The 41,902-nt window shown below is 53.7% G+C and carries 39 protein-coding genes, 2 pseudogenes and 2 CRISPR repeat arrays; of the genes and pseudogenes, 29 read left to right on the top strand and 12 right to left on the bottom strand.

The genetic code is table 11. The annotated features are described in order from the left end of the window. From PPOP_RS13525 to PPOP_RS13500, 6 genes are all read left to right on the top strand, one after another. Positions 1-2,818: non-ribosomal peptide synthetase (locus tag PPOP_RS13525; protein ID WP_006287075.1), on the top strand; the 2,818-nt coding region annotated here is incomplete at its 5' end. Positions 2,819-2,889: 71 nt separating this feature from the next. Next, positions 2,890-4,284: an L-cystine transporter gene (locus PPOP_RS13520; protein WP_006287074.1), complete on the top strand. Its 1,395-nt coding sequence runs from the start codon at positions 2,890-2,892 to the stop codon at positions 4,282-4,284. 314 nt (positions 4,285-4,598) lie between these two features. Next, a complete protein-coding gene (locus PPOP_RS13515; protein WP_042228882.1) occupies positions 4,599-5,207 on the top strand; it encodes a DUF948 domain-containing protein in 609 nt (202 codons plus the stop codon). Between the two features lie 177 nt (positions 5,208-5,384). After that, a complete protein-coding gene (locus tag PPOP_RS13510; protein ID WP_006287072.1) occupies positions 5,385-6,524 on the top strand; it encodes a SpoIIE family protein phosphatase in 1,140 nt (379 codons plus the stop codon). 105 nt (positions 6,525-6,629) lie between these two features. After that, the gene (gene rsbW, locus PPOP_RS13505; RefSeq protein WP_006287071.1) at positions 6,630-7,088 is read left to right on the top strand and encodes an anti-sigma B factor RsbW; all 459 of its coding nucleotides are present in this window, start codon (positions 6,630-6,632) and stop codon (positions 7,086-7,088) included. Then, positions 7,085-7,858 carry a sigma-70 family RNA polymerase sigma factor gene (locus PPOP_RS13500; RefSeq protein WP_006287070.1) on the top strand — a complete coding sequence of 258 codons (774 nt, stop codon included), beginning with the start codon at positions 7,085-7,087 and terminating at the stop codon, positions 7,856-7,858. Before rsbW ends, PPOP_RS13500 begins: the two co-directional genes overlap by 4 nt. An 81-nt stretch (positions 7,859-7,939) precedes the next feature. Here PPOP_RS13500 and PPOP_RS13495 read toward each other — a convergent pair whose 3' ends face one another. Beyond that, positions 7,940-8,311, bottom strand: coding sequence for a YtxH domain-containing protein (locus tag PPOP_RS13495; RefSeq protein WP_234399836.1), 372 nt, complete (start codon positions 8,309-8,311; stop codon positions 7,940-7,942). Between the two features lie 95 nt (positions 8,312-8,406). Further along, positions 8,407-9,102, bottom strand: a complete 696-nt coding sequence (locus tag PPOP_RS13490) for a phosphatase PAP2 family protein (protein WP_148277944.1) — start codon at positions 9,100-9,102, stop codon at positions 8,407-8,409. Between the two features lie 212 nt (positions 9,103-9,314). On the opposite strand from PPOP_RS13490, the gene PPOP_RS13485 reads away from it, so the two are divergent. Together PPOP_RS13485 and PPOP_RS13480 are read left to right on the top strand one after the other, a co-directional pair. After that, the gene (locus PPOP_RS13485) at positions 9,315-10,325 is read left to right on the top strand and encodes an asparaginase (RefSeq protein WP_006287067.1); all 1,011 of its coding nucleotides are present in this window, start codon (positions 9,315-9,317) and stop codon (positions 10,323-10,325) included. A gap of 42 nt (positions 10,326-10,367) precedes the next feature. After that, positions 10,368-11,084: a copper homeostasis protein CutC gene (locus PPOP_RS13480; protein ID WP_093471058.1), complete on the top strand. Its 717-nt coding sequence runs from the start codon at positions 10,368-10,370 to the stop codon at positions 11,082-11,084. 39 nt (positions 11,085-11,123) lie between these two features. On the opposite strand, the gene PPOP_RS13475 is transcribed toward PPOP_RS13480, so the two are convergent. Continuing rightward, entirely contained in the window at positions 11,124-11,348 is a 225-nt protein-coding gene (locus tag PPOP_RS13475; protein WP_006287065.1) for a DUF1128 domain-containing protein, read from the bottom strand. Between the two features lie 182 nt (positions 11,349-11,530). Here PPOP_RS13475 and yyaC point away from each other — a divergent pair, with 182 nt between their 5' ends. The 6 genes from yyaC to PPOP_RS13450 all read left to right on the top strand — a co-directional run bounded on the left by yyaC (position 11,531) and on the right by PPOP_RS13450 (position 18,122). Further along, the gene (gene yyaC / locus PPOP_RS13470) at positions 11,531-12,082 is read left to right on the top strand and encodes a spore protease YyaC (RefSeq protein WP_006287064.1); all 552 of its coding nucleotides are present in this window, start codon (positions 11,531-11,533) and stop codon (positions 12,080-12,082) included. Positions 12,083-12,569: 487 nt separating this feature from the next. Continuing rightward, positions 12,570-12,770, top strand: a complete 201-nt coding sequence (locus PPOP_RS22070; RefSeq protein ID WP_148277943.1) for a hypothetical protein — start codon at positions 12,570-12,572, stop codon at positions 12,768-12,770. Beyond that, entirely contained in the window at positions 12,763-13,494 is a 732-nt protein-coding gene (locus PPOP_RS13465) for a DUF6483 family protein (RefSeq protein ID WP_006287063.1), read from the top strand. The genes PPOP_RS22070 and PPOP_RS13465 overlap by 8 nt, the downstream gene beginning before the upstream one ends. Before the next feature lie 358 nt (positions 13,495-13,852). Beyond that, on the top strand, positions 13,853-14,599 hold the full coding sequence (locus PPOP_RS13460) for a hypothetical protein (RefSeq protein ID WP_006287062.1): 747 nt from the start codon (positions 13,853-13,855) through the stop codon (positions 14,597-14,599). A gap of 46 nt (positions 14,600-14,645) precedes the next feature. Continuing rightward, positions 14,646-16,049, top strand: a complete 1,404-nt coding sequence (locus PPOP_RS13455; RefSeq protein ID WP_006287061.1) for a hypothetical protein — start codon at positions 14,646-14,648, stop codon at positions 16,047-16,049. Between the two features lie 108 nt (positions 16,050-16,157). Then, positions 16,158-18,122, top strand: coding sequence for an O-antigen ligase family protein (locus PPOP_RS13450; protein ID WP_006287060.1), 1,965 nt, complete (start codon positions 16,158-16,160; stop codon positions 18,120-18,122). Positions 18,123-18,267: 145 nt separating this feature from the next. On the opposite strand, the gene PPOP_RS13445 is transcribed toward PPOP_RS13450, so the two are convergent. Then, positions 18,268-18,735 (bottom strand): DUF2621 domain-containing protein, encoded by a 468-nt coding sequence (locus PPOP_RS13445; protein ID WP_042228867.1) that lies wholly within the window; start codon positions 18,733-18,735, stop codon positions 18,268-18,270. 326 nt (positions 18,736-19,061) lie between these two features. On the opposite strand from PPOP_RS13445, the gene PPOP_RS13440 reads away from it, so the two are divergent. The 4 genes from PPOP_RS13440 to tkt all read left to right on the top strand — a co-directional run bounded on the left by PPOP_RS13440 (position 19,062) and on the right by tkt (position 25,061). Further along, positions 19,062-19,334: a hypothetical protein gene (locus PPOP_RS13440; RefSeq protein ID WP_006287058.1), complete on the top strand. Its 273-nt coding sequence runs from the start codon at positions 19,062-19,064 to the stop codon at positions 19,332-19,334. A gap of 682 nt (positions 19,335-20,016) precedes the next feature. Then, positions 20,017-21,465: an amino acid permease gene (locus tag PPOP_RS13430; RefSeq protein ID WP_006287057.1), complete on the top strand. Its 1,449-nt coding sequence runs from the start codon at positions 20,017-20,019 to the stop codon at positions 21,463-21,465. Between the two features lie 269 nt (positions 21,466-21,734). Continuing rightward, positions 21,735-22,850, top strand: coding sequence for a deoxyribonuclease IV (locus PPOP_RS13425; protein WP_006287056.1), 1,116 nt, complete (start codon positions 21,735-21,737; stop codon positions 22,848-22,850). 192 nt (positions 22,851-23,042) lie between these two features. Next, positions 23,043-25,061, top strand: coding sequence for a transketolase (tkt, locus tag PPOP_RS13420; RefSeq protein WP_006287055.1), 2,019 nt, complete (start codon positions 23,043-23,045; stop codon positions 25,059-25,061). Between the two features lie 196 nt (positions 25,062-25,257). Here the strand turns inward: tkt and PPOP_RS13415 are convergent, their stop codons facing one another. Then, on the bottom strand, positions 25,258-26,148 hold the full coding sequence (locus tag PPOP_RS13415; RefSeq protein ID WP_042228873.1) for an NAD(P)-dependent oxidoreductase: 891 nt from the start codon (positions 26,146-26,148) through the stop codon (positions 25,258-25,260). A 252-nt stretch (positions 26,149-26,400) separates the two neighbouring features. On the opposite strand from PPOP_RS13415, the gene PPOP_RS13410 reads away from it, so the two are divergent. From PPOP_RS13410 to PPOP_RS13370, 9 genes are all read left to right on the top strand, one after another. Continuing rightward, a complete protein-coding gene (locus PPOP_RS13410) occupies positions 26,401-27,756 on the top strand; it encodes a glucose-6-phosphate isomerase (protein WP_042228863.1) in 1,356 nt (451 codons plus the stop codon). Positions 27,757-27,908: 152 nt separating this feature from the next. After that, positions 27,909-28,541, top strand: a complete 633-nt coding sequence (locus PPOP_RS13405; RefSeq protein WP_042228872.1) for a YigZ family protein — start codon at positions 27,909-27,911, stop codon at positions 28,539-28,541. Positions 28,542-28,555: 14 nt separating this feature from the next. Then, positions 28,556-29,158, top strand: coding sequence for a TetR/AcrR family transcriptional regulator (locus PPOP_RS13400; RefSeq protein ID WP_006287051.1), 603 nt, complete (start codon positions 28,556-28,558; stop codon positions 29,156-29,158). 403 nt (positions 29,159-29,561) lie between these two features. After that, positions 29,562-30,377 (top strand): sulfate ABC transporter permease subunit CysT, encoded by an 816-nt coding sequence (gene cysT, locus PPOP_RS13395; protein ID WP_006287050.1) that lies wholly within the window; start codon positions 29,562-29,564, stop codon positions 30,375-30,377. Continuing rightward, complete coding sequence (locus PPOP_RS13390; RefSeq protein ID WP_093471056.1) at positions 30,374-31,237, top strand: sulfate ABC transporter permease subunit; 864 nt, start codon at positions 30,374-30,376, stop codon at positions 31,235-31,237. The genes cysT and PPOP_RS13390 overlap by 4 nt, the downstream gene beginning before the upstream one ends. A gap of 1 nt (position 31,238) precedes the next feature. Then, positions 31,239-32,309 carry a sulfate/molybdate ABC transporter ATP-binding protein gene (locus PPOP_RS13385; RefSeq protein WP_006287048.1) on the top strand — a complete coding sequence of 357 codons (1,071 nt, stop codon included), beginning with the start codon at positions 31,239-31,241 and terminating at the stop codon, positions 32,307-32,309. Between the two features lie 15 nt (positions 32,310-32,324). Then, complete coding sequence (locus tag PPOP_RS13380; RefSeq protein WP_006287047.1) at positions 32,325-33,461, top strand: sulfate ABC transporter substrate-binding protein; 1,137 nt, start codon at positions 32,325-32,327, stop codon at positions 33,459-33,461. A gap of 125 nt (positions 33,462-33,586) precedes the next feature. After that, entirely contained in the window at positions 33,587-33,871 is a 285-nt protein-coding gene (locus tag PPOP_RS13375) for a hypothetical protein (protein WP_042228861.1), read from the top strand. 335 nt (positions 33,872-34,206) lie between these two features. After that, positions 34,207-34,830: a CRISPR direct-repeat array (repeat unit 32 nt). Between the two features lie 501 nt (positions 34,831-35,331). After that, positions 35,332-36,293: direct repeats of the CRISPR family, unit length 32 nt; unit sequence GTCGCATCCTATGTGGATGCGTGGATTGAAAT. A gap of 326 nt (positions 36,294-36,619) precedes the next feature. Continuing rightward, the gene (locus tag PPOP_RS13370) at positions 36,620-37,246 is read left to right on the top strand and encodes a helix-turn-helix domain-containing protein (protein WP_052516623.1); all 627 of its coding nucleotides are present in this window, start codon (positions 36,620-36,622) and stop codon (positions 37,244-37,246) included. Positions 37,247-37,294: 48 nt separating this feature from the next. Here PPOP_RS13370 and PPOP_RS24390 read toward each other — a convergent pair. The 4 genes and pseudogenes from PPOP_RS24390 to PPOP_RS24375 all read right to left on the bottom strand — a co-directional run. Then, a pseudogene (locus PPOP_RS24390) lies at positions 37,295-37,525 on the bottom strand (ATP-binding protein); the annotation flags it as partial. Between the two features lie 30 nt (positions 37,526-37,555). After that, positions 37,556-37,729, bottom strand: coding sequence for a hypothetical protein (locus PPOP_RS24385; RefSeq protein ID WP_234399834.1), 174 nt, complete (start codon positions 37,727-37,729; stop codon positions 37,556-37,558). 2 nt (positions 37,730-37,731) lie between these two features. Beyond that, complete coding sequence (locus PPOP_RS24380; protein WP_006287044.1) at positions 37,732-38,106, bottom strand: hypothetical protein; 375 nt, start codon at positions 38,104-38,106, stop codon at positions 37,732-37,734. A 68-nt stretch (positions 38,107-38,174) separates the two neighbouring features. Further along, positions 38,175-38,531, bottom strand: a complete 357-nt coding sequence (locus PPOP_RS24375; protein ID WP_006287043.1) for an IS21 family transposase — start codon at positions 38,529-38,531, stop codon at positions 38,175-38,177. 447 nt (positions 38,532-38,978) lie between these two features. On the opposite strand from PPOP_RS24375, the pseudogene PPOP_RS13355 reads away from it, so the two are divergent. Further along, positions 38,979-39,636: pseudogene (locus PPOP_RS13355) on the top strand (IS256 family transposase); the annotation flags it as partial. Between the two features lie 225 nt (positions 39,637-39,861). Further along, entirely contained in the window at positions 39,862-40,311 is a 450-nt protein-coding gene (locus PPOP_RS13350) for a hypothetical protein (RefSeq protein ID WP_042228859.1), read from the top strand. On the opposite strand, the gene PPOP_RS24370 is transcribed toward PPOP_RS13350, so the two are convergent. The 3 genes from PPOP_RS24370 to PPOP_RS24360 all read right to left on the bottom strand — a co-directional run bounded on the left by PPOP_RS24370 (position 40,301) and on the right by PPOP_RS24360 (position 41,745). Beyond that, positions 40,301-40,807 carry a hypothetical protein gene (locus PPOP_RS24370; protein ID WP_234399833.1) on the bottom strand — a complete coding sequence of 169 codons (507 nt, stop codon included), beginning with the start codon at positions 40,805-40,807 and terminating at the stop codon, positions 40,301-40,303. The genes PPOP_RS13350 and PPOP_RS24370 overlap by 11 nt on opposite strands. An 82-nt stretch (positions 40,808-40,889) precedes the next feature. Then, a complete protein-coding gene (locus PPOP_RS24365; protein WP_006287040.1) occupies positions 40,890-41,207 on the bottom strand; it encodes a hypothetical protein in 318 nt (105 codons plus the stop codon). A 127-nt stretch (positions 41,208-41,334) separates the two neighbouring features. Beyond that, on the bottom strand, positions 41,335-41,745 hold the full coding sequence (locus PPOP_RS24360) for a transposase (RefSeq protein ID WP_234399832.1): 411 nt from the start codon (positions 41,743-41,745) through the stop codon (positions 41,335-41,337). Positions 41,746-41,902: the final 157 nt, after the last annotated feature.

Below are 41,902 nucleotides of genomic sequence, written 5' to 3'. Positions count from 1 at the left end.
ATGCGATCCACAACGGCTGGAGCAGGCGCTGCGGAAGCTGGTGGAGCGCCATGCGGCGCTGCGCACGTCCTTCCATTGGGAGGACGGCGAGGTCATCCAGCGAGTGCATCCGGCCGTCAGCTTCGCCATGCAGCGGCTGGAGGGCGATGGCCGCACGGCAGCGGAGACGGCCGCATCGTTCCTGCGCCCCTTCCGGCTGGAGGAGGCCCCGCTGCTGCGGGCGGCTTGGATCCGCTTGGCGGAAGGCGAGGCGGCACTGCTCCTTGACGTTCATCATATCGTCTTCGATGGAACGTCGCTGAGCCTGCTGGCCGAGGAACTGGCCGCCCTGTATGCGGGCCGGGCGCTCCCGGCGCAGATGCTGCATTACAAAGACTACGCCGAATGGCAGGCGGAGCGGGAGAGCCGGGAACAGGAAGAGGGCGAGGCCTATTGGCTGCGAATGCTGGGAGGCGAGCTGCCGGTGCTGGAGCTGCCGACCGACTTCCCGCGGCCGCCCATGCAGACCTTCGCGGGGGATATCGTCCGCGCGACGCTGCCGGCCGCCGATGTTGCCGCGCTGAAGAAGCTGGCCTCGGAACGGGGAACGACGCTCTATATGGCGCTGCTCGCCGTGTACAGCCTGCTGCTGGCCGCTTATGCCGACAAGGAGGATGTTATCGTCGGCTGTGCCGTTGCGGCGCGGACGCATCCCGATCTAGAGCGGATGATGGGCATGTTCGTGAACACGCTGCCGATTCGCAGCTATCCGGAAGGGGACAAGCCGTTCGCGGACTATTTGGCCGAGCTGAAGGCGAGCTTGCTGGCGGCGTATGAATACCAGACCTATCCGTTGGACAAGCTGGTCGACCAACTGTCCTACCCGCGGGATATGAGCCGCAACCCGCTGTTCGATACGGTTTTCGTCATGCAGAACATGGGCGATACGACGCTCGAGATCGACGGCGCGGCCTGCGAGGCCATTCCTTATCATAACGGCACCTCGAAGTTCGACGTGACGCTGGAGGCGGTCGAGCGGGAAGCTGTCGTCCTGCTGAACTTCGAATACAACACGGCTCTCTTCCGCCGGGATACGATCGAGCGGCTGGCGGGACACTTCCTGCAGCTCGTGCAGGAGGCGGTGCGGAAGCCGGAAGCGTTCATCGGCGAATGGGACATGATTACGGCTGAGGAACGGGAACAGATCGTCGCCGAGTTCAATCGGACCGAAGCGGACTACCCGCGCGAAGCGACGATCCACGGCCTGTTCGAGGAGCAGGTACGGCGGACGCCGGAGCGCACGGCGGTCACCGATCCGCAGCGTTCGCTTACCTATGCCGAGCTGAATGCGGAAGCGAACCGGCTGTCCCATGAGCTGCGGCGCCGTGGCGTCCGCCGGGAACAGGCCGTCGGCATCTTGACCAAGCGGACGGCAGAAATGATCGTCGGCGTCCTGGCCATTATGAAGGCGGGGGGCGCGTATATGCCGATCGATCCGGATTATCCGGCGGATCGGGTCGATTACTTGCTGGAGGATAGCGGCGCGGAACTCGTGCTTGCGAGCGGCGCGCTTGTGGGGCAGCTGCCGCCTTCAATCGCCTGTGTCGGGTTCGAAGCGGCTGAGGCTGCGGCCGGCTCAAGCGAGGAGGAAGAGGGTGCTGTCAATCCTACAAGCGTAAATCAGGCGGAGGATCTCGCTTATCTGATGTACACGTCGGGATCAACGGGTAAGCCGAAGGGGGTCATGGTGACCCACCGCAACGTCATCCGGCTCGTGCAGCATACGAACTTCGTCTCCTTCCGAGAGGACGACTGCATTCTTCAGACAGGCTCGTTGGTGTTCGACGCATCGACGTTCGAGATCTGGGGAGCACTGGTGAACGGCTTGCGCTTGGTGCTTGTCGACAAGATGACGATTCTGGATGAGTTCGCCCTGGCCGAAGCGATTGAACGCCACGGGGTGACGATGATGTGGCTCACTTCGCCGCTGTTCACCCAACTGGCAGAGAAAAATCCGGAGCTGTTCCGGCCGGTGCGCACGCTGCTCGTCGGCGGCGATGTGCTGTCGCCGAAGCATATATACCGGGTGCGGGAAGCGAGCGCGCCGATCACGATTGTCAACGGGTACGGGCCCACGGAGAATACGACGTTCACGGCCTGCTACGAGCTTGCCGGCGAGCGGCCGGGCTCGATCCCCATCGGGAAGCCGATTGCCCATTCGACGGCTTATGTCGTCAACGCGTTCGGGAAGCTGCAGCCGATCGGCGTTCCAGGCGAGCTGTGGGCCGGCGGCGACGGGGTCGCCCGCGGGTATTTGAACCGGAGCGACTTGACTGCCGAGAAGTTCATCGACAGCCCGTTCCGGCCGGGGGAGAGGATCTACAAGACCGGCGATCGGGTGCGCTGGTTGCCGGATGGCAATATCGAATTTCTGGGACGAAAGGATCATCAGGTCAAAATTCGCGGCTTTCGGATGGAGCTGGGCGAGATTGAGGCGCAGATCCGCAGTCATCCGCAGGTGAAGGACGCGATCGTGTCTGTGCGCGAGGAAGCGCCGGGGCAGAAGGCGCTCTGCGCCCATATCGTGGCGGAAGGCGGGCTGACGGCGGCCGATGTCCGCGCCTATGTGCTGACCCGCCTGCCGGATTATATGGCGCCGGCCTATTATGCCTTCCTGGAGCGCATGCCGCTGACGACGAACGGCAAAATCGACCGTTCGAAGCTGCCGGAGCCGGAGAAACTCGAAGGCGTGTCTGGCAGCATGGCGGCGCCGGAGAACGATATCGAGCAGAAACATCGAATTCCTTCGCTGGATAACTGTTCCCGAATTGGGCAGTAATAAAAACGCAGGGGACCGGCAAACGGCTTCTCCAGCGATTTTAACTGTCAACGGACAGAGGAGTGATGTAGATGACAGTCGGATGGTGGGTAGCGCTTCACGCCATCATGATGCTCGGCCTGGTGGCGCTGCTGTACCGCATGCAGCGCAAGCATGTTTCTTTTACGAAGCGGGTATTCGCGGGTCTGGGTCTTGGAGTGGTGTACGGGGCAGTGCTGCAGTGGCTTCATGGCCCGGACAGCGCCATTGTAGAGAAGGCGGCTGACTGGTTCGAAATTGTCGGCGTCGGCTATGTGCGACTGCTGCAAATGGTCGTCATGCCGCTCATTATCGTATCCATCATCTCCGCCATCATTCATGTGAAAGCCAAGGCGGGGGTAGGCAAGATGAGCGCCACTATTATCGGCATCTTGATCGGCACGACCGCCGTGGCCACCGTTGTCGGGATCGTCACGGCCCTCGTCTTTCAGCTCTCCTCGTTGGAGATTGAAGCCGGCAAGCAGGAGATGGAGCGCGGCAATTATATGGACAGCAAGCTGGGGGAAGTCAATGAGATGACGCTGCCGCAGCAAATTATTGAATTCATTCCGGCCAATCCGTTCCTCGACATGACGGGAGAACGGCAGACCTCGACGATCGCCGTCGTCATCTTTGCGGGCTTCGTCGGCGTCGCCGCGCTTGGCGTGATGCGCAAGAAGCCGGACATAGGGGCCGCCTTCATGTCCATCATCGACGCGCTGCATGCCGTTGTCATGCGGATGGTTACGCTGGTGCTGAGGCTGACCCCCTATGGCGTGCTGTCGCTGATGGCCGTCGTGGTCGCCACAACCGCGCCATCGGAAATATGGAAGCTCGGAAAATTCGTCATCGCTTCATATGTGGCGATCATCATTATGTTCTGTCTGCATCTGCTGTTCTTAGCGTTGTCGGGCATCTCGCCGCTCCGGTACGTAACCGGGGCACTGCCGGCGCTCGTCTTCGCATTCACCTCCCGCACCAGCGCAGGCTCGATTCCGATCAACATCGAGATGCAGGTCAATCGGCTCGGCGTGCCGGAGAGCTTCGCCAACTTCAGCGCCTCGTTCGGCGCCTCGATGGGGCAGAACGGCTGCGCCGGAGTCTATCCGGCGATGCTGGCCGTCATGATCGCCCCGAGCGTGGGCATCGATCCGTACAACCTCGGATTTCTGCTGCAGTTGGTTGCGGTTGTCGCCATCAGCTCGTTCGGCGTCGCCGGGGTCGGGGGAGGAGCGACCTTCGCCGCGCTGATCGTACTGTCTTCAATGAACTTGCCGGTCGCGCTGGCGGGGCTGCTGATTAGCGTCGAGCCGCTGATTGACATGGGTAGGACGGCCTTGAACGTGAACGGCTCAATGACGGCAGGTGTCCTGTCCTCCCGCTGGCTCGGCCAATGGAACCGGAAGCGGTTCTATGAGGAGCGCCAGGTGGATCGCGAGGACATATAGCGGACGCTCCAATGGAAAATATGAACAATATTTCACACCTTTTTGCCCGCAAATGCGATACAATACCAATGACGCCTTCTTCGTCGGAAGGCGTCATTGGTGCATTGCGGGGCTGATGCGGGCTGCATGCTGCAATAGCGATGGATTTCTTCGTCCTATGAGCAGGGAGAGGATGAACAGAATCAGGGGTCAAATGAATGCATGAAATAAATAAAGAAAACTGTTTCACAAGCGGGCCGTACGGGTACTAAATGGATGATTTCATGGACAACATGCAGGATTCACATTTTATAGAGAGAAAGGGCGGAGATGTTATGCTAGTTCAAATCAGCGCGCTGATTGCGGCGCTGGCCTTTGCGGTGTTGGTCGTCTATCTGATTCAGACGCTGAGGTCGGCCAAGCAGTCGCTCGATAAGGCGTCAATGGCGATGGAGGATGTGCAGCAGACCGTGCACATGCTGAGCGGGGATCTGCAGGCGGTCGCCCGGAATGCCAATCACATGACTGAGGAATTGCAGGGACAACTGAAGAAGATTGAGCCTGTGGCCGATTCGGTCCAGAATGCCGGAGAAGCCTTGAATGAATTGACGCTGGCCGCGAAGCAGATCTCGGCCGGCCTCGTCAGCGGTGTCCGCAAAGCGGCAAGCCGGTTCGAGAAGAAGCGCCAGGACGGGCAGACACCGGGAGACCAACCGGGGAACGCGGCGGCCTCTTATGCAGGCAGTCCGGCTCCGGATGGACAGACCGCTAAGCCGCAGCCGAACGGAGCATCCGGGGCAAGCGCCACTTCCGCGCTGCCGCTCGCGGCGGCAGCCGCAGAGCACCCGCAATCGGGAACTCCGGCGAAACAGGGCGGGGACGATTGGAAGTTCTGGGTCGATCTCGGAATTCGCGCATGGCAGCTGTGGAGACAACGAAGCTAGTTATCCGGCCGGACTAACGGTTACGTTAGCCGGCTTTTCCGATCTGAAATAGAAATAGGACTGGCTCCCGTGGCATAAAAGGGGTACGAAAGCAGTCGCGATTCCGTTATAGTGTAAGGAAGAGATTGTAAGTGTTTGGGAAGTGGAAGGCTGTCGATTGAGGGAAGGAGAAGGATGATGAACGTACTTGTTGTCGATGAGAATCCGACCAATGTCATGCTGGTTCGGGAGATCCTTCGCAAGGCGGGCTATACGGGGGTGCAGTCTGCCTCTTCTGCGGGGGAAATGTACGAGGTGCTGGGCCTGGAAGGACCGGTAGGTCCGCTCTATGTGCCGGAAATTGATCTCATTTTGCTGGATGTGATGATGCCCGAGATGAACGGGCTGGAGGCGTGCCGGATCATTCAGCAGTATTCGGAGCTGCGGGATATTCCGATCATTATCGTGACGGAGATCGGTGATTCGCATATACTGGCCGAGGCGCTGGACGCGGGAGCCACCGACTATGTAACGAAGCCGATTAACCGCATTGAGCTGCTCGCCCGCATCCGGCTGGCTCTTCGCTTGAAGCAGGAGAAGGACTGGCATAAGGAACGGGACTGCCACATTCGGGAGGAGCTGCAGCTCGCGGCCCGGGTGCAGGCCTCGGTGCTGACGGAGCCGATCTCCGATGAGCGGATTACGATAGACGCCCTCTACCATCCGTCCGAGCAGCTGGCTGGAGACCTGTACGCCTGGTTCAAGCTGGGAGAAGGCCGGTACGGCATCATGATTATCGACATGAGGGGGCATGGCGTCTCCTCCGCGCTGCTGTGCATGTTCATCGCCTCGGTTCTGAGGGACGCAGTGGTGCAGACCGAGCAGCCGGACCTGGTGCTAAAGCGGTTGAACACGAAGTTCCACCAGCTTCATATGAACGGGAATCTAATGCTCTATTATATGACCGCTCTCTTTCTAGTCATAGATACGAATGAGCGTACCATCCAATATGCCAATGCGGGCCACCCGCCGGGGATCATCATGATGGAGGACGGCCGGATGGTGACGCTGGATTTGACAGGCTATCCTGTCGGAATGTTCGCTGAGCTGGAAGTGGATACTCATACGCTGAAATGCGACTCGCGGGCGAGAATCGCGCTGTATACCGACGGGCTGCTGGAATCGGCAGGGGCAACCGTAGAGCGCGCGATGGAGCGGATAGGAACGCTGTTGAAGCAGGAACAGTCCTTGAAGTGCAAAGCCTGGAACGAGCTGCTCCATCCGCCGGGAGAAGAGGGCAAGGACGATAAATGCCTCGTATGGGTCGATATTTATTAGACGGAGGGGGAGCACCTGATGACCGAGCTGCTCCATCCGGACAAAGCGCTTCAGGGCGTCGCTTCACGATTTACGATACCGTGGGGATTAGAAAGGGACTGACTTATGGCAAATGACAGAGAGAGGAATCAAATCAAATTAATTGTGCCTGCGCAAGCGGCTTATGTCGATCTGGCCCATCTGACGCTGTACGGCATTGCAAGCCGCATCGGTTTCTCTTACGAGGATATCGAGGATATGAAGGTTGCGATCTCCGAGGCCTGCAACAACGCGGTATTATACGCTTACCGAACGACGCAGGGGATGGTGGAAATTATTTTTGAGGAGGGACTTGACGAGATTGGCATCATGGTCAAGGACGAGGGCGGCAGCTTCGATGCGGACAGTAAGACGAGCGGCTTGCGCGGATTGCCTGACAAGAGCCTGGACGGGGTGGAAGCCGGGGGGCTCGGGTTCTACCTGATGCAGGCGCTGATGGATGATGTGGAAGTGATGAGTACGGAGGGGCGAGGCACGGTTGTCAAAATGCGCAAGCGACTTTTGAAAAGTGGAGAACTGCTATGAGCGCGGCCTCCCGGCATGGAACAGCCGAAGATGCGGTTCAGCTCATCAGCGCTTATCAGGAGACGCAGGACAACGATATCGCCACGATCCTGATTCAAAAGTATGAGCCTATGGTCAAGATGGCCGCCGGCAAAATTTCGCGCAACCGTCCCGATTTGCATGAAGACCTGATTCAGGTTGGCAATATGGCATTGATTCGTCTGCTGCTGCAATTCGATAGCTCCTTGGGCGTGCCTTTCGAAGCTTATGCGATGAAGAGCATGATTGGTCATATGAAAAATTTCCTTCGGGACAAGTCGTGGTATATTCAAGTGCCGCGCCGCATCAAAGAGAAGGGGGCCTTCATTCAGCAGACGATCGACGAATTGATCGTTCAACTGGAACGTTCGCCGAACGTGGAGGAGATTGCGGAGCGGATCGCATTATCCGTTGAAGAGACCGTCGAAGTATTGGCCGGCCGGGAATGCTATCACTATGTGTCGCTAGATACGCCATTATTGTCGCAGGAAGAGAGCGCGGTGACGCTGGGGGAGATGATCAGCTCGGGCAGCGATGATTACGCAGCCGTCGAGCGCCGGATGGATCTGAGCGATGCAATGGCTACACTCAAAGTGGAAGAGCGGCAGGTGCTTGCCTTGGTCTTCGAGGAAGGGCTGTCCCAGCGCGAGGCCGCCGAACGGCTCGGAGTATCCCAGATGAGCGTCTCGCGGATTCAGCGCAGAGCCATGGACAAGCTCCGGCATATTCTATCCTCCCATAATGACGCATAGACGGAATGAAGATACTTACCCTAGCGGGAAGTATCTTCATTCCGTCTATGCTGCTGTCCGCGTCATTTCCCATTCCTCACGTCAGTTCGAGTTCAGTTGACTCGCCACTTCGTCCGCCACATCGGCGGAAGCTTCCTTCAACTGTGTCTTCGCTTCGGATGCGGCGTCCTTCACGGTAGCCGCCACCTGCTGGGACGCATTCTTCATGCTGTTAACGATCGCTTCGGCCCTGCTGCCGACGGACTTGACGGCATCGGTGGTCTTCGTGCCGAGATCACAGGCGATATCCTTCGTCTTCTCGCCCGCCTTCTGTGCCGTATCGCATAGATCGGAACGCAATTCGCGGCCCGACTTCGGTGCCAGCAGCAGGGCAGCCGCCGCTCCAATCATGCCGCCAACAATGGCGCCTTTCAAAAATCCGCTGGAATTGTTATTATTTTCACTCACTATCATCATCTCCTTGTACTTCATTCGTTGCTATCTACTACTATACAATTAGACCGATTTACAGCTTTTGAAACAGGATGTGCCGAATTTGGATCTCCCCATTATGTCCGGCGCTTACGGCGAATCCATTGCAGCGCGTAAATGCAGGCGATGAGCCAGACGCCTCCTGCAGCAAAGCCGGCGATCACATCCGTAGCATAATGCACGCCCAGATAGATCCGGCTCAAGCCGATGGCAAGGACGACCAGCCCGGTCAGAACGAGAATATAGGCGGCAGGACGTCCCCGTTCCTTGCGAAGCAGCCAGAGGAGATAGCCAAGCATGCCGTAGAACGCGATCGATGCCATGGAATGGCCGCTGGGGAAGCTGTATCCGGATTCAACCACCCAGTGCTCCCATGTCGGTCTGGCGCGCTGAATCAAGTTTTTGATAATCAGATTCAGCGTGTAGCTGCCGCCAAGCGCGACCAGCAAACCGAACGCATCCCAGAGGCGCTTGAATCCCCAGGCACAAATGCCTGCGCATAGCAGCGAGATGGGGATAATGACGCTGCTGGAAGCGAGCTCTGTGAGCAAGGATACGGCCTTGGTCAGCCCCGGTGATGCGGCGAGCCGCACCGCGTCTGTGACGGCAGCGTCAAATTGTTGAAAGTGGTCCGCGAGGACTCCGCGAATCAGCACAAAAAGCAGTACGATCAGAATCAGAACGGCAAGGCTGCCCCATAATAGGCTTAATGTGAACATCGTCGTTTCTGTCGGGGAGGGCGCGCCCGGTTTGTTGCCCGATTGTTGATTCATTGCTGTCATGATTTCTCCTTTAGCGCTCACAGGCGGGTGAGCAGATGATCTGGCTTGTGGCTGTGTGAATGAATATATAAATAGACCGAATTGAGGAGAGAGTCCTATTTATAGGAATATCACAAATCATCTATCGAATGCAAATGGACAGATAGGCAGCGGCTTCGGAAAGGGATATAATTTAGGAAGTGGCTACGAGGAAAGGAAGACCGATGATGAATGAACGACTGATAGAAGAAACGCGCAACGGCTGGCTGGAATGCGAGCGTCGGGGCGCGATATGCGGTGTGGACGAGCATGGCCGCATCCGTTATGCCGTAGGGGACACGGTCCGGCCGATGTTCCTTCGTTCGGCAGCCAAGCCGCTGCAGGCGATTCCGGTCGTGCGAAGCGGCATGCTGGATCATTTCCAGCTAGAGGATCGGGACTTGGCGCTTATGACCGCCTCGCACCGGGGAGAAGCGGCGCATGTTGATACGTTGGAGCATGTGATGAGGCATTGCGGGCTTCACGACGAGGAGCTGATCTGCAGCCCTTCCCTGCCGCTCCACGAGGAATCGAGGGAAGCGCTGCTTCGCCAGGGCGGAGACCGGCGGCGCATGTACCATAATTGCGCCGGCAAGCATTTCGGCGTGTTGGCCTGGAGCAAGATGGCTGGCATGGACATGGGAACGTATGCCGATCCGCTGCATCCGGCGCAGCGCCAGATGAAAGACATGATCAGCTACATGTCTGAAGTGCCGCAGGAGGAGATGATTCAAGGGACGGACGGATGCGGATTCCCGGTATACGGCATTCCGCTGACCGGCCTGGCGACCGCTTACCTTAAGCTGGCCTGTCCTGACCTGATCGGAGACAGGCCCACGAGGGAAGCCGCGGCGCGCGTTCGTGGCGCGATGCGGCGCTATCCGTTCCTGGTCGGCGGCACGGACCGGGTCGACTCGCTGCTGATGGAGGATGACAACATCATCGCCAAGGGCGGGTTCAAAGGCATCTTCGCCTTTGCACTGACGAAGGAGCGGCTCGGCTTCGCCTTCAAGATCGCCGACGGATCGGATGAAGATGGGGCGTTGGTGGCCGCTTCCATTCTGGAGCAGATCGGGTACGAGCGCCGGGAGACGGTGGAGCTTCTTCGCAACCGGATACCGGCAGTGATTTTCAATGACAACGGCCGGCAGGTCGGGGCACAACAGGCCGTCTTCGTGCTGAAGCCGGGAACGTAAGCGGCCGGAAGCGAAGACGGAACGATGGAGTGAGGCAGGGTGATGAAGATGAAGCAAGTGCTGTTAGAAGTGATAGGGACGACACGGGAAGAGGTGGTGACGGCGGCCCGGAACGGGGCGGATCGAATTGAGCTGATTACTGCCATTACTGAAGGCGGGTTGACACCGAGCCTTGGACTTGTGCAAGAGGCGGTGGCGGCGGTGGATATACCGGTCAACGTTATGATCCGGCCGCACAGCCGATCTTTTATTTATGATGCGGATGATATGCGAACCATTGTGGCCGATGTGCGGCTTATCCGTTCCACCGGAGCGAACGCGATCGTATTCGGCGCCTTGACGCCTGAAGGAACGATAGACAAGGCCGCTTTGGAGCAGGTGCTGGAGGCCGCTGATGATCTGCCGATGACCTTCCATCGGGCCGTGGACGAGACGAGGGACATCAATGAAGCGCTCCATGTGCTGCTTGGGTATCCTCAGATTACAAGCGTGCTGACCTCGGGAGGACAGCCGAGCGCCCTGCAGGCGACCGATGTGATCGCCGAGATGGTCCGGCGCGCGGAAGGCTCTTCGCTGGAGATTCTGGCTGGCAGCGGGCTTACGGTGGAGTCGGTCAGCGGATTCATTCAGGAGACGGGCGTCCGCCATGTCCATTTCGGATCGAACGTAAGGCAGGGAACGCGGGCGTTGTCTCCGATCGATTCCGAGCGGTTGTCGGGTCTGGCCGCGCTGCTTCGCACCGTTTCATCCCGCCCTTGACCGGCTGTCGGCCCTACCGGCCCGGTCAAGGGCAGGAACTCAGCCCCGGCGCAGGCGGCCGAGCTCGGAGGCGAGCGCTTCCACTTCACTGATGCTGTACGACGACTTGCTCATGACGATATCGTATACTTCCTTAATATCGTCATACTGCTCCACGGAGAAGGCGGAGGGCTGCATCGCGGCAGCCGTCGCCATCTTCAGGCGCCCCTTGATCGCCTCGATCATCAATTCCACGTTCTGCTGCGTTTTTTCATTGGTAATCATGCGATTCCTCCTCGAACGGTTGTGAGCGACCCTCTCGTATTGTATCACGAATACGGCGGAAACTGAACGAACTCCCAAGATGCGTTCCGTTCCAGATGGCTTGCGGAATTGGCTTGGCTTGGCATGGGAGGGAATGTGAAGTACAATAAGGCATCATGAAGATGAAAAGGAGTACGCAACCGATGCAGTTCAATTTATCTCGGACCCTGGATCCCCGGTCCGCGGAGCGGCGGCAGAAGATGGCGGGAGCGCATCTGTCCGGTTTTTTGCAATCGGTGGCCGCGGCGCATCCGTCCGAGTCGATCGTGTTCATCTGTATCGGAACCGACCGTTCAACGGGAGACGCGCTTGGCCCGCTGGTTGGAACAAGGCTGCGGGAGAGCGGATGGACGAATGTGATCGGTTGCCTGGACGAGCCTTGCGATTCGTCCAATCTGGAGGTGAAGCTCGCCGGATTGCCGGAGAGTCTCCTCACCATTGCGATTGACGCCTGCCTTGGCCATCCTTCGACGGTAGGCTATTATCTGGTCGGCAATCAGCCGCTGCTTCCCGCGGTGTCGGTAGGTATGGCACTCCCTGCCGTAGGCAGATACAGCATCGCCGCCGTCGTCAATACGAACGGACCGAAGCCGTACTGGACCCTGCAGACAACCTCTCTCCGCTTCGTGATGAAGATGGCGCATGAACTGGCGGATGCCATTTTGCAATCTTTTCCGGGGGAGTGCAAGGAATAAAAAATGGTTTTTCCCCATATGAATGATGTCGTGGGCCTGGGGAGGTACCCGTTCGACAGGTTCGGACACAGACAAAAGAGCCGGACCCGACATCCGACTCTTTGGCACTGATCGCGTTAACCCCTATGCGTGATCCGTTCCTGGCATGAACGGATCATTTTTTATCCTGCCGGTCCGTCAGCTTAATGATAAGCTGAACCAGGCCGAGCACAAACGCACTCGTGGCGAAGAACATTTCGAACCCTTCCATGATGATCACCTCCTTTCGCGGCCGGACAACAAATACTGGAGAAGACACTGCGCCATAGAAGGTGCTGATTCAGCGGTATTCAATTCGTGTAATATTATTCTATATCTATGTAGAAAAAGCGTTTCATAGAATCCATCTTGAGGAAGTGTTGGATTTTTTTACGCTTTTTGACAAGCGTTTATCATATACAACGACGTGTATACGATACGCGGCGCTTACAGAAAAGAGGAGATAGCTATGCCAACGATCGCAGTTCATCCCCAATTCAGCATGCATATGGAGGAGCTCGTGGCTGGGGAGAAGGATCGGATTGTCGCGCCGGAGGAATCAGACCGTGATCCTAACGAACGCTCACTTTCCACGCACGATTATCGCTGCTCGTACAATAGGTTAGGCAACACCTTATCATCTTGGGCAAGGAGGTGGATTCATGTATAGAAAAGATTATTTGCTGCGGCTGGTGCAGGAGATGACCGACATGATCGGCAAAGCAATGAACCTGCGGCAGCAGAAAAAACGGACTGAGCTGTTGTTCGAATGGGATGAACTGATGCGGGAGAGGTTTCGCATGAATGGCGAGCTATCCGATCGGCTGACCGGAGAGGACTTGATTCATCTGTTCCGGACCAATGGGCGGCTGCATGCCGACGAGCTTCAGGCCTTCGCGCTCCTGCTCCACGAGCGGGCGAAGCTTGAACGGGAGAAGGTGCTGGCCGAACGCCAAGAGAAGCCTGGTAGTGACGCTTCCCGCTCTGTATCCGAAGATGCCTTCATCGAGGACCTGTATGTGATGCGATCCATTAAAAGCCTGCATCTGCTTCTCGAGTCGATGCTGCATGGCAGCGACCGGCGCCTGCTTCCCGTCATGGAGACAGCGGAGCGTCTGCTGCGGGAGTTGAAGGGCTACCGGATGCCGGACGAGTTACTTGAGCGCCTGTGGGCTTGGCTCGAACGGGAAGGCCGCTACGCCGAGGCCGAGGATGCGCTGTTCCGCTGGGTGCGGCAGGCCGCCGGCCTGCCGGAGGAAGCGGAGCGGCGCAAGCGCCGGGGCGTACGATTCTATGAACGCCTCGCGGAATGCCCGGATGAAGCGTTGGAGAAGGGCGGCCTGCCTCGCGAAGAGCTGTCCGACGGCCGGGTTGATCTGGAGGCGCTTCAATGAACCCGGTCTTGGCCGATCGATGCGTCTGCCGATGGTCGCTCCATTCAAGCCCGTCATCATAATCTCAATATAAGACGTAAATAGGACGAGAACCATACCAGCCTGGAGGGTTCTTTTTCGATCCGCGCGATCGGTTCCTTGCTCAGCATCATCGTTCCTAAGCCCTCCGGGATAAGAAGCTCTTCACATTAGCGGCCGATCCGTCGATAAAGTATAGTAGGTCATTCGGACTATGCATATTTTTGATCTCTGGAAACAGATGCTGGATGACGAGCAGCTTGCCTGCGGGACCGCCTGCATAGCGCATCTGAACCGATATGACACCCTGGCACGAAGAGATATGAGGAGGTTTAATTACATGAGGAATCAGACATACACGGTGGACAGCCCGGGTTTATTGTCGGGCGCCTTGTTGAACTGCCGGACTGTGATCGAAGGCGGCGGTTGCGTGGCAACGGGTATGTTATCTTATATGGAAGGCGATATGATCGATATAGAATTGCCGCAATTCGAAAACTTCGAATTGGGGGAGCAAGTTAAAGTTACGATCTATTCCGGAATGGGCATCGTCAATTTCTTCACCAAAATCATTGCCCGGAACGAGGGCTCTCTGCTGCTCATCCATCCACCTCAACAGCAGCAGCGATTCACGGACAAGCGCGAGTCGCCGCGGATCACCATCCACAAGCAAGGCTTCATTTATCCCGAAGCCTCACTCCAGGAAAACCTGAGCGCCACCCCGAGCGGAAGGCCGATACATCTGATTGATATTAGCTTGTCCGGCGTAGGCTTCATATTGGACGAAGGCGAACCGCTGTGCGAAGGCATGTGGGTCGAAGCGGAGCTGCAGTTGGGCTTCATCTTGACCTGCCGCTTCGAGATTGTGCGCCGATTCCGCCATCCCGAAGGGACGGGGCACAGAACTAGACTGGAAGGGGTGGGGAACAGAGCTAGACTGGAAGGGACGGGGGACGGATCCAGCCAGGAAGGGATGGGGTACGGAGCCAGACTGGAATGCCCCGACGAAGCCTCCCTCCGCTCCTTGCGCGCCTTCATCCTGCGCGAACAGATTACGGCTTATGTCGATAAGAAGCAGAATGTATAGATAACTTGTCGGCACGATATCCCTTCTCGAAGAAAGGAGAAGCAATTTGAAAATATCATCTTTACGGTATTTCTTATCTTACTGCGGACTAGCTGTATTCGGCGTCATGTTATTTCTTCTTCCAGGAACTGCAGAAGCCGGAAGGATATTTCCGCAGAAGCAGATCGATTCCTATGATGTAGGATTGAAGGCGGATCCGACATATATTCCGACTCCGCTGACCGTCACAGAAGGAACCTACATCCAGACCGTCAACCTTGATCCCACGGTGGCGGAAGTCTCGGTAGATCCGGTTCTGGGCCAATATGCAATTACAGGTAAAACCTACGGTACAACGACCGTCGAATACAAATGGACCACCGCCCAAAATGTAGAACTTGTACATAAGTTTACGGTTACCGTTGATCATGTGTCTGTCCGCATAGCTCCGCGTGTCCGGATAAATGAAGAAGAGGACAGTTATGTCAATCTAGTAGACAGCAGTTCATATCAAATGAAGACAATAGACCTAAGCGGTTTATTTTTCGGTAATATAAGATGGGAAGATAGAGCTTTTGAGCTTCATGATAGCAACGGTATTTTTGGTCTTGGCTCGGACTTCTCAAGTCCATGTAGAGGTTTTTATTCTTTGATTTATTTCGGAAATACAGGAGATACCAGAATCACGATAAAGGCAACCGACGTAAACGGCTATACCGCTTCCTATTTCTTTGACGTCTCAACCAACTGGGATCCCGTATTTCAGCCGCAGCCGGACATAACCTTGGTTAAGGGCAAGGAGTACGCCTTCAATTTGAACGAGATGAAGGTCTTCACGGACGCGGATGATGACAACCTGTATTACACCGTAGATCCGGTAACTGGAGTAACGGCATCCGTTAATGAGGGTATGTTGACCATTACGTCACATATCGAGCAAGATTTTGCGTTGACAATCCGGGGTGATGACGGTCGGAACGGGAAGGCCAGCGGCGTAGTAACGTTCAAAGCTTGGCGCTCAGATGAGGCAGGCATTGCAGGAACCTATCCGGAGACGCACAATACGATCGGATTTACCCAGGTCGCTCAAGGGAAATATGTGCTGGCTCCCCTTACAACTATAATACCCGGCGAGACGGAACTGTTAGGATGGGTAGATGCTGGGAAAGCGCGGGCGGCGGATTCAGACGGGGATCTTGAATTTGCAATCGATGAAATCAATGGTCCGAACCAGAAGCTGCCAGCTTTGCAGGCAGGTACTTACGGATTGTATCTATATGAACCCTCCAATGTTACGCTTGATAGAGTCGTGCATCTTATCGGTATCGATGTCGTACGAAGCCAATTGGAGCAAATAGACCGTGATCATGAAAATAACGGGCTGGATCTGATGGATGCGTATCGATGGCTCGTGATGTACAATAATACGTATTTCAACGCGAAAGTCATTCTATCGCTGCTTCCATCTTAACATTGGAATAGAACATCGGGAACTACTACAGGCTAACCTTACGGTTGGCCTTTTGCTATTATGACCATAATAATGGAGATAGATAGAGCGATAGGTGGAGAAGAACGGATGAACGATACAAGCGAACGCAACGGAGGATGGACCGCGGCGGCTGCCGGGGCCGCAGCCGGCATACTGCTGCTAACGCTGTGGCTGAACGGCTTGTTTTATAACCAGGATACTGTCGTGCTCTCTGCTCTGATGTGTGCTGCAACGGTTGCGCTTCTTCTCATGAAGCGCGCAGTTCTATCCGCTGCCATTCTGCTGCCGCTCGTTCTCCTGGTCGCCTACGGCATCGTCCGCTTCCTCGATCCGGCGAGCGTGCACGGCACTCATATGCAGTTGATTCGCTATGCGATGTATACCGGGTGGGCGATCGCGATATCCGCATTTTTTTGCCGGCCAAGCGCCGACTCATCGTGGACAAAAGGACTGCAAGCCCTCCTCGTCGTTGGCATCGTCAATAGCCTGAGTTCGCTCTTTATGCTGGGTGGATGGTTGCCTTATGCAGCCGGCCTCATGACAAGCGAAAACGTCGAAATTTCCGCTTGGGAATTCCGTTTGGCCGGATTGCTGCAATATCCGAACACCCTCGGAGCGGTAACGGGCGCTTTTCTGCTCCTTCAGCTTTATCTTGTCCAGATCGCCTTCGGCTTCCGAGCGCGTATGGCGGTGCTGTTGCCAGTCCTTCCCCACATGGTCGTCCTGATGCTGACGGAGTCCCGGGGCTCGTGGCTGGTTGTCGCTTTTGTGTGGGTTGTCGGGCTGTTGTTTTTGCATAAAAGACGGCGCGCTTATATCGCGTTAACCGCCCGCTCGGCAGCATGGGGCTTCGCCGGGGCCGCGAGCGCCGCTTCCTTGTGGCCGGATCATCGCGGTATGATTCCGTTAGCCGTGGCAGCGGTCTGGGTGGGCTTATTAAGTGGAGAAGCGCTGCTTCACCGTCTGCAGCCTTCCCGCCGACACGGAATCGTATGCTCGTGCTTGATTGCGGTGGCACCTGCAGTTCTTGGTCTGCTGCTGATGCCGCAGGGGGCATCCGAGCGCCTAACGGATCATTGTGCGACCGCAGGTGCGCGGATGCAGTTCTACCGCGATGCGCTGATATTGTGGCGGGAGCATCCGTGGTTCGGTGCTGGCGGGGAAGCTTGGCGGCAACAGTTCGCGCGTATTCAGAGCGCGCCCTATGTTGGCAAAGAGGTGCACAGCAGCCTTTTCGACCTGCTGCTCGACGTCGGCGTCATCGGAACGGCGCCCGCGCTCATACTGGCTGCGGCGGCGCTCTTTATTGCTTGGCGCCGTCACCAGGGATTGGCCATGGCCGCGGCCGTGCTCCTGCTGCACAGCGCAGTCGACTTCGACATGGCCTTCGGCTTCTTCGTGCTGCTGCTCCTTGCCTTGCTGGTGTTGGCGGAAGGCGCGGGAGAGCCCGGCTATGGAAGGGTACACCTGCGTCTGGGCCGTATGGCGTCACTTCTGCTGGCGCTGCCGCTGGGCGCCGGAGGCTTGCTGGCGGCTGTACACGCCGTGGCCCAGCCGCTTGCGGATGCCGACGGCACGCTGGCGTTGAAGCTGACGCCAGCCGACACGGAGCTTCGCATCGCGGTATCGCGAACCTTGCCGCCGGGAGAGGCCATCGCCTTGCTCGCGGAAGGACGCCGTTATGAACGGAGCGGTGTCGCTCTCTACCGCGAGCTCGCCTTGGCGAGCATCCGCCTCGACCGCGCGGCAAATGAAGCTGGATATTGGCGGGAGGCCATCGCCTGCGCCCCGTTTGACCGCGACTTGCGGACGGAAGCGATTGGGCGGCTGGCCGAGCAGGCACGCCACTCCGCGATAATCGGCGACCGCAAGAAGGCAAAATTATTGGCGTCGGCTGCCGATGACTTGTACCATAGCTATGAAGCTGAGGTACAACGCGTCGGGGCGATGCTGAATGCTGCCAATGACAAGCAATTTGCGATGACCGAAGAGGCCAGACTCGCATACATGGACATCATGCCGCTTCTTGGAGAAAGACCCCGCCCTCATTAGAGAGCACGGGGTGATGTGGAGCTTGACGAGCCGTGCGGTAGGAATCGCATCCGCCGCCGCTTCGCATTACCGGATCACATCTCCAGTTTTGGATCAACTGGCTGCATGAACATGGGGTGCGTCTCCTTCGTCCGGCTGTGGCTGGCTATTTGTTCAACAGATGAAGGAATGGACTGTAGTCGATGTTGTTTTTGTCCAGGTAGCGGACGAGGCTGCGGTAATCCCGCTTGGGCGTCGCTAGAATATATCCCTTGATGCAGTGTTCGCGGGTCACTTCGGTGGCGCCGCTCTCCATGGCGACTTCGCCGATCTTGGCGGCGATAGAGTGGCGCGCGATATCGCGGAACGGCTTCGGAACCGGGGCGACCAGCATGTCCAGCAACGCCTTCGTATCCTCGGTCCATATCGCCCGGCTTCGCTCCACCCAGTAATTTTGCCAGTCTAGCTTGGACATGCCGTCGCTCTTCGGCAGCACTTTGAGAAACTTACGGAACATAAAAAATCCGCCGATGGCCATGAATCCAAGCAGAACGAAAGTCCAGAACGCGATGGAATTCATGAACCACTTGGTAGGCCCGCCGGCCATGAGTGGTACATAGAACAAAGAATACATGCATTTCCACCTCACCGGATAAAAATATTTTCGCTTCGCGCGCGTACATTGATGTAAGTTTAAATCCGTAACCGCCTCGTTGGCCTCAATTATGAATATCCAATGAAATTATACAAATTATACCACCATCTTGGTTATATTTCGAGAGTTCGTGTAATAGAAAGTGGAGGGAAGTCCAGATGCCCAGCTTTCATTAGGTTTTGGAGTTTTACGCCAACTATTTTACATCCCCCCCCTTTTTTTTTTTATAATTCTATGGTATATTCAGGTAAATACAACTTGGAATATCCATCTACAGAAAAAAACGATATTTTGGAGGGTAGTAGATGATTAAAAAAATGATTTCAAGTTTGTTTGCTTGCGCTATGATTTTTTCTTTATTTGGTTCTGTTTATGCTTCACCAATTGGAGTTGAACAATCGCAGTCGCTGGCTTGTTTTATTTCTGCTCAGGAAGAAATAACACAGTTTCAAGAAGTGACTCCCTCGAATTCTCACGTGATTCGGAAAAGAGCTGATTCAATTACGCAGAGAATGGCACAAGCGAGAGAGTTTCAGAGGATGTTACAAAAAGAGCGAGAGAATAGAAAAAAATCGTAAACGTCGATTCGGAGTTCATACTACCATGAGAGCGATTTAACCTTTGAATATTATATATTTCAAAGGTTTTTTATATTTTTTCCTCCCCTCGGTATTCAATAAACATTCGCGTAACACGTTGTTTTTTATGCTGGCCTTTACCCCGTCCAATAAACGGTTGAGGATGAGTTCTGTGTACCGTTCCCGGCAGCCGCGGATCCACGACACGGAGTCATGTTGGCTTGCGCGGAACAAGCGTTTTTGGAGTTTTGGGTTCTTGCTTTTCGTTCTTTTTTCCTTTCTTTCCCGGTTAATTGCGATGACTCCGTCATCGACGCTCAGCCCGAGCTTGGTCAAGAGAAGCAAGCAGCGGAGCTTATCGGCGGGATCATGGGGCTTTCGGCCTCTGGGATTGGAGGAGTAAGCAGAATGCATGAAGGAAGCTGTAGCAGATAGATCGATTGCCGTAATCCAGAAGATCAGGTCGCTGTAGAAGTGCTACAAAAACAACAGGGCTTCCGGTGTGTCGTACTCCTTTCGCAGTTGTTCGCATACGAAGACTCAATCATCCTGATGAGAGCAAGAAACAAGCTTCATAACGATCACCCAATTCTCAAGAGATAGGCAAAAATGCCTTCTCGGCAATTATTGAGGCGTTTCGTGCAAGGTGTCATTTTCGTACAAAAGGAGTGAAGGATACATCGTGAATCAACCAAATCAAAAGCGATTGCAAAGAACTTTAAAGACACGTCATCTCACCATGATCGCGCTTGGTGGATCTATTGGTACTGGGCTATTTCTTGCTAGCGGTGGCGCAATTGCTAAAGCAGGTCCTGGGGGGGCACTTATTGCCTATATTGCAGTTGGAACAATGGTTTATTTCTTAATGACAAGTTTAGGAGAACTGGCTACATACATGCCGGATTCTGGGTCATTTAGCACATATGCATCTCGCTTTGTAGATCCAGCGTTTGGCTTTGCGTTAGGATGGAACTTCTGGTTTAATTGGGCGATTACCATTGCATCTGAGTTAGTTGCGGCGACAATTATTATGAAGTATTGGTTTCCTAATAGTAACTCCTTTCTATGGAGCTTCTTGTTTTTGATTTTCATTTTTCTGCTTAACTTTTTATCTACGAAAGGTTATGGAGAGTCTGAATATTGGTTTGCCATTATTAAAGTGACGACCATTATCGTTTTCTTTATTGTCGGTATATTGATGATTATCGGCATCTTAGGAAATGAACGTATTGACTTTCACAATTTTTATATTGATGATGCACCCTTTCATGGTGGATTCTTCACTATTTTTGGTGTTTTTATAGTAGCTGGTTACTCGTTTCAAGGAACGGAACTCATTGGCGTTGCAGCTGGTGAGAGTAAAAATCCACGAGAAAGTGTACCTCGTTCCATCCGACAGGTATTTTGGCGTATTTTTCTTTTTTATGTTCTGACTATTTTTATTATCGCTTTAATTATTCCTTATACGCATCCGAGTTTGCTTGTTAGTAACTTGAATGATATTCACGTAAGTCCATTTACGCTTGTATTCGAGAAAGCTGGTTTTGTTTTCGCGGCAGCTTTTATGAATGCTGTTATTTTATCGTCTGTGCTCTCGGCTGGTAATTCTGGTATGTATGCATCTACACGAATATTATGGAAGCTAGCGCAAGATGGAAAAGCACCTAAGTTTTTAGCAAAGCTGAATAAACGTGGTCTTCCAATCAATGCGTTATTAATTACAACAGTTATCGGTATGCTTGCTTTTTTTGTTTGTTTTTTCGGGGACAGAATCGTTTATTTGTGGCTTCTAAATATATCTGGTATGTGTGGTTTTTTCACTTGGTTTGGTATAGCCATAAGCCATTATCGTTTCCGGCGTGCTTTTCTTCAGCAAGGTCATGATTTACAGAAGCTTCCTTACAGAGCTCGTTTTTTCCCGTTAGGGCCTATGTTTTCTTTAACATTTTGTATAATCGTTATTGTTGGCGAATATTATCAAGCATTTTTGAACTATTCTATTGATTGGAAAAATTCATTTTTGACATATATTGAACTACCTATCTTCTTAATGATATATCTCGGTTATAAATGGAAGTACCGTACAAAAGTTATTCCTCTACAAAAATGTAAATTTGATAATTTCGAGTAAGGCTGATAATAACGAACGGAAACGCGATGGAGCATGGGGATTTGGACTGAGATGCACTCTGGAGGCCATAAAGGTTTTCAGCGAGACAAGCAAGGAACAGCCCCTTAAAACACATACACTTGGCCTGGCTGCTCGTACTCACCTAGAAATCCCGCCAATCCGCACCACTACAGCATTTTTGCAAAGGTTGCCTTACGGTGGCAACAATGCCTAGATTTATTTCAATAATCCTTGTAGAATAAGGGAAATGATTTGAGAGGAGCGCACGTATGCTGAAGATTGGTTCTCATGTATCCTTTTCCGAAAAAGGGCTGTTGACGGCGACGAAGGAAGCGTTAAGCTATGGATCCAGCTCGTTCATGATATATACCGGAGCGCCGCAAAATACGCGGCGCAAACCGATAGACAAGCTGTTCATCGAGGAAGGCAAGGAACTGATGAACAAGCATGGCATCGACGAAATCGTGGTGCACGCGCCTTATATTATCAACCTCGGGTCGTACAAGCCCGAGACGTTCGAATTGGCCGTATCGTTCCTGCAGGAGGAGATACAACGCACGGATTGCATCGGCGTCAATCATATCGTGCTTCATCCCGGCGCCTATACGGACAAGGATGCCGAATACGGGGTGAACCGCATTGCGGAAGGCTTGAATGAAGTGCTGCAGAACACGAAGGAGACGAATGTGAACATCGCATTGGAGACAATGGCGGGCAAAGGCACCGAGGTCGGCCGCAGCTTCGAGGAGATCGCGGCGATTATCGACAAGGTCGAGGACAACAGCCGCCTGACCGTCTGTCTGGACACCTGCCACATCCATGACGCCGGCTACGATATCGTCAGCAATCTGGATGGCGTGCTGGAGGAGTTCGACCGCGTGATCGGCCTCGGCCGGATCGCCGTCGTTCATATCAATGACAGCAAAAATCCGACCGGGGCGGCCAAAGACCGCCACGCGCCTATCGGAGCGGGCTATCTCGGCTTTGACGTGATTCGCAATGTCGTGCAGCATGAAGGGCTGCTCGGCAGACCGTTTATTCTGGAGACGCCGTGGATCGGTAAAGAGACGAAGCAGCGTCCGATGTACGAGGCGGAGATCGCGCTCCTGCGCGGCAACGCCAAGGAACGCTTCGGCGAGGAGTTCTGGGAGGACGTTGAGCGAATGCGCCACTTCTTCGACAAGCAGGATGTTCACTGCCGCAGCTTCGTGCTAGAGACGTGGAATGTGCTCAAAAACGACGCCAAAGCAAAGAAGGCCGATCCGCGCGAGCCGATGGAGCGGTTGTACGACATGATTGTCGACGCGGAACTGCTGCCGGAGCGGACGGAAGAAGAGATCAATCAGCGTATTGCCGCATGGTATACGGGACAAGCTGCGCAATAGCGGCTTGTGGGCATCGCAAGGGGAGTTCAAACAGTCGGAGGCTGCTTTTTATCAGGTAAAAAGTGGCGTCGAAGCAAGAGTAATGGTACAATAAATCAAATGCATCCAAGGACAAGTTGAGCGAGGGTGGGGGAATTGCCACGGCTGATCGTTCGCTTGATCACAGAGAAAGATATGAGGAGGAAATCAGCAATGACTGTCAACCAAGCGCAATTGGATACGCTCTCTGTAGCGGCCATCCGAACCTTGGCTATTGATGCAATCGAAAAAGCAAAGTCGGGACATCCGGGAATGCCAATGGGGGCGGCGCCGATGGGTTATCATCTGTTCGCGAAAGAGATGACGCATAACCCGGCCAATCCGACGTGGATGAACCGTGACCGCTTTGTATTGTCTGCGGGGCACGGCTCGATGCTGCTTTACGGATTGCTTCATCTGAGCGGCTATGATCTTCCGTTGGATGAAATCAAGCAGTTCCGCCAATGGGGCAGCAAGACGCCGGGGCATCCTGAGTTCGGCCATACAGCAGGGGTAGACGCGACAACGGGTCCACTGGGCCAAGGCATCGCCATGGCTGTCGGCATGGCAATGGCCGAGGCGCAAATGGGGGCCACGTACAATCGTGACGGTTATTCAGTCATTGACCATCATACCTTCGTCATCTGCGGCGACGGGGACATGATGGAAGGCGTGGCAAGCGAGGCGGCTTCTCTGGCCGGCCATCTAAAATTGGGCAAATTAATCGTTCTGTACGATTCCAATCATATTACGCTGGACGGGGAAGCGGACCTGTCCTTCAGCGAGAATGTGCGCCAGCGCTATGAAGCGTACGGCTGGCAGACGCTGCTGGTCGAGGACGGCAACGATCTCGACGCGATCGCGCGCGCATTGGCGCAGGCGAAGCAAGTAGAGGATAAGCCGACGCTTATCGAAGTGAACACGGTGATCGGTTACGGTAGCCCGAACAAGCAAGGCAAGGGCGGCCATGGCGGTACCCACGGTTCCCCGCTCGGAGCGGAGGAAGCGAAGCTGACGAAGCAATTTTACCAATGGGAGCATGAAGATTTCTTCGTGCCGGATGAAGTATACAAACATTTCGAAGCGAATGTGAAGAACAAGGGAATCCAGGCGAACGAAGCTTGGGATCGCATGTTCCAGCAATATAAGCAGGCGCATCCGGAATTGGCCAGCCAATTCGAGACGGCCGTGAAGGGCGAGCTGCCTGCAAATTGGGATGCGAACCTGCCGGCCTACACGGTAGAGGACAAGTCGGTATCGACACGCGTCGCTTCCGGCAACGCGCTGAACGGCTTGGCAGGCAACGTGCCGCACCTGACGGGCGGATCAGCGGACTTAGAGAGCTCCACGATGACGCATCTCAAAGGCTTGCCGGTATACCGACCGGGCCAATATAACGGCCGCAACATTTACTTCGGCGTCCGCGAGTTCGCGATGGCGGCGGCCATGAACGGCATGGCGCTGCACGGCGGCGTGAAGGTGTTCGGCGGCACCTTCTTCGTGTTCACGGATTACCTCCGTCCGGCGGTTCGCCTATCTGCCTTGATGCAGCTTCCGGTCACCTACGTGCTGACGCATGACAGCATTGCGGTCGGCGAAGACGGACCGACGCATGAGCCGATTGAACAGCTGGCTTCCGTTCGCATCATTCCGGGCTTGACGGTGCTCCGTCCGGCTGACGGCAACGAGACGTCGGCTGCCTGGGCGTATGCGATGGAGAACCATTCGAAGCCAGTCGTGCTCGTCCTGACGCGCCAGAACTTGCCGATTCTGGAGACATCGGCGGAACGCGCGCGCGAAGGCGTAGCCTGCGGCGCGTATGTTGTAAGCGACGCGGCGAACGGCCAGCCGCAGGCGCAGATTATTGCGACGGGCTCCGAGGTGCAGTTGGCTGTGCGCGCGCAGCAAGTGTTGTCTGAAGAAGGCATCCACGTTCGCGTCATCAGCATGCCGAGTTGGGATCTATTCGACAAGCAGCCGCAGGAATACAAGGATGCCGTCCTGTTGCCGAATGTCAAGGCCCGCCTGGCGGTGGAAATGGCTCATCCATTCGGGTGGGAACGTTATGTCGGCGATCAAGGCGACATCTTGGGCATTTCATCGTTCGGCGCCTCTGCGCCTGGCGACCGTGTCATGGCCGAATACGGCTTCACGGTTGAGAATGTCGTCAACCGCGTGAAGGCGTTGCTGTGAGATCAAGCCTCAAGCAATAACATAAACCGTGATCCGGCGCGATTGGCTGGATTGCAATAGCAATACCATACAGGCCGCTGGCTGACGGATATGGGCATAGGGCTCAGTTCGTTGCCAGCGGTCTTTGTGCAGACAGAAGGATGGCTTTACGGTGGAACAAAGGCAAAGCCAATACGTGATGGGAGTGCATCGACGTTTAGTTGCTTTTCCCGATCGGCTGCCCAATCCACTGCTCGTACATTTTTACGACGGAGCACAAATCCTCTTCGCCATACCCGGCCGTCTGCCCCATCTGGAACAGGCTCTTGGCCGCATCCAGCATCGGGGAAGGCGATTGCATATCTTCGGTAAGACGGGAAGCGAGCTTCAGATCCTTCAACATCAGCTTCAAGGAGAATTGATTGTCGAAGTCGCCTTCGATCATTTTCTCTCCCTTCAGTTCGGCTGCTGTACTGCCGGCGCTGCCGTTGCGCACCACTTCGAGAAAGGCCGCTGGGTCGACGCCCGCGCGCGCCACCATCGAGAAGCCTTCGGCGAGCGCCGCATTGTTGATGCCGACGATTGCGTTATGGGCTAGCTTCGTGATGGATCCGCTGCCGTTCGGTCCGACATGGATGATTCGGTTTCCCATCGCTTCGAATGCTGGAATTGCCTTGTAGAGCGACTCCTCCGGTCCGCCGACCATGAACACGAGCGTGCCCGCGATCGCGGCCGGCTTGCTTCCCGTAACCGGAGCGTCGAGGAAGGTTCCCCCGCGAGCTTCCACATCCGCAGCTACCCGCTTGACCAGAGCAGGCGAGATCGTGCTCGAATCAATCACGACCATGCCTTCGCGAACGCTGTCAAGCAGACCCTGCTCGCCATAATAGACGGCTTCAATCGAATGGTCTTCGCTTACCATCGTCAAGACGATATCCTGATTAAGGGCCGCTTCCTGTGGCGATTGCGTTGCGCGGGCACCCATCGCTACCAGCTCGTCCGCTTTGCCGGCGGAACGGTTATATATCGTTACCTCGAAGCCTTGGCGAATCAGATTGGCAGCCATTGGCGCCCCCATCGTTCCTAAACCTAATACGGCTACTTTCATTTGCATCGTCACCTCACGTTGTCTTTTCCCTTCCGTCCCCATTGTAACATAGGAAAGCAACCTTCTTGACAGCGCTTGTTTCTGTATGTTGCCGCCCGTTTCAGGGGATGATCTAAATTAATTTCTATTATGTAAACCTTTTCATTACCAGGTGTTCCCTTGTGTTCCGAGGAGAAATCCAGTATCCTAGGACTATATTGATTTTCATGTGTTAAAGTGGCAAAGTCAACCAATACTCGAGGAGGGTGTATGATGACCCAAAAAGTGCACTTTGATTACAGCAAGGCGTTGACATTCGTAAGTCAGCATGAAATTGACTACTTCAAAGAGCCCATTCGCCTGGCGCATGAGCAATTACATAATAAGAGCGGAGCCGGTTCAGATTATCTTGGCTGGATCGCTCTCCCTTCCCAATATGACAAGGAAGAATTCGCACGCATCAAGGAAGCGGCGGCCCGAATTCAATCCAACTCCGACGTGCTGATCGTGATCGGCATCGGGGGCTCTTATCTGGGCGCGCGCGCAGCTATCGAGATGCTGGGGCATTCCTTCTACAACATGCTGCCGAAGGACAAGCGCAAGACGCCGGAGATTTATTTCGCGGGGAACAACATCAGCTCGACGTATATCGCTCATCTGATGGAACTGATCGAGGGCAAGGATTTCTCCGTCAATGTCATCTCCAAATCCGGCACAACGACAGAGCCGGCGATTGCGTTCCGCATCTTCCGCGACGCGCTGGAAAAAAAATACGGCAAGGAAGAAGCGAAAAAGCGCATCTTCGCGACGACGGATCGCGAGAAGGGCGCGCTGAAAAAGCTGGCGACCGAGGAAGGCTATGAGACGTTCGTCATTCCGGACGACGTGGGCGGAAGATACTCAGTGTTGACGGCGGTAGGCTTGCTGCCAATCGCGGTTGCCGGCATCAGCATCGACGAGATGATGCAGGGGGCGCAAGCCGCGGCGGAAGCGTACAGCAATCCTGATGTGGCGCAGAACGAGAGCTATCAGTATGCGGCCGTCCGCAACGCGCTGTATCGCAAAGGGAAGGCCATCGAAATTCTCGTGAACTATGAGCCGTCCCTGCACTATGTATCGGAATGGTGGAAGCAGCTTTATGGGGAGAGCGAGGGCAAGGACAACAAAGGCATCTACCCTGCGGCGGTCGACTTCTCCACCGATCTTCACTCGATGGGGCAGTTCATTCAAGAAGGAACGCGGAACCTGTTCGAGACGGTGATTCAGGTTGCGGAAGTTCCGCAGCAAGTAACGATTCAGGAAGAGACGGACGATTTGGACGGGCTGAACTTCCTGGCCGGCAAGACGATGGACTTCGTCAACAAGAAAGCGTTCGAAGGAACGATGCTTGCGCATACGGATGGCAACGTGCCGAATCTGATTGTCACGATTCCGGACATGACCCCTTACTCCTTCGGCTATTTGGTATACTTCTTTGAAAAGGCATGCGGGATCAGCGGGTACCTGCTTGGCGTCAATCCGTTCGATCAGCCGGGTGTGGAAGCCTATAAGAAAAATATGTTCGCCTTGCTGGGCAAACCAGGCTATGAGGCAGAGAAGGCTGAACTGGAGGCGAGACTGTCCCGCTAATCGGGACATCCGCCAATACATCGAAGATAAGCGATAAGCCGGGAAGCAGTTCTCCGTACAGGAGAGCTGCTTTCTTTGGCGCTCATGGAAGAAGTTTGTTTGACAGGGGCAGTTGCCCGGCCTTGTTGAACACGCATGGAGAGGTGATTCCCCTGTTAGAACGTTACAAGACAGTTCGGCAATTCGGGAGCAAGGAAATTGTGATCAAAAAGTCTCGCTTTATCGGGTATGGCCGCCCGGTGGAGACCGAGGCAGAGGCGATTGCATTTATAGAGGACGTTAAGCGTAAGCATTGGAATGCTACGCACAACTGCTCCGCCTATATGATAGGCGAGCGGGACGAGATACAGAAGGCGTCGGATGACGGCGAACCAAGCGGGACGGCCGGCAAGCCGATACTGGAGGTTATCCGCAACCGAGGGTTGAAAAATACGGTGATCGTCGTCACCCGGTATTTCGGCGGAATTCTGCTCGGAGCCGGAGGCCTGATTCGGGCCTACACTGATGGGGCCGTTGCCGCTGTCGAAGCAGCGGAGGCCATTGAGAAAGTGTTGCATCAGGAAGTGTTCGTTGACATTGATTACACATGGCTTGGCAAATTGGAAAATGAATTGCGTAACCATGGGACGAGGATGGGAGAGACGCAATTTACCGACAAGGTGATCTTGACGTGCTTGCCCGCGGCGTCGGACGCCGACCGGTTTGTAGCCTGGATCACGGATCTCACGCAAGGGCAGGCCGTGATCCAGAAGGGAGCCCCTGCTTATTACATTGAAGGGGAATAAGGAGAATAACCGCTATGCCGAGAAAAGCAGTAGATCAAGAATTGTCGCGAGAGCGAATCTTGGAGGTGGCGCGCCACTTGTTCGTAACCAAAGGGTACCGTGCTATCTCCATGCGAAGAATCGGCCAGCAGTTGGGGTACAGCCACGGCTCACTCTACTATCATTTCAAAGATAAGGCCGAACTGTTCTATGCGCTGGTCCGGGAAGATTTCAATCGGATCGAACGGCTATTCGAACGTGTACTCAACCAGGATCCTTCCGAAGGACTGTCCAAGATGGAGCAAGTTATGCTGGAGTTCGTCCGGTTCGGTCTGGATCATCCCCACCATTATGAGATTATGTTCATGACGCGAGATGAAGAATTACTCGCCTATGCGCGGACCGAGCAGGGCCGCTGTCTGGAGATGTTCTCGACGATCGTCAGGCAGTCCATGGCAGCCAATGGGCATTCGGATCAAGAGCGTCATCATATTCCGATTAGTTTATTTTTGGCAATGCACGGGTTCATCTCCTTCTATATACAAGATCAAGTCACCTATGAAGAGATCAGACCGGCTGCCCTGGCCCATATTCGTTTTTTGTACCGGAGGGTATTGGATGCGGCACAATCGGCGTAGGTCATACCTTTCCCCCGATATATATCCTGCATATCCGGATAGGCAGGGCAGCCCGTCATCTTGCAGCGGCTGCCCTGTTTTGATTTGCTTGTACCCGCGCTTGGCTCCGCTACCATCGATAACACGGCTTCCCATGCGCGTCATTCCCCTTCGAATTTTGCTGCCTTAGCCTCTGAATCACTTTCCGCACTCCCTTTCTTGCTCGACGCGAACGCCCCAGATGATCACACTCCGCAAAAATCTAGGCACTGGGTAATCACCTATCCTAAGCATTTCGAATAAGTTGCATAAGAATCTGTTAGGCATTGATGTTTTGTTTTCGTTTTTGGTATTGTAACCCCAATAAAAACCAAGTAAACAAGTGGGAATAATTTTGTATTTCTTGCAGAAGGAGGAGTCTGGGGTGAATGGTGTCCTGCGGCACAAAGGCGCAATCTGGGGTTTCCGCTCGACATTGCTGCTCTATGTTTTTCTGCTCATTGTGCTGCCCATCAGCGGAATCTATGTGCAATCGTTCAGCGGAGGCTGGCAGGCATTCCGAGAGTGCATCACCGAGCCACTTGCCTGGCATGCCGTTGCATTGACATTCCGTCTGGCGCTGATCGCGACCGCAATCAATATGATCATCGGCACGATGACAGCCTGGGTGCTTCATCGGTACCGGTTCGCCGGAGGAGCATGGTTGAACAGCCTCGTTGATCTCCCGTTTGCGCTGCCAACCGCGGTGGGCGGGCTGATGATTCTGCTATTGCTCGGCCCCGGGAGCCTGGCGGGCCGGGCGGCGGAAGCCGTTGGCTGGCGCCTTGTGCTTGCCGAGCCGGCGATTGTCGTCTCGATGGTCTTTGTGACCTTCCCGTTCGTCATCCGGGCGGTGCAGCCGCTGCTCGAAGAGGCTGATCGATTCGAGGAGGAAGCGGCCTACACGCTCGGCGCGTCCCGACTGCAGACCTTCGTGCGCGTGCTGCTGCCGCAAATGCGTTTGGGCATCCTCAGCGGCGCGATGCTCGCCTTCTCCCGAGCGATGGCCGAATTCGGAGCTGTCGTGCTCATTGCGGGCAACATCCCGGGCAAAACGCTCGTTGCGTCGGTGTTCATTTTCGGGGAGATCGAGAGCGACAATCCCCAAGGAGCCGCCGTCGTCTCGGTCCTGCTCCTCACGATCTCGTTCCTGATTCTCTGGCTGGTCGGCATGCTGCAGTCGCGGAGGGTATCGCCATGACAGACCCACCCGTGTCCCTCGCCGTATCTTCCCGGCATTCGAGACCGACGAAGCCGTCCAAAGCGCGCTCCGCCTTAATCGGGATGACGTATGCCGTCTTTTTGCTCCTGCTGCTGGCTCCAATGGCCCAGATCGGAGCCGAAGCATTCCGCGGCGGCTTCTTCTCCTTCGCTTCCGCTCTCACCCGACCGGAGGCGCTGCATGCGATGGCCATGACCGGATCCGTTGTCATCGTCGTGACGACACTCAATACGATATTCGGCGTCCTGTACGCCCTGCTGCTTGTACGCGGAAGCTGGCTGGGCAAGCGGGTCCGATGGCTGCTGAACAGTCTCGTCGATCTTCCGTACGCCGTATCTCCGGTTATCGGAGGCTTCATGATCGCGCTGCTGCTCGGGCCGAATACCGTGCTCGGCGCCCTGTTCTCCGGGATGGGCATGCCTGTCGTCTATGCGTTCCCCGGTATGGTGCTCGCGACCTTGTTCGTGACGTTCCCGATGATGGTCAGGGAAGTAGCCCCCGTGCTGCAGGAGCTTGGCACGCAGCAGGAAGAGGCGGCTTCGACGCTGGGCGCCTATGATTGGACGATTTTCTGGAAGGTCACTTGGCCGTCCATCCAGTGGGCGGTCACGTACGGGGGCGTGCTTACGATTGCCCGTTCGCTCGGCGAATTCGGGGCCGTCCTGGTCGTATCCGGCAACATCATGAATAAGACACAGACGGCGACGACAATGGTCTACCAGGATGTGGAGAATTTCAATATCGGTTCGGCCGGCAGCTTCGCGCTTGTGTTGGCATGCGTGTCGGTCGTTCTGCTATTGCTCATGGAATGGGCAAAAAAGCATAAAGGAGTCGATTGACATGCATATCGAGGTTCGCCAGTTGAATAAATGGTTCGGTGCCTATCACGTCGTTCGGGATGTTAGCTTCTCCGTCGAAACCGGCCAGCTTATCGGTCTGCTCGGGCCGAGCGGCGGGGGGAAGACGTCGGTGCTGCGAATGTTGGCCGGGCTGGAGCAGCCGGATTGCGGCGAGATCTTGTTCCGGGGAACCGCCGTCAATGATATGCCTCCGCAGCAGCGGGGCATCGGCTTCGTGTTCCAGAACTATGCGCTGTTCAAGCATATGAATGTCTACGACAACATTGCCTTCGGGCTGCATATTCTGAAGTGGCCGAAGCCGCGGATTCGCGAACGCGTGGCCGAGCTCTTGGAACTGACCGGACTGTCCGGCGTGGAGCGGAGGTACTCGCATCAGTTGTCCGGTGGGCAGCGACAGCGGGTCGCATTCGCCCGAGCACTGGCCCCTGAGCCGCAACTGCTTCTCCTCGACGAGCCGTTCGCGGCCATTGATGCGAAGATTCGCCAGGAGCTGCGAAGCTGGCTGCGGGAACTGATCGAGCGCGTAGGCATCACCTCGATCTTCGTGACGCATGATCAGGATGAGGCGCTCGAGGTAGCGGACGAAATTATGATCATTAACCAGGGCCGCGTCGAGCAGAAAGGGACGCCATGGGAAATTTACAACATGCCGGAAACGCCTTTTGTCGCCGAATTTATAGGGGAATCGACCATTTTGAACGATATATGCGCCTTAAAAGGATTTGGGATACTGGATGTCGGGGAAGAGATGAGAATTCTTATTCGGCCGGAATATACTGAGGTCGGGAGGGAAGGTGAAATAAGGCCGGCGTCGGCGAGCGAGTCCGGACGGGTCAAGGCGGTCCATTTCCGGGGCAGCGAATGGATGGTGGAGGTCCAGGTGGGCGATCTTGTGCTGAAGACGTACCGTTCCTTGGAAAGGCCGCAGCTTCAGGCAGGCGAGCAGGTCCAGGTTCTGATCCATCGCGTCTATATGTTCGAGGGAGATGAGGGCTGGGTGGTCGAGAATCGATTGAAGTCGGAGCCGCTGCCAGTTCACATTATGGGCTAACAGAGGAGGGGCAAAATGGACAGGGACAGATCACGCGGCTTATCCGGTTTTATTGCGACAGTGATCATCATTATCCTCTTGTTCGGCTGCAGTCCAGGCGTGCGGGAGGAGGGGAGACAGGACCAGACAACAAGGGCCGTATCTGCCCCTCAACCGTCCTCGCCCGGGGAGGCTGCCGTCATTCCTTCGCCGGGGGAATCCGGTCAGGACAGCGTCACACTCGTCATTGGCGCCTATTCCGTCGTGAAGGACGTAATGCAGCGGATACTGCCTGAATTCGCGGCCGATTGGAAGGTAAAGACCGGGCAGCAGGTCGTATTCCAGGAATCCTACGAAGCCTCGGGGACGCAAGCGCGCTCGATTGCCAGCGGTTTGGAGGCGGATGTCGCGCTCTTCTCGATGGAGGGCGAAGTTGAAAAGCTCGTACGGGCCGGACTGGTGCCGGCGGATTGGCAAGCACGGGACGCTTATGGAGGCATGGTCACCGGCTCCCTTATCGTGCTGGGTACGCGGGAAGGGAACCCGCATCAGATTCGCGACTGGAGCGATCTGACCAAGCCGGACGTTCAAGTTCTCTACCCGAATCCGAAGACATCGGGCGGCGCCCAATGGGATATTAACGCGATATACGGAGCCGGTCTGCTGAAGGCGAAGGAGCGTGGAGAGGATGGCCAGCGCCGGGCGAAAGAACTGCTGATGAGCGTTCACCGGAATGTCATCTCGATGGACAAAAGCGGCAGGGCGTCGATGGCCGCCTTCGAATACGGCGTAGGCGATGTCATCGTAACCTACGAGAACGAAATTCTGTCCCGCATGCAAGCGGGCGTCGCGTACGAGCTGATCCGGCCGGAGCGGACGATTCGCATTGACAACCCTGTCGTCGTCGTCGAGCGCTATGCACAAAAGCACGGCACGACAGACATCGCCCAGGCGTTCGTCGATTACTTGCGGGAGCCGAAGGCCCAGCGCCTCCTGGCGGAAGCCGGGTTTCGTCCTGTTGATCCGTCAGTGAGAGAGGAGACGGCGGACCGTTATCCCGAGCCAGCGGGATTGTTCGGCATCGAAGATATGGGCGGCTGGAAGCATGTTCGCGAGACCTTGTACAGCAAACGGGGCATCTGGTACGAGGTGCTTGCGGGGCTTGAAGAGTAAAGCCCGGTTAAGCGAACGGATACATGGCGCATGGCGGCGATGCCTGCGCATTTTCTTTTTCCAGGGCAAAGGCGGGAAGGCTCACGGGTGCGATGATTCCGGTCTAGGATCAGGGGAGGCTGTTGGTGCTTATCGTATCGATGGGGGTATGGAAGTGCAAGTGTCGTTGCGCGTTGGTGGAGATACACCTTGCTCGCTCCTTAGGAGTATGCTCCCTTTCGCTCTGCAAGGTAATCGACGTCAGGCGGAAGCTGTCGCATGCGCTGTTCGCGAACGCAAATTATACTTTCATGACTTCTTGCATTACAGAAATCGGAGAGGCGGTGCGGCCGCTCGATCTGCTGACAATGGATTTGTCGGGAGAGGTTTGCAGACAGCATGGCCAGTTAGCAGACAGCATGTACAGTTAATAAGAAGGAACTCACCTAGATTTGGTTTTCGCTAACAGGCTGTAAAAAGTTACCGCAACGTATACAACCATGATATACTAAAAAGTAAGACAAGAATGTGAACTGAATAAATTGTATTTATTTCAATTCATGCTATAAAAATTATTCTTCATCGCAGGTGCGAATGTGGAGCTCACATGAAAACCCCGGGGGATTCGCACCAATTTAATGGATAAATTAATCATAAAATTTCGCGCGAAATGATAAATACATAGCCGCCTTGAGTTAACTGCTCATTTTTTTGTAGCATTTGCTCGTTTTTGGTCTCTTTTATTACATTATATGTATATTTCGCTGTCGCATCCTATACGGATGCGTGGATTGAAATGGCCTCGTCCATCGTGGACATAACGTCCAAGAACGTCGCATCCTATACGGATGCGTGGATTGAAATCGGTCGGCATCGCAGCGAATCGCAGAAGGAAGACGTCGCATCCTATACGGATGCGTGGATTGAAATACCTTGCACCAACGGCAATGACTGCCCGCTTTGAGTCGCATCCTATACGGATGCGTGGATTGAAATTCCCTTAATGTAGACATAAGCATCAGCCACAGTTGTCGCATCCTATACGGATGCGTGGATTGAAATCAGTAGTGCAAGCCGTGCGCGCTTTTCGGCAAGGTCGCATCCTATACGGATGCGTGGATTGAAATAATAGCCTATCCAGTGCCGCCGCCATCTCCGCCCGGTCGCATCCTATACGGATGCGTGGATTGAAATACCGCGCCATACAGAATTACATTCGTGGCACATGTCGCATCCTATACGGATGCGTGGATTGAAATATCGTGGTGTCGAGTTCGTCGACAGTCCGTAATGTCGCATCCTATACGGATGCGTGGATTGAAATAACCTCCGTCATCCAGGAATGTTCCGACAATAAGGTCGCATCCTATACGGATGCGTGGATTGAAAAAAATCGAAACTTTAGATTTGTCTCTGCCCAGAATGTAAAGCCTAGCATCAAATAAAACTTTCATGACTTCTTGCATGACCACCAGAAATCGGAGAGGCGGTGCCTCCGGTCGATTTGTTGACAATGGATTCGTCGTGAGAGATTAGCAGACAGCATGGACAGTTGTTATGTGGAGCTTATCTAGATTTGGCTTTCGCTCAAACAAGCTGTAAAAAGTTACCGCAACGCATGCAACCATGATATACTAAAAAGCAGGACAAGAATGTGAATGGATAAAATTTTATTTATTCTAATTACTGCATAAATATTATTTTTCATCGCAGGTGCGAATGTGGAGCTCACATGAAATCCCCGGGGGATTCGCACCAAACTCATGGATAAATTAACCATAAAAATCCGCACGAAATGATAGATACACAGCCATCTTGATGTAACTGCTTATTTTTTTTGTAGAATTTGCTTGTTTTCTGTCTCCTTTATTACATTATATGTAAATATCGCTGTCGCATCCTATGTGGATGCGTGGATTGAAATGTAGTCGCAACGCCATCTGTTAACTCAAGATGATTGTCGCATCCTATGTGGATGCGTGGATTGAAATCATACTGCCGCGCCGGACACGCGCGCAGTACTCAGTCGCATCCTATGTGGATGCGTGGATTGAAATCTCGTTACAATGGACTTTTTAGCGATCCACTTGGTCGCATCCTATGTGGATGCGTGGATTGAAATATATGCATCCTTACCCCAACTATTGTTCGGAAGATGTCGCATCCTATGTGGATGCGTGGATTGAAATGTTGTCCAATCTGCTCCTGGGTATGACCGCTCATCGTCGCATCCTATGTGGATGCGTGGATTGAAATTTGGCTTGCTCGAAAGCATAATCCTCAACATCTTGTCGCATCCTATGTGGATGCGTGGATTGAAATGAAAACCGGAGGAAGGAGAAGTAAATGGGAGATAACGTCGCATCCTATGTGGATGCGTGGATTGAAATATAAACCATACTCGTTTCAATTTCGACCGTCTCGTCGCATCCTATGTGGATGCGTGGATTGAAATCGCGAGGCTAGGTGACGTCGTCGAAAGATTCGACGTCGCATCCTATGTGGATGCGTGGATTGAAATGCCCATGTTTCGTAATCCTTCCGGCGGCCGCTGGTCGCATCCTATGTGGATGCGTGGATTGAAATATTAATAATGTTCGGGAGATCCCACGCCGTAACAGTCGCATCCTATGTGGATGCGTGGATTGAAATCTGTTTTGTCCAGACCGGATACCGCTCGGACGTTCGCGTCGCATCCTATGTGGATGCGTGGATTGAAATATTCAACCGACTATGCTCGCTTTTTCTTTTTCTTGTCGCATCCTATGTGGATGCGTGGATTGAAATTGTGGATAATGAGGAGCCAAAGCTCCGCCACCTGGTCGCATCCTATGTGGATGCGTGGATTGAAATGCGGAGTCGATAGTTGAAGTGGAAAAGGACGAAGACGTCGCATCCTATGTGGACGCTGGATTGAAAAAAATCGAAACTTTAGATTTGTCTCTACCCAGAATGTAAAGTCTAGCATCAAATTGAACTTTCATGTCTTCTTGCATCATTACCACCAGAAATCAGAGAGGCAGTGCGCCCGGTCGATTTGCTGGCAATGGATTCGTTGGGAGAGATTAGCAGACAGCATGTACAGTTACTAAGCTTCCTCGCTATAGTTGATGCTAATGTCTCTTAGTAGAAAAATAGTCAATACTGCTCCGTAAGAAAATAATAGGGCGGGATAGCAGATGTGGACATCATTAAGCAGCCATGACAATTTGTTTTCGGATATGTTCAAAGTGGCGTTGCAACGAGAAGAGACTTGGGAATTGACGCAAATTGAGTTTAACGATCAAGATCAGACCTGGCACTTGTTCATCGACTTTACACGAGGAACGACATTCGCCTATCCCTTGTACGGAGCAGCTACCCCAAAAAAGGATTGGCGGCATCTGGACTTCTGGGATTGGAAAACCTACATGCACGCCCGATTGCCGAGGGTCAAGTGTAAAGCATGCAATAAAGTCACACAAGTCACGGTAAAATGGGCGCGAGCGTTATCGTATTTCAACGTGCTTTTTGAAGCATGGGCGATGTGTTTGGTGGCGGAAATGCCCGTCAATGCGGCAGCCCATGAGCTTAGAGAACATGATTCGCGGATGTGGCGCATCTTCCATCACTACGTCGACAAGGCGATGGCAGAGCTTTATCAAAGACGAAACGGATTCCGATTGATAATACGTCCTCAAGGCGCGACACCGCTACATTACCTTGTTCGTGGATGTGGATCACAAAACGGTGCCATTTGCAACCGAAGGTACAGGCATGGAATACCCTGGTGTAACCGTCAAGTACTTTTGAGCAAATTCTGCTAAACAACTTTCAACACCTAGATTTCGGTTCTGTGACGTTCGTGCAATCTCTTATGTTTTGAGAAGATGGATCAAAGTATCCATTGCGACAATGCTTTGTGACCTCGCTAATGCCTCGATTCCCAGCCCCATAGACAGGTCAGTTTTTCCAACCCCAGGCGGGCCTAAGAGAATTAGATTGTAAGTGTGCTCCAGCCACAGCAGCTCCCGTAATTGTTCCATGTGGCGTTTGCATAGCGATTGCTGTTCTACCAAACGAAATTCATCCAGCGACTTGACGAAAGGGAACGTAGCCTATTTCATCCGTTTGGCTCAATGCTTTTCTTCTCGCCGATGCGACTCATGCTTCAGGAGATGGTGCAAGAACTGCCCACAGCTCCAGTTTTTGGACTGCGCATCCAAGAGACGATCCTCCAGGATGTGTGCCGCCTCGGTCCTATTGAGCGTGTTCATCCATTGCTTTAACTCGCCCGTGGACGTTGTCATCTTTATCCGCCTTCCAAGATGCGTTCGTACGTCTGGAATGGCCGTATTTGGGGTTTGGCTTTCAGTTTAGCAGGATCCACTTGAGCGAGCAGCTTTAGGTCGCTCTGAGTCGGCTTCTCGTCCGCCTGCTGTTGTGCCTTTTCTATGTAGTGACTCACGGCATCTGCAAAGTCCGCAGCACGGTACAGGCTGTGCTTTAAGCAGTAGGCCAGAGCCTGGTCTGCCGTCTTGGCACTTGCCTCCGATACATACTTTTCAATCGCTTGCAATTGATCTCGAATATATCGCGGCTTCTGCTTGCGAATTACCTCCTCATAGGTGCCGATTGGAACAGTATACCGGTTCGAATCATACCAGATGGTGTTGTCCTTTCGCACCGTCCTTGTTATCCTTGAGTTGCTTGATTTTTCTATTTTTTTCTGGACTGGGCGGAGATGCGCTTTTTCTAAAGCATATACTTCGGCGGGTATTTTTGGGTCGTATGATGCATCTTGGCGTTGCCTGTTCGGCATAGCCAGGCCAAGCACTGTTCATTGAGCTTATCTACATTCGTGAATGAACGATGCTTTGCAAAGTTGCATTTGATGTATTTCACCAGATTCTCAATCTTGCCTTTGCTTTCCGGGTCGCCTTTACGGCACATATGAATCCGGAAGGCGCGTGCTTCCACGTATTTGGTGAACTCATGCGTCAGAATGAGTTCACCGCATTTTTCACTGGTTAACAACAAGTGGTCTTGAGCATAGACGATATCTTCTGGCAGGCCGCCATAGAATTCGATGGCTTGCTCATGGGCCTCCACGACATCCGATGTGGTAAACGGTCTGTCCTGCCATAATGCGTATAACTTCGAACGGTACTCTCGGCAATCTCAACCCTTGATGGCGTTCCTTCAGCCAATCCAAGACCTGAGCGGGAAAAAGATCAGGATATGTTCGTAACCATCTGACGATTTCCGATTCATACAATTCCAGTTCTTGGACCCTCTAAAAACAGTTTGTACTCATTTACCGACATGTTCCAGAACTTTATCACCGTATTTCTGAATAGGTTCAAGTTTTTCGCCACTTGCGACTTTCTCAAACCCAAGTTTTTCTGTTCCCGAATAGCGAAGTACATAGGCCACCTTTCCTCATACCTTTCCCCCCCTGATGCTAAAACTACCAGTTCTATGATAGCTTAATAGGAAGGGAATGATAAGTTTTTGTTCATTCTTATTTAGCGGAATCCGCTGATTTTATTTTAGCAGTTACACAAGGCTGCCTATATGGTCATCGGGATTGATTTGGATGGCAACAAAGATGTGCTGGGCATCTGGAACGGCGAGAACGAGTCTGCGAAGTTTTGGCTCAGCGTACGGAATGAGCTGAAAAACCGCGGCGTACAAGACATTCTCATTACCTGTGTGGACAACCTGACTGGCTTCTCTCAAGCTATCACGGCTTGCTATCCACTGACCGAAATTCAGAAGTGCATCATTCATCAAATTCGCAATTCTATGCGTTACGTGTCCTACAAAGACCTGAAGAAGGTCACTGCTGATCTGAAGCCGATCTACAAAGCCGCGACAGAAGAAGCCGCGCTTGTTGAACTGAATCGCTTCGAAGAGAACTGGGGAACGAGGTATCCGCTCAGCGTGCGTTCCTGGCGAAACAACGGGGAGGAGAGTTGGCGACCTTTTTCAAGTATCCGCCGGAGATCCGAAAACTCATCTTTACGACCAATATGATCGAGAGCTATCATCGCCAGCTTCGCAAAGTCACCAAAGGAAAGAGTATTTTCCTTCAGAAGAAGCCCTGCTCAAGATGCTCTACCTTTCGACGATGGATGTCGTTCGCAAATGGACAGACTGGGTTCAAAATTGGGGCCAAATGCTGCTCCAGCTCTCGGTATTCTTCCCGGATTGAGTGGGTCAACATGTAAGCTAAGGGGATACGCCCCCTCGGGGGCTCTTTTATAAATGAGTTTACACAAAAATCTTGACAGACCCAATTCTTCCGACATTATCATATTAGTACGGAGTTTCCTGAGTTTGTTCCCTCAATTTTTCCGAATTAATCCCGGAGCACTGAATAATCAGTGACTTGAAAAACATTCCATGTTATCTCACGTATAGAGGAGGAGTGATGATCATGTTTGCTTACCTTAAAGGTGCTGGTGCTTCTGCTTTTGTTGCTACGTTGGGAAATTTACCATTCTTTAGTGCAAACACATATAAATCAATATGGCTCCTGTCTGTTGCTGTTAGTATATTATTCAGCTACATTGGGTGTATTTTAGGTTGGGCGCTATTGAAAATAATTCTAAAATATCGTTTAAATATGACCGCTGGAATTATGTTATTTCTTTTTCTGGGCTTAGTTTTTGCCTTCATAATTCAAAAATTACTTTTTATGTTTATATTTAGTCCTATGATGGGGCCAGTAAAGCCTTACTTTTATTTTTTGGTGGTGTTTGGCTCCGTCTCTTTCTATTTAGCACAAAAAATAACCAATCTTGTATTATCACGGGTTATTGTATTGACTGGTTTAGTTCTAGCCTGTATCACATGTGGGGGCTTCCTGCTTGTGGTCATTGCATAAATAGAGACTCGGAAATAATGCGGGGTTCTAAGTCCGAATGAGGGATAAAAGAGGGGCATGCCAACGAACCCTCAAAAAGGGCAATTAAAAAAGTGTAATCGACTTTCTGGCGTTTGATGCAGCGTTCTACGCCGGTTCGCAGCGCATAACGCTTTCTCCATTCCTTACTGTCGCGGCGGATGCGCGGAAAAAGGCGCGGGTTATCCGCAGTTGAAGTGTAGAACGTCCTTCCGTACTCGGAAGGCGAACAGGGCGTAGGACACTCCCATTTTCCGACTTTTGCGGGACAGCGCCACTTGATGCGTTGTCGCCCTAAACACTTGCCCCAGCAGAGCATATTGCGACCAATGGGGCAGATGGGAACACCGTCGGAGCCAATTTTCATTTCGTTGTACACCGTTTGCCCGGAACGCCTGAGATTCAGGTCGATGATGCTGCTAACCTCATCGTGTTCCAGCATGGTATAAATCGGGAGAGCGTCATGGGCAGAATCCAAGATCGCCTCTCCCACCTTCCAGTCCGAATACCAGTGACACCGTTCCCGGTAGCCGCAGATCCACGACACGGAGTCATGTTGGCTAGCGCGGAACAATCGCGGGTATACGGGTAGATTGTAAGAACTGTCGGCTGCCGCGAACATGTAGAGCGTAACGTCCGAAGTAATATTTCTCACGGCAGCTGTCCCAGCCCCAATCGGCATCGGGATCCGAAAACTGTCGTTTGCAGGAGCACTTCCAGTTGCCGGACTTGCGGCAATCGCAAAGGAACTTGCCATAGGAACGTGCTTCGGTTTCAACCGGGGACCCGTCACCGATGACGCGAAAGGCGTTCGTATCGCCAAGCAATCCTTTAGCTGCAGAAGGCAGGACAAACATGGATTGGAACAACTGCTGCAATAGGTCGTGCTCCTTGGGGACGTAACGGATCTTGTCCTCGCACAGGATGCGGGAGACAAGTTTCTCTGTTATTTTTGGATTTTTGGGTTCTTGCTTTTCGTTCTTTTTCCTTTCTTTAGTGGTTTCTTCAAGAGGCGTTTGACGCGCCTGGTCTTGTGCGGAGTGGAAGCCCGCCAAAGCCAGGAGAAGAAGTCGTAGAATGCGACTTGCCAGGCTGAAAGCCGCAGAGGATGGCATAGACAGGGGTCGTACGAATGGCGACGACTCCGTCATCGACGCTCAGTCCAAGCTTGGTCAAGAGAAGCAAGCAGCGGAGCATATCGGCGGGATCATGGGGCTTGCGGCCTCTGGGATTGGAGGAGTAAGCAGAATGCATGAAGGAAGCTGTGGCGGATAGATCGATTGCCGTAATCCAGAAGATCAGGTCGCTGTAGAAGTGCTGCAAAAACAACAGGGCTTCCGGTGTGTCGTACTCCTTTCGCAGTTGTTCGCATACGAAGACCCAATCATCCTGATGAGAGCGAGAAACAAGCTTCATAACGATCACCCAATTCTCAAGAGATAGGCAAAAATGCCTTCTCGGCGATTTTTGAGGCGTTTCGAAAACCCCCATGGCCTGTCGGCCACCACAATGTAATGAAAATGAGGGTTGCCAATTTGAGCTTCTTCTGCGCAAATAAAGATAGGCAGATCAA

The sequence above is a fragment of the Paenibacillus popilliae ATCC 14706 genome (assembly GCF_000315235.1).
Taxonomy (GTDB): Bacteria; Bacillota; Bacilli; order Paenibacillales; family Paenibacillaceae; genus Paenibacillus_B; species Paenibacillus_B popilliae.
The sequence above is the reverse complement of the archived record's forward strand: the minus strand, read 5'-3'. Positions and strand labels throughout refer to the sequence as shown.

Excerpts from the sequence above, each read along its gene's own strand:
- rsbW (WP_006287071.1), top strand. The coding sequence starts at position 6,630 with ATGGCAAATGACAGAGAGAGGAATCAAATCAAATTAATTGTGCCTGCG.
- yyaC (WP_006287064.1), top strand. The coding sequence starts at position 11,531 with ATGCAGTTCAATTTATCTCGGACCCTGGATCCCCGGTCCGCGGAGCGG.
- PPOP_RS13520 (WP_006287074.1), top strand. The coding sequence starts at position 2,890 with ATGACAGTCGGATGGTGGGTAGCGCTTCACGCCATCATGATGCTCGGC.
- PPOP_RS13425 (WP_006287056.1), top strand. The coding sequence starts at position 21,735 with ATGCTGAAGATTGGTTCTCATGTATCCTTTTCCGAAAAAGGGCTGTTG.
- PPOP_RS13480 (WP_093471058.1), top strand. The coding sequence starts at position 10,368 with ATGAAGATGAAGCAAGTGCTGTTAGAAGTGATAGGGACGACACGGGAA.
- PPOP_RS13415 (WP_042228873.1), bottom strand. The coding sequence starts at position 26,148 with ATGAAAGTAGCCGTATTAGGTTTAGGAACGATGGGGGCGCCAATGGCT.
- PPOP_RS13370 (WP_052516623.1), top strand. The coding sequence starts at position 36,620 with ATGTGGACATCATTAAGCAGCCATGACAATTTGTTTTCGGATATGTTC.
- tkt (WP_006287055.1), top strand. The coding sequence starts at position 23,043 with ATGACTGTCAACCAAGCGCAATTGGATACGCTCTCTGTAGCGGCCATC.
- PPOP_RS13460 (WP_006287062.1), top strand. The coding sequence starts at position 13,853 with ATGAGGAATCAGACATACACGGTGGACAGCCCGGGTTTATTGTCGGGC.
- PPOP_RS13400 (WP_006287051.1), top strand. The coding sequence starts at position 28,556 with ATGCCGAGAAAAGCAGTAGATCAAGAATTGTCGCGAGAGCGAATCTTG.
- PPOP_RS13465 (WP_006287063.1), top strand. The coding sequence starts at position 12,763 with ATGTATAGAAAAGATTATTTGCTGCGGCTGGTGCAGGAGATGACCGAC.
- PPOP_RS13515 (WP_042228882.1), top strand. The coding sequence starts at position 4,599 with ATGCTAGTTCAAATCAGCGCGCTGATTGCGGCGCTGGCCTTTGCGGTG.
- PPOP_RS13410 (WP_042228863.1), top strand. The coding sequence starts at position 26,401 with ATGACCCAAAAAGTGCACTTTGATTACAGCAAGGCGTTGACATTCGTA.
- PPOP_RS13350 (WP_042228859.1), top strand. The coding sequence starts at position 39,862 with ATGTTTGCTTACCTTAAAGGTGCTGGTGCTTCTGCTTTTGTTGCTACG.
- PPOP_RS13385 (WP_006287048.1), top strand. The coding sequence starts at position 31,239 with ATGCATATCGAGGTTCGCCAGTTGAATAAATGGTTCGGTGCCTATCAC.
- PPOP_RS13495 (WP_234399836.1), bottom strand. The coding sequence starts at position 8,311 with ATGATAGTGAGTGAAAATAATAACAATTCCAGCGGATTTTTGAAAGGC.
- PPOP_RS13500 (WP_006287070.1), top strand. The coding sequence starts at position 7,085 with ATGAGCGCGGCCTCCCGGCATGGAACAGCCGAAGATGCGGTTCAGCTC.
- PPOP_RS13390 (WP_093471056.1), top strand. The coding sequence starts at position 30,374 with ATGACAGACCCACCCGTGTCCCTCGCCGTATCTTCCCGGCATTCGAGA.
- PPOP_RS22070 (WP_148277943.1), top strand. The coding sequence starts at position 12,570 with ATGCCAACGATCGCAGTTCATCCCCAATTCAGCATGCATATGGAGGAG.
- PPOP_RS13450 (WP_006287060.1), top strand. The coding sequence starts at position 16,158 with ATGAACGATACAAGCGAACGCAACGGAGGATGGACCGCGGCGGCTGCC.
- PPOP_RS13490 (WP_148277944.1), bottom strand. The coding sequence starts at position 9,102 with ATGAATCAACAATCGGGCAACAAACCGGGCGCGCCCTCCCCGACAGAA.
- PPOP_RS13475 (WP_006287065.1), bottom strand. The coding sequence starts at position 11,348 with ATGATTACCAATGAAAAAACGCAGCAGAACGTGGAATTGATGATCGAG.
- PPOP_RS13445 (WP_042228867.1), bottom strand. The coding sequence starts at position 18,735 with ATGTATTCTTTGTTCTATGTACCACTCATGGCCGGCGGGCCTACCAAG.
- PPOP_RS24385 (WP_234399834.1), bottom strand. The coding sequence starts at position 37,729 with ATGACAACGTCCACGGGCGAGTTAAAGCAATGGATGAACACGCTCAAT.
- PPOP_RS13510 (WP_006287072.1), top strand. The coding sequence starts at position 5,385 with ATGAACGTACTTGTTGTCGATGAGAATCCGACCAATGTCATGCTGGTT.
- PPOP_RS24360 (WP_234399832.1), bottom strand. The coding sequence starts at position 41,745 with ATGAAGCTTGTTTCTCGCTCTCATCAGGATGATTGGGTCTTCGTATGC.
- PPOP_RS13440 (WP_006287058.1), top strand. The coding sequence starts at position 19,062 with ATGATTAAAAAAATGATTTCAAGTTTGTTTGCTTGCGCTATGATTTTT.
- PPOP_RS13380 (WP_006287047.1), top strand. The coding sequence starts at position 32,325 with ATGGACAGGGACAGATCACGCGGCTTATCCGGTTTTATTGCGACAGTG.
- PPOP_RS13485 (WP_006287067.1), top strand. The coding sequence starts at position 9,315 with ATGATGAATGAACGACTGATAGAAGAAACGCGCAACGGCTGGCTGGAA.